This window comes from Streptomyces sp. NPDC102406 (assembly GCF_044765725.1).
Classification (GTDB): domain Bacteria; phylum Actinomycetota; class Actinomycetes; order Streptomycetales; family Streptomycetaceae; genus Streptomyces.
This window is the reverse complement of record NZ_JBIWKP010000001.1, coordinates 655,723-711,292: the sequence shown is the minus strand read 5'-3', so window position 1 is coordinate 711,292 and position 55,570 is coordinate 655,723. Positions and strand designations below refer to the sequence as shown.

The 55,570-nt window shown below is 70.4% G+C and carries 53 protein-coding genes, 2 tRNA genes and 1 pseudogene (1 of these 56 cut by a window edge); 22 read left to right on the top strand and 34 right to left on the bottom strand.

Annotated features, from left to right (window positions below):
* Positions 1-178 precede the first annotated feature (178 nt).
* A complete protein-coding gene (locus tag ACIRF8_RS03415) occupies positions 179-1,408 on the bottom strand; it encodes a M6 family metalloprotease domain-containing protein (protein WP_404210360.1) in 1,230 nt (409 codons plus the stop codon).
* Positions 1,409-1,941: 533 nt separating this feature from the next.
* Between ACIRF8_RS03415 and ACIRF8_RS03410 the strand changes: the two genes are divergently transcribed.
* Positions 1,942-3,606, top strand: coding sequence for a putative bifunctional diguanylate cyclase/phosphodiesterase (locus tag ACIRF8_RS03410; RefSeq protein ID WP_404212256.1), 1,665 nt, complete (start codon positions 1,942-1,944; stop codon positions 3,604-3,606).
* A 34-nt stretch (positions 3,607-3,640) separates the two neighbouring features.
* Here the strand turns inward: ACIRF8_RS03410 and ACIRF8_RS03405 are convergent, their stop codons facing one another.
* The 3 genes from ACIRF8_RS03405 to ACIRF8_RS03395 all read right to left on the bottom strand — a co-directional run bounded on the left by ACIRF8_RS03405 (position 3,641) and on the right by ACIRF8_RS03395 (position 6,395).
* A complete protein-coding gene (locus ACIRF8_RS03405; RefSeq protein ID WP_404210358.1) occupies positions 3,641-4,744 on the bottom strand; it encodes an LLM class flavin-dependent oxidoreductase in 1,104 nt (367 codons plus the stop codon).
* Positions 4,745-4,838: 94 nt separating this feature from the next.
* Complete coding sequence (locus ACIRF8_RS03400) at positions 4,839-5,570, bottom strand: decarboxylase (RefSeq protein ID WP_404210356.1); 732 nt, start codon at positions 5,568-5,570, stop codon at positions 4,839-4,841.
* Positions 5,571-5,573: 3 nt separating this feature from the next.
* On the bottom strand, positions 5,574-6,395 hold the full coding sequence (locus tag ACIRF8_RS03395) for an aspartate/glutamate racemase family protein (protein ID WP_404210354.1): 822 nt from the start codon (positions 6,393-6,395) through the stop codon (positions 5,574-5,576).
* Between the two features lie 242 nt (positions 6,396-6,637).
* On the opposite strand from ACIRF8_RS03395, the gene ACIRF8_RS03390 reads away from it, so the two are divergent.
* The gene (locus tag ACIRF8_RS03390) at positions 6,638-7,642 is read left to right on the top strand and encodes a D-2-hydroxyacid dehydrogenase (protein ID WP_404210352.1); all 1,005 of its coding nucleotides are present in this window, start codon (positions 6,638-6,640) and stop codon (positions 7,640-7,642) included.
* Positions 7,643-7,681: 39 nt separating this feature from the next.
* Positions 7,682-9,079 (top strand): amidase, encoded by a 1,398-nt coding sequence (locus ACIRF8_RS03385; RefSeq protein ID WP_404210350.1) that lies wholly within the window; start codon positions 7,682-7,684, stop codon positions 9,077-9,079.
* Here the strand turns inward: ACIRF8_RS03385 and ACIRF8_RS03380 are convergent.
* Complete coding sequence (locus tag ACIRF8_RS03380) at positions 9,066-9,584, bottom strand: DUF3830 family protein (protein WP_404210348.1); 519 nt, start codon at positions 9,582-9,584, stop codon at positions 9,066-9,068. The genes ACIRF8_RS03385 and ACIRF8_RS03380 overlap by 14 nt on opposite strands.
* 109 nt (positions 9,585-9,693) lie before the next feature.
* On the opposite strand from ACIRF8_RS03380, the gene ehuB reads away from it, so the two are divergent.
* From ehuB to ACIRF8_RS03355, 5 genes are all read left to right on the top strand, one after another.
* Complete coding sequence (gene ehuB / locus ACIRF8_RS03375; protein ID WP_404210346.1) at positions 9,694-10,599, top strand: ectoine/hydroxyectoine ABC transporter substrate-binding protein EhuB; 906 nt, start codon at positions 9,694-9,696, stop codon at positions 10,597-10,599.
* Entirely contained in the window at positions 10,596-11,321 is a 726-nt protein-coding gene (gene ehuC, locus ACIRF8_RS03370) for an ectoine/hydroxyectoine ABC transporter permease subunit EhuC (RefSeq protein WP_404210344.1), read from the top strand. The genes ehuB and ehuC overlap by 4 nt, the downstream gene beginning before the upstream one ends.
* 47 nt (positions 11,322-11,368) lie before the next feature.
* Positions 11,369-11,986 (top strand): ectoine/hydroxyectoine ABC transporter permease subunit EhuD, encoded by a 618-nt coding sequence (gene ehuD / locus ACIRF8_RS03365; RefSeq protein ID WP_404212254.1) that lies wholly within the window; start codon positions 11,369-11,371, stop codon positions 11,984-11,986.
* Positions 11,976-12,791 (top strand): ectoine/hydroxyectoine ABC transporter ATP-binding protein EhuA, encoded by an 816-nt coding sequence (gene ehuA / locus ACIRF8_RS03360; RefSeq protein WP_404210342.1) that lies wholly within the window; start codon positions 11,976-11,978, stop codon positions 12,789-12,791. The genes ehuD and ehuA overlap by 11 nt, the downstream gene beginning before the upstream one ends.
* 147 nt (positions 12,792-12,938) lie before the next feature.
* The gene (locus ACIRF8_RS03355; protein ID WP_404210340.1) at positions 12,939-13,709 is read left to right on the top strand and encodes an IclR family transcriptional regulator; all 771 of its coding nucleotides are present in this window, start codon (positions 12,939-12,941) and stop codon (positions 13,707-13,709) included.
* A 517-nt stretch (positions 13,710-14,226) separates the two neighbouring features.
* On the opposite strand, the gene ACIRF8_RS03350 is transcribed toward ACIRF8_RS03355, so the two are convergent.
* From ACIRF8_RS03350 to ACIRF8_RS03325, 6 genes are all read right to left on the bottom strand, one after another.
* Positions 14,227-14,300, bottom strand: a tRNA-Lys gene (locus tag ACIRF8_RS03350).
* A gap of 52 nt (positions 14,301-14,352) precedes the next feature.
* On the bottom strand, positions 14,353-16,020 hold the full coding sequence (locus ACIRF8_RS03345; RefSeq protein ID WP_404210339.1) for an AMP-binding protein: 1,668 nt from the start codon (positions 16,018-16,020) through the stop codon (positions 14,353-14,355).
* 26 nt (positions 16,021-16,046) lie between these two features.
* Positions 16,047-16,484, bottom strand: coding sequence for a DUF3592 domain-containing protein (locus ACIRF8_RS03340; protein ID WP_404210337.1), 438 nt, complete (start codon positions 16,482-16,484; stop codon positions 16,047-16,049).
* Positions 16,485-16,598: 114 nt separating this feature from the next.
* Positions 16,599-17,195, bottom strand: coding sequence for a lytic polysaccharide monooxygenase (locus ACIRF8_RS03335; RefSeq protein WP_404210335.1), 597 nt, complete (start codon positions 17,193-17,195; stop codon positions 16,599-16,601).
* A gap of 163 nt (positions 17,196-17,358) precedes the next feature.
* The gene (locus ACIRF8_RS03330; RefSeq protein ID WP_404210333.1) at positions 17,359-18,612 is read right to left on the bottom strand and encodes an SPFH domain-containing protein; all 1,254 of its coding nucleotides are present in this window, start codon (positions 18,610-18,612) and stop codon (positions 17,359-17,361) included.
* A gap of 69 nt (positions 18,613-18,681) precedes the next feature.
* Complete coding sequence (locus ACIRF8_RS03325) at positions 18,682-20,022, bottom strand: peptidoglycan-binding protein (protein WP_404210331.1); 1,341 nt, start codon at positions 20,020-20,022, stop codon at positions 18,682-18,684.
* A 198-nt stretch (positions 20,023-20,220) separates the two neighbouring features.
* Here ACIRF8_RS03325 and ACIRF8_RS03320 point away from each other — a divergent pair.
* From ACIRF8_RS03320 to ACIRF8_RS03305, 4 genes are all read left to right on the top strand, one after another.
* Positions 20,221-20,294: transfer RNA gene (locus ACIRF8_RS03320), tRNA-Lys, on the top strand.
* Positions 20,295-20,587: 293 nt separating this feature from the next.
* A complete protein-coding gene (locus ACIRF8_RS03315; RefSeq protein ID WP_404210329.1) occupies positions 20,588-21,280 on the top strand; it encodes a FadR/GntR family transcriptional regulator in 693 nt (230 codons plus the stop codon).
* A 329-nt stretch (positions 21,281-21,609) separates the two neighbouring features.
* The gene (locus ACIRF8_RS03310) at positions 21,610-23,547 is read left to right on the top strand and encodes a glycosyltransferase family 2 protein (protein WP_404210327.1); all 1,938 of its coding nucleotides are present in this window, start codon (positions 21,610-21,612) and stop codon (positions 23,545-23,547) included.
* Positions 23,544-25,481 (top strand): galactose oxidase-like domain-containing protein, encoded by a 1,938-nt coding sequence (locus tag ACIRF8_RS03305; protein ID WP_404210325.1) that lies wholly within the window; start codon positions 23,544-23,546, stop codon positions 25,479-25,481. The genes ACIRF8_RS03310 and ACIRF8_RS03305 overlap by 4 nt, the downstream gene beginning before the upstream one ends.
* Before the next feature lie 52 nt (positions 25,482-25,533).
* Here the strand turns inward: ACIRF8_RS03305 and ACIRF8_RS03300 are convergent, their stop codons facing one another.
* The 4 genes from ACIRF8_RS03300 to ACIRF8_RS03285 all read right to left on the bottom strand — a co-directional run bounded on the left by ACIRF8_RS03300 (position 25,534) and on the right by ACIRF8_RS03285 (position 28,508).
* Entirely contained in the window at positions 25,534-26,544 is a 1,011-nt protein-coding gene (locus ACIRF8_RS03300; RefSeq protein WP_404210323.1) for a glycoside hydrolase family 6 protein, read from the bottom strand.
* A gap of 456 nt (positions 26,545-27,000) precedes the next feature.
* A complete protein-coding gene (locus tag ACIRF8_RS03295) occupies positions 27,001-27,657 on the bottom strand; it encodes a class F sortase (RefSeq protein ID WP_404210321.1) in 657 nt (218 codons plus the stop codon).
* Positions 27,658-27,665: 8 nt separating this feature from the next.
* Positions 27,666-28,223 (bottom strand): hypothetical protein, encoded by a 558-nt coding sequence (locus ACIRF8_RS03290; protein WP_404210319.1) that lies wholly within the window; start codon positions 28,221-28,223, stop codon positions 27,666-27,668.
* Between the two features lie 72 nt (positions 28,224-28,295).
* Positions 28,296-28,508 carry an HAD hydrolase-like protein gene (locus ACIRF8_RS03285; protein WP_404210317.1) on the bottom strand — a complete coding sequence of 71 codons (213 nt, stop codon included), beginning with the start codon at positions 28,506-28,508 and terminating at the stop codon, positions 28,296-28,298.
* Positions 28,509-28,867: 359 nt separating this feature from the next.
* Between ACIRF8_RS03285 and ACIRF8_RS03280 the strand changes: the two genes are divergently transcribed.
* Positions 28,868-28,996 (top strand): hypothetical protein, encoded by a 129-nt coding sequence (locus ACIRF8_RS03280; protein WP_404210315.1) that lies wholly within the window; start codon positions 28,868-28,870, stop codon positions 28,994-28,996.
* Positions 28,981-29,208, top strand: a complete 228-nt coding sequence (locus ACIRF8_RS03275) for a hypothetical protein (RefSeq protein WP_404210313.1) — start codon at positions 28,981-28,983, stop codon at positions 29,206-29,208. The genes ACIRF8_RS03280 and ACIRF8_RS03275 overlap by 16 nt, the downstream gene beginning before the upstream one ends.
* 14 nt (positions 29,209-29,222) lie before the next feature.
* Here ACIRF8_RS03275 and ACIRF8_RS03270 read toward each other — a convergent pair whose 3' ends face one another.
* From ACIRF8_RS03270 to ACIRF8_RS03245, 6 genes are all read right to left on the bottom strand, one after another.
* Positions 29,223-29,720: a hypothetical protein gene (locus tag ACIRF8_RS03270; RefSeq protein ID WP_404212250.1), complete on the bottom strand. Its 498-nt coding sequence runs from the start codon at positions 29,718-29,720 to the stop codon at positions 29,223-29,225.
* Positions 29,721-29,830: 110 nt separating this feature from the next.
* Entirely contained in the window at positions 29,831-31,630 is a 1,800-nt protein-coding gene (locus tag ACIRF8_RS03265) for an alpha/beta hydrolase (protein WP_404210311.1), read from the bottom strand.
* Between the two features lie 3 nt (positions 31,631-31,633).
* On the bottom strand, positions 31,634-32,080 hold the full coding sequence (locus ACIRF8_RS03260) for an amino acid ABC transporter permease (protein WP_404210309.1): 447 nt from the start codon (positions 32,078-32,080) through the stop codon (positions 31,634-31,636).
* Positions 32,081-32,284: 204 nt separating this feature from the next.
* On the bottom strand, positions 32,285-33,583 hold the full coding sequence (gene mycP / locus ACIRF8_RS03255; RefSeq protein WP_404210307.1) for a type VII secretion-associated serine protease mycosin: 1,299 nt from the start codon (positions 33,581-33,583) through the stop codon (positions 32,285-32,287).
* Between the two features lie 31 nt (positions 33,584-33,614).
* A complete protein-coding gene (locus ACIRF8_RS03250; RefSeq protein ID WP_404210305.1) occupies positions 33,615-35,258 on the bottom strand; it encodes a hypothetical protein in 1,644 nt (547 codons plus the stop codon).
* Entirely contained in the window at positions 35,258-35,797 is a 540-nt protein-coding gene (locus tag ACIRF8_RS03245; protein WP_404210303.1) for a hypothetical protein, read from the bottom strand. Before ACIRF8_RS03245 ends, ACIRF8_RS03250 begins: the two co-directional genes overlap by 1 nt.
* 886 nt (positions 35,798-36,683) lie before the next feature.
* On the opposite strand from ACIRF8_RS03245, the gene ACIRF8_RS03240 reads away from it, so the two are divergent.
* Positions 36,684-37,463 carry an HAD-IIA family hydrolase gene (locus ACIRF8_RS03240; RefSeq protein WP_404210301.1) on the top strand — a complete coding sequence of 260 codons (780 nt, stop codon included), beginning with the start codon at positions 36,684-36,686 and terminating at the stop codon, positions 37,461-37,463.
* A 109-nt stretch (positions 37,464-37,572) separates the two neighbouring features.
* On the opposite strand, the gene ACIRF8_RS03235 is transcribed toward ACIRF8_RS03240, so the two are convergent.
* The 6 genes from ACIRF8_RS03235 to ACIRF8_RS03210 form a co-directional block, all read right to left on the bottom strand.
* Positions 37,573-39,063, bottom strand: coding sequence for an alkaline phosphatase family protein (locus ACIRF8_RS03235; RefSeq protein WP_404210299.1), 1,491 nt, complete (start codon positions 39,061-39,063; stop codon positions 37,573-37,575).
* Between the two features lie 51 nt (positions 39,064-39,114).
* On the bottom strand, positions 39,115-40,176 hold the full coding sequence (locus ACIRF8_RS03230; RefSeq protein ID WP_404210297.1) for a 2-aminoethylphosphonate ABC transporter substrate-binding protein: 1,062 nt from the start codon (positions 40,174-40,176) through the stop codon (positions 39,115-39,117).
* Between the two features lie 42 nt (positions 40,177-40,218).
* On the bottom strand, positions 40,219-40,938 hold the full coding sequence (locus tag ACIRF8_RS03225) for an ABC transporter permease (RefSeq protein WP_404210295.1): 720 nt from the start codon (positions 40,936-40,938) through the stop codon (positions 40,219-40,221).
* A gap of 286 nt (positions 40,939-41,224) precedes the next feature.
* Entirely contained in the window at positions 41,225-41,446 is a 222-nt protein-coding gene (locus ACIRF8_RS03220) for a hypothetical protein (RefSeq protein ID WP_404210293.1), read from the bottom strand.
* Between the two features lie 32 nt (positions 41,447-41,478).
* A complete protein-coding gene (locus tag ACIRF8_RS03215; RefSeq protein ID WP_404210291.1) occupies positions 41,479-42,303 on the bottom strand; it encodes a hypothetical protein in 825 nt (274 codons plus the stop codon).
* 183 nt (positions 42,304-42,486) lie between these two features.
* Positions 42,487-43,686, bottom strand: coding sequence for an ROK family protein (locus tag ACIRF8_RS03210; protein WP_404210289.1), 1,200 nt, complete (start codon positions 43,684-43,686; stop codon positions 42,487-42,489).
* A 55-nt stretch (positions 43,687-43,741) separates the two neighbouring features.
* Here ACIRF8_RS03210 and ACIRF8_RS03205 point away from each other — a divergent pair, with 55 nt between their 5' ends.
* The gene (locus ACIRF8_RS03205) at positions 43,742-44,824 is read left to right on the top strand and encodes a Gfo/Idh/MocA family oxidoreductase (RefSeq protein ID WP_404210287.1); all 1,083 of its coding nucleotides are present in this window, start codon (positions 43,742-43,744) and stop codon (positions 44,822-44,824) included.
* The gene (locus ACIRF8_RS03200; RefSeq protein WP_404210285.1) at positions 44,821-45,306 is read left to right on the top strand and encodes a heme-degrading domain-containing protein; all 486 of its coding nucleotides are present in this window, start codon (positions 44,821-44,823) and stop codon (positions 45,304-45,306) included. Before ACIRF8_RS03205 ends, ACIRF8_RS03200 begins: the two co-directional genes overlap by 4 nt.
* Before the next feature lie 270 nt (positions 45,307-45,576).
* Here ACIRF8_RS03200 and ACIRF8_RS03195 read toward each other — a convergent pair whose 3' ends face one another.
* The 6 genes from ACIRF8_RS03195 to ACIRF8_RS03170 all read right to left on the bottom strand — a co-directional run bounded on the left by ACIRF8_RS03195 (position 45,577) and on the right by ACIRF8_RS03170 (position 50,487).
* The gene (locus ACIRF8_RS03195) at positions 45,577-46,434 is read right to left on the bottom strand and encodes a fumarylacetoacetate hydrolase family protein (protein WP_404210283.1); all 858 of its coding nucleotides are present in this window, start codon (positions 46,432-46,434) and stop codon (positions 45,577-45,579) included.
* A gap of 157 nt (positions 46,435-46,591) precedes the next feature.
* Complete coding sequence (locus ACIRF8_RS03190; protein ID WP_404210282.1) at positions 46,592-47,371, bottom strand: YidC/Oxa1 family membrane protein insertase; 780 nt, start codon at positions 47,369-47,371, stop codon at positions 46,592-46,594.
* 113 nt (positions 47,372-47,484) lie between these two features.
* The gene (locus tag ACIRF8_RS03185) at positions 47,485-47,814 is read right to left on the bottom strand and encodes a DUF6412 domain-containing protein (RefSeq protein WP_404210281.1); all 330 of its coding nucleotides are present in this window, start codon (positions 47,812-47,814) and stop codon (positions 47,485-47,487) included.
* 89 nt (positions 47,815-47,903) lie between these two features.
* On the bottom strand, positions 47,904-49,409 hold the full coding sequence (locus ACIRF8_RS03180) for a sodium:solute symporter (protein WP_404210279.1): 1,506 nt from the start codon (positions 49,407-49,409) through the stop codon (positions 47,904-47,906).
* Complete coding sequence (locus tag ACIRF8_RS03175) at positions 49,406-49,621, bottom strand: DUF3311 domain-containing protein (protein ID WP_404210277.1); 216 nt, start codon at positions 49,619-49,621, stop codon at positions 49,406-49,408. The genes ACIRF8_RS03180 and ACIRF8_RS03175 overlap by 4 nt, the downstream gene beginning before the upstream one ends.
* Before the next feature lie 11 nt (positions 49,622-49,632).
* The gene (locus ACIRF8_RS03170) at positions 49,633-50,487 is read right to left on the bottom strand and encodes a class E sortase (RefSeq protein ID WP_404210275.1); all 855 of its coding nucleotides are present in this window, start codon (positions 50,485-50,487) and stop codon (positions 49,633-49,635) included.
* A 174-nt stretch (positions 50,488-50,661) separates the two neighbouring features.
* Between ACIRF8_RS03170 and ACIRF8_RS03165 the strand changes: the two genes are divergently transcribed.
* The 3 genes and pseudogenes from ACIRF8_RS03165 to ACIRF8_RS03155 form a co-directional block, all read left to right on the top strand.
* The gene (locus ACIRF8_RS03165; protein WP_404210273.1) at positions 50,662-51,702 is read left to right on the top strand and encodes a hypothetical protein; all 1,041 of its coding nucleotides are present in this window, start codon (positions 50,662-50,664) and stop codon (positions 51,700-51,702) included.
* Between the two features lie 49 nt (positions 51,703-51,751).
* The gene (locus ACIRF8_RS03160; RefSeq protein ID WP_404210271.1) at positions 51,752-52,189 is read left to right on the top strand and encodes a very short patch repair endonuclease; all 438 of its coding nucleotides are present in this window, start codon (positions 51,752-51,754) and stop codon (positions 52,187-52,189) included.
* 83 nt (positions 52,190-52,272) lie between these two features.
* A pseudogene (locus ACIRF8_RS03155) lies at positions 52,273-52,507 on the top strand (ATP-binding protein); the annotation flags it as partial.
* Between the two features lie 251 nt (positions 52,508-52,758).
* On the opposite strand, the gene ACIRF8_RS03150 reads toward ACIRF8_RS03155, so the two are convergent.
* Entirely contained in the window at positions 52,759-52,920 is a 162-nt protein-coding gene (locus tag ACIRF8_RS03150) for a hypothetical protein (protein WP_404212367.1), read from the bottom strand.
* A gap of 310 nt (positions 52,921-53,230) precedes the next feature.
* Here ACIRF8_RS03150 and ACIRF8_RS03145 point away from each other — a divergent pair, with 310 nt between their 5' ends.
* Positions 53,231-55,312 (top strand): helix-turn-helix domain-containing protein, encoded by a 2,082-nt coding sequence (locus tag ACIRF8_RS03145; RefSeq protein WP_404210269.1) that lies wholly within the window; start codon positions 53,231-53,233, stop codon positions 55,310-55,312.
* Positions 55,309-55,570, top strand: the start of a protein-coding gene (locus ACIRF8_RS03140) for a hypothetical protein (protein WP_404210267.1). 719 nt of this gene lie beyond the right edge of the window; the window shows 262 of its 981 coding nt (coding positions 1-262); it begins with the start codon at positions 55,309-55,311; its stop codon lies beyond the right edge, outside the window. Before ACIRF8_RS03145 ends, ACIRF8_RS03140 begins: the two co-directional genes overlap by 4 nt.

The following is a 55,570-nucleotide window of genomic DNA, read 5'->3' as shown; positions in this document are numbered from 1 at the left end:
GCGGGATGTGTTCGCGAAAAGCGCGAACCGTCCCGCCACCGTTGTTTTCGCACGGCTGCGCCGCGCCCGGCGGGGGCTCCGCCACCCGCACCCCCGTCCCCCCGGGGCCAGCGCGGGACCCCGCGGGAAAGCACGGCTGGCTGGGGCGCGCCCCCAGGGCAGCACGGCGCGTCCCCGCTCAGCCAGTCGTCACCTTCACCGTGTACGCGCCGGAGGCCGTGCGGTTCTCTGTTTCGATGTGGAGGTGCTCGCCCGGCACCGTGAAGCTCTCGCCCACTCCCACCGGGGCGTCCGCCAGAGGTGGGTAGACCGAGTCGCTCTGGCAGGCGTCCGTGTCGGGGTGGGCGTCGAGGACCTGGACCGGGCCCTCGCCGGACGAGGAGTCGCCGCGTACCCGGTAGACGAGGACACCCCGCGTGCAGGTCGCGTCGTCGTTGCCGCCCGCGCCGCGCGCCTCCAGGGCGATCACGCTGTCGGGACCGGTCCGTACGACGCCGAGCTTGGTGCCGTCCCCGGTGCCGAACGGGGCGTCCGCCGCGCGCGGCCCTGTGCTCAGCGGCTCCAGCGTCATCCGGGTCGTACCCGTGCGGGTCACGCAGGCGACCTGTCGCTGGTCCAGCCAGCCGAGCTTCCACTTGTGCCAGCCGAAGAGGTCCGGCGCGAGGCCGAACTGGCTGCCCATGACGTCCCAGTCGCCGACGTACGTGTCCCAGTCCCCCTTGCCGTCGGACGGCCGGTGATAGAGGTCGGGCAGGTCGAAGACGTGGCCGGTCTCGTGCGCGAGGACGTTGCGGTCCGGCGGGTGCTGCTCGAAGACGGTGACGGCCCGCCGGATGTCGGTGCCGTCGGCCCGCATCGGCCGGTCGAAGTTCACGACCTTCGTGGCGTCCGAGTCGACCCCCGGCGCGTCCGGGTCGGCGATGAGGTAGACGACGTCGAACGCGCTGAAGTCCGTGCCCGGGTCCGCCACCCGCAGCGCGTCCCGCAGATACGCGCCGCGGTCCGCCGGGTGCCAGTCACGCCGTATCCCGTACGCGGTGGAGTCCCGCGGCATCCGCAGCCACGCGCGCTGCGGATGCGGCACCAGCGTGAACCTGCCGTACGAGGCCTGGGAGAAGAAGCGGCTGGTGGCCGGGAAGTAGTCGGCCGTCAGCTCCGCGGGCGTCGTCAGCGGGGCCGAGTCGGGGAAGGAGAGGAAGATCAGCACCGCGTTCAGGGTCTGACGCGGACGCGGATAGGCCGTGTTCCAGGTGTCGACGCCCTCGGAGTGATGGGCCGCGGTGCGCTCCAGGGCGCACGGGCCCGCGTAGGGGGCGGCGCCCGCCGGGCCCGTGACCAGGCCGATGGCGACCAGGGCGGCGAGCGCGGTCAGCGCCGCCGCGGCGGCCCGTAGGCGGGACGTGTCCACTCCCCCGAGTGGCTGCGGACGCGGCAAGTCGACCTCCGGGTGGGGAATGTGCGGCACCCCACCCAGATTGTGGGTGCTTATCGCGATTCGCCCTGTTTATCTGGCCCGGACGAGTGAGGCGCGACACCCCGAGCGGTCACAGGCCGTCACAGGTGATCGGGGTGCGGCAGAAGCCGGGCCCGGAGCGGGCAGAAACGATCTGGCGGGGTGGATTCCGGCTCCCCGGAGTGGAACCGCCCGTGGACAAGGCTGGATAGGCCGTCCGACCGGCCTCTATGATCGGCACACTTTCCTGACGGGACCCCGGCCGCACCGGATCACGCGACCGGACCATGCGATCGGACCACGCGACCAGACGACGCACACGGGAGCGAGCGGTGAGCGCACACAGCGCACAGCCCCAAGGGCCCACGACGGCGGCGGAGGTGTCCCCGGTCGACTCGTGCCCCGGGAACACCACGGAGCGTGACCGGCCGCACGGGCTCCAGCCGAAGTCCGTCCACGGCGCCGCGTTCCTCGCCGCGCCCCAGGCCATGCTGCTCGTCGACCGTGACGGCATCGTCGTCGGCGCCAACGCCGCCGCGCTCACACTGCTGCGCGACGAGGGCGCCGAGCCCGTCGTCGGGCTCGCCGCCGACGAACTGCTCGACCTGTCCTCCGACCCCCGCACCCGGGACGCCTACCGCGAGGTGCTGCGCGGACGGCAGGCCCCCCTCGGCCGTACCCGCCGCCTCAAGCACTCCGCGGGCCACTCGGTGTGGGTGCGGATCACGGCGTCGCCCGTGCCCGGCGCGGATGTCGTCCTGCTCTCCCTGGACGACGTCAGCGCGCACCGCCAACTCCAGGACGGATTGCGGCACTTGCAGACGCACGACCCGGTGACGCGGCTGCCCAACCGCGCCCTGTTCTTCGAGCGCCTGACCGGCGCCCTGGAGGCCGGCGCGTACGAGGGCACGGGCGCGACCGGGCGGGTCGGCCTGTGCTATCTCGACCTCGACGGGTTCAAGGCGGTCAACGACACCCTCGGCCACCACGTCGGCGACCGGCTGCTCGCCGCCGTCGCGGACCGGCTCACGCACTGCGCCGATCTGGCCCGGCACGCGACCGGCACCCCGCTGGTGGCCCGGCTCGGCGGCGACGAGTTCGCCCTGCTCATGGAGGACTCGACCGGCACGGAGCAACTGGCGGAGCTGGCGGAGGCGGTCCTCGACGCGCTGCGGGAACCGTTCGACCTGTCGGGGCAGCGGCTGTCGGTCTCGGCCTCGATCGGGGTGGTCGAGCGGCATGTCGCGGGCACCAGCACGACGGGCCTGATGCAGGCGGCGGACACCACGCTGTACTGGGCGAAGGCCGACGGCAAGGCCCGCTGGACGCTTTTCGACCCGGAGCGCAACGCCCGCCGGATGACCCGCCAGGCGCTCGCGTCCGGGCTGCGGGCCGCCGTGGAGCGCGACGAGTTCGTCCTGGAGTACCAGCCGCTGGTACGTCTGGAGGACGGCGGCCTGCGCGGCGTCGAGGCGCTGGTGCGCTGGCGGCATCCGCGGTTCGGCATGCTGACGCCGAATCGGTTCATCGGACTGGCCGAGGAGGACGGCTCCATCGTGCAGTTGGGGCGGTGGGTCCTGGAGACCGCCTGCCGGCAGGCGCGCGCGTGGCAGCTCGCCGACCCGGAGGTGCCGCCGGTCTACGTGAGCGTCAATGTGGCGGTGCGTCAGGTGTGGGACTCGGATCTGGTGGCCGATGTCGCGCGCATCCTGGAGGAGACGCGACTCCCGCCCGAGCTGCTTCAGTTGGAGCTGACCGAGTCCGCCGTGATGGGCACCACCGGACGCCCCCTGCAGGCCCTGCGGGAGCTGCGGGACATGGGCGTGCGCATCGCCATCGACGACTTCGGCACGGGGTACTCGAACCTCGCGTACCTGAGCCGGCTGCCGGTGTCGGTGCTGAAGCTGGACGGGGCGTTCGTGCGCGGCTTCCAGGACGGTGACGGTACGCCCGAGGATCCGGCGGACGCGGTGATCGTGGAGGCGATGGTGCAGCTCGCCCACCGGCTCGGGCTGACCGTCACCGCGGAGTGCGTGGAGACGGTCGAGCAGGCGGAGCGGCTGCGCCGGATCGGCTGTGACACGGGCCAGGGGTGGCTGTACTCGCGGCCCGTCTCGGCGGCCCGGATCTCCGGGCTGCTGGCGGCGAGGTGACCGGCCGGGGCGCCCCCGGCCGGCCCTCCCTTCGCTACGCGCCCAGGGTCGGCAGCCCGTAGGCGTCCGCGATGAGTTCGTACGAGCGCAGTCGTACGTCCGCGCTGTGCGCGTTGGCGGTGAGCATCAGCTCGTCGGCGCCCGTGCGCTTCTGGAGGTCGTCGAGGCCGGTGCGGACCTCGTCGACGGAGCCGTGGATGACGTTGGAGTTCCAGGAGCGAATGAAATCCTGCTCCATCTCGTCGAACTGGTACGCCTCCGCCTCCTCCGGCGTCGGGACCAGGCCCGGGCGGCCGGTGCGCAGGCGGATCATGTTGAGCGCGGCGGCGAGGACCTGGCGGCGGGCCTCGGTGCCGTCGTCGTCGGTGGCGAGCGCCGAGACGCCGATCAGGGCGTAGGGCTTGTCCAGGACCCCGGAGGGCTGGAAGGACTCGCGGTACAGGTCGAGCGCCGGGATCGTGTTCTGCGCCGAGAAGTGGTGGGCGAAGGCGAACGGGAGGCCGAGGACACCGGCCAGGCGGGCGCTGAAGCCGGACGAGCCGAGCAGCCAGACCGGCGGCCGGTGCGGGTCCTGGACGCCGCCGGGGGACGTCGACTGGACGGGTCCCGGCACCGCGTGGATGCGGGAGTAGCGGTGACCGTCGGGGAAGTCGTCGTCGAGGAAGCGGGTCAGCTCGGCGAGCTGCTGCGGGAAGTCGTCCGCGCCCTCGTTCAGCCGGTCGGTGCGGCGCAGGGCGGCGGCGGTGGCGCCGTCGGTGCCGGGCGCGCGGCCGAGACCGAGGTCGATACGGCCCGGGGCCATCGCCTCGAGCGTGCCGAACTGCTCCGCGATGACCAGCGGGGCGTGGTTGGGCAGCATGACACCACCGGAGCCGAGCCGGACCCGGTCGGTGTGGGCGGCGAGGTGGGCCAGGATCACGGCCGGGGACGACGAGGCCACTCCGGGCATGGAGTGGTGCTCGGCGACCCAGTAGCGGTGGTAGCCGCGGCGTTCGGCGAGGCGGGCGATGTCGACGCTGGTGCGCAGGGCCTGCGTGGCGGTGCGGCCCGCACCCACGGTGACCAGGTCCAGGACGGAGAGGGGGGTCGGGGCGGTGCCGTGGGCTGCGCCGCGGATCTCGTCGTGGTTGGCCGGCACGGGGGTCCTCCTGGTGATGCGGGTCTGGGGTACCCCGGCGTAACGGAGGCCCGCTCCGCTTTATTCCCGGGCCTCCGCTCCCGCCCCGGCCCCGCTACACCTGGATCACCGGTTTCTTCGTGAAGAGGGACCCCAGCTCCGGGACGTTCACCCGGCGGTCCACCAGGCGCAGCGCCTCCCAGACCGTGACCTGGTTGGCCGTGAGGACCGGCTTGCCCAGTTCGTGCTCCAGGTCGCGGACGTACGCCGCCGTGTGCAGCGCCGTGTCGGGAAGCAGCACCGCCTCCGCGCCGGGGTGGTCACCGGCGCGGGCCATCGCCAGGACCTCGTCCCAGCCCCACGTGCCGACCTCGGCGGCCGTGACGATCCCGCTGCCGCGCACCGAGACGACCTCGGCACCGGCCGCCTTCAGGAACGTGGCGAAGTGGTCGGCGACGTCCGCCGGATAGGTCGCGGCGACCGCCACCCGCCGTACGCCCAGCTCGCCCACCGCGTGCGCGAAGGCGAACGACGTGCTGGAGGCAGGCAGCCCCGCGGCCAGTGCCAGCGCCCTGACCTGCTCATGGGCGCCGTCCCAGCCGAAGACGAAACTGGCGGACGTGCAGGCCCAGACCACCGCCTCCGCGCCCGCGAGGCGCAGTTCCTCGACGCCCGCGGACAGCCGCTGGGCCGCGCCCATCTCCAGGAGCGCGTCGACCCGGTGCGCGTCCTCGCCGATGTCCGTGTGGACGACGGGCAGCCGGATGTCACTGTCGATCAGCATCTCGATGCGCGGGTAGTCGTCCTCGGCCGAGTGTCCTGGGTAGAGAAATCCGAGCGCTGTCATGTCCTATGCCCACCCTTCCTGGCCCTCCGGAAGTTCCGGCAGGCCTTGTCCGGGCCGGAGTCCTTCGTCCGGCAGGGGCCACTGCCGTCGCGCCGCCGGGTCGAGCAGCGCCTGATAGGGCCCCACCGCTCGCGTACCCAGTCGTCGCAGGGCTGCCCACATCGTGACCTGGTTGGCCGAGATCACCGGGATCCGCAGCTCGGCCTCCAACTGCGGGATGACGTCGTACGTCGGCAGGTTCGTGCAACTGATGAAGAGGGCGTCGGCCGTGCCGCCCACCGCGTCCCGCGCCATCTCGGCGACGTCCCGGTAGGGCACCTTCCAGATGTGCCGGGTCAGGCCGAGGTAGGCGCGCCCGGTGACCACGGCGCCGGCCTGTGCCAGGTACTCCTCAAGGGACTCGGTGACCGACTGGGTGTAGGGCGTGACGAGCGCGACGCGGCGGGCGCCGAGTTCCTCCAGCGCCTCCAACAGCGCGCCCGACGTGGTGAGAGAGGGCCGCTCGCCCGAGCGGCGCATGGCCGCGCACATGGCGCGCTCGCCCGCGATGCCGCCGACGAAGGAGCCCGACGTGCAGGCGTACGCGAGGACTTCGGGTTCGGCCGCGCCGAGGGCCCGTACCGCCTCGTCGAGCGTCTCGTGCTCGCTGACCAGGCGCGCCAGGTCGAGGCTGACCTCGACCGGGACGAAAGGGGTGCGGGTGAGATGGAGGGAGATCTCGTCGGGCACCCAGCGCCACAGTTCGCGGTCGAGGGCGAAGTCGAACGGTGCGACGACGCCGACGCCGCGCTGCGGCTGCGGTCCCCCCAGGAAAGAGACGTCCATAGAGCATGCCCCAAGTTCAGACGTGGTGATGCCGGGCGCGGTGCTAGAGCCGGCGGAGCCCCCGCCGGGACGTCGGGACAGCGAGGAGAAGGGGGAACCGGCGGACGCCGTGCCCCTGTTGACGAAGGTAGGTTCAGGTGCCAGCGTGGTCAATCCGCCCATGTCAGATGGTTGTCACCCGGCTCTCGACATATCCGCCCCCCAAGAAAAGCGGAGCTTCGTTGCGAAACGATTTCCCTGCCGTGTCCGGTCCCGACGGCTCGGGCTCCGCGGCCGGGGGCCCGGCCGGTGGCCGTCCCACCGTCCTCGTCCTGGACGCGGCGCCCGGGGAACCGCCGCCCCGGCTCGGCGGCCTCACCGGCCGGGCCCGGGTGCTGCACGCCGCCGACGCCGCCGGGCTACGGGCCGAACTCCCCAACTCTGACGTGCTGTTGGTGTGGGACTTCCTGTCCGACGCGGTACGGGAGGCCTGGCCCGGTGCGGGGCCGCGGCCCCGCTGGGTGCACACGGCGAGCGCGGGCGTGGACCGGCTGATGTTCCCCGAACTGGTCGACTCGGCCACCGTGTTGACCAACGCCCGCGGCGTCTTCGACGGACCCATCGCCGAGTACGTGGCCGCGCTCGTGCTCGCGATGGGCAAGGACCTGCCGCGCACCCTCGCCCTCCAGGCCGACCGACGGTGGCGGCACCGCGCGTCGCAGCGCATCGCGGGGACCCGCGCCTGTGTCGTCGGCTCGGGCCCGATCGGGCACGCGATCGCCGCACAGCTCAAGGCACTTGGCATCACCACGGCGCTGGTCGGACGGCGGGCGCGGGCCGGTATCCACGGACCCGCCGACCTCGACCGGCTGCTGGCCCGCGCCGACTGGGTGGTGTGCGCGGCGCCGCTGACCGAGGAGACGCGCTCCATGTTCGACGCGCGCCGGTTCGGCGTGATGCAGCCCGCCGCCCGCTTCATCAACGTGGGACGCGGGCCGTTGGTCGTGGAGTCCGACCTGGTGGACGCCCTGCACAAGCGGTGGATCGCGGGCGCGGCGCTCGACGTCTTCGAGCATGAGCCGCTGGCGCCGGACAGCCCGCTGTGGACGACTCCCGGGCTGCTGGTCTCGCCGCACATGAGCGGGGACACGGTCGGCTGGCGGGACGAACTGGGGCGCCAGTTCATGGAGTTGTACGGGCGCTGGGAGTCCGGCCGACCGCTGACGAATGTAGTGGACAAGAAACGTGGGTATGTCCCCGGGAACTGATCGCTGAGCCATGGCGCCGCGCCATGGGGTGGAGGGCGGATGTCGACCGAGCTCACCGGACTGACCGCGCAGGACCTGCTGGACGGTTACCGCAAGGGCGAGTTCAGCCCCGTGGACGCCACCCGGGCGGTACTCGCCCGGATCGAGGAGACCGAGCCCGAGCTGAACGCGTTCGTGCGGATCGACGCGGAGGGCGCGCTCGCCGAGGCCGGGGCCAGCACGGAGCGATGGCGGCGCGGCGAGCCGCGGGGCCTGGTCGACGGGGTGCCGGTGACGGTGAAGGACCTCCTGTTGCAGCGCGGCGGACCGACCCTGCGCGGCTCCCGAACCGTCGCGCCGAGCGGGAGTTGGGGCGAGGACGCGCCGTCGGTGGCGCGGCTGCGCGCACACGGGGCCGTCTTCGTCGGACGGACCACCACGCCCGAGTTCGGCTGGAAGGGCGTCACCGACTCACCCCTGACCGGGATCACACGCAATCCGTACGACACCGCGCGCACGGCGGGCGGTTCGAGCGGCGGCAGCGCGGCGGCCGTCGCGGTCGGCGCGGGCCCCCTGTCGCTCGGCACGGACGGCGGCGGTTCGGTCCGTATCCCGGCCGCGTTCTGCGGGATCTTCGCGCTGAAGCCGACGTACGGGCGGGTGCCGCTCTATCCGGCCTCCGCGTTCGGGACGCTGGCGCACGTCGGGCCGATGACGCGGAGCGCGGCCGACGCGGCGCTGATGATGGACGTGATCTCGGGCTCCGACCCGCGCGACTGGTCGGCGCTCGCCCCCGCGACGGGCAGCTTCCGCCAGGGCCTGGAGGGCGGGGTGCGCGGCCTGCGGGTGGCGTACTCGCCGACGCTGGGCGGACAGGTCGCGGTGAAGCCCGGGGTGGCGGCGCGGGTGCGGGCGGCGGTGACGCGGCTCGCCGAACTCGGCGCGTACGTCGAGGAGGTCGACCCCGATCTCAGCGATCCGGTCGAGGCGTTCCACGTGTTGTGGTTCAGCGGGGCGGCCCGCGTCGTGCAGCATCTGTCCGCCGCGCAGCGGGAGTTGCTCGACCCGGGGCTGCGGGAGATCTGCGCGCAGGGCGCCCGCTACAGCGCGCTCGACTATCTGGCGGCGGTCGACAAGCGGATGGCGCTCGGCCGCCGTATGGGCCTGTTCCACGCCACGTACGACGTGCTGCTCACGCCGACGTTGCCGCTCACCGCGTTCGAGGCGGGGGTCGAGGTGCCGCGCGGGTCGGGGCTGCGGCGCTGGACGGGCTGGACCCCGTTCACCTACCCGTTCAACCTCACGCAGCAGCCCGCGGCGTCCGTCCCGGTCGGGCTCGACGGCCACCTGCCCGTGGGATTGCAGGTGGTTGCGGCCCGACATCAGGACGCGCTGGTGCTCAGGGTCGCGCAGGCGCTCTACGAGGCGGGGGTGAGCACGAGCGTCACAGCCGCTTGAATCCGAGCGTCTCCCCCACCGCGCCCGCCCGCCACAGGTCCTGGCACGCCGCCGCCATCTCGTCCAGGCCCTCCACGACCTGGCCCCACACGATGCCGGGCACCCATCCCACGTCCCCGTTCATCAAGAGGTTGTTGCGCTCGTAGAACAGCGCGAGGTCGACGACGGGGGCGCCCGCGGCCAGTGCGGCGCCGTCGCCGTAGCCGTAGGACTGGGACCCCAACTGCGTCCCGTTGAAGGAGAAATAGCAGAGGTCGCCCGGGATGGGCGTGACCGTCGGGTTCTCCAGTGGTGGCTCCTGTGGCGCGAATGCCGGGAACAAGGCGTAGATCTCGTTGCGGGCGTATTTGGCGTGGTAGACGTCGGAGACGAGGGGCAGGGCGTCCCACACCGCCGCGCAGGCGAGTGGCGCGCGGTCGTCCAGCAGCTTCGCCGTGCAGGCCACACCTCGCTTGGCCAGGGAGACTTCGATGAACCGGTCCGTTGAGTCCGCTGAGTGAGCCATGGGTTCCATGGTCCGCCTCATTCACCCCCGTGGGTCAAGACCGCATCAGCCGTGACGGGGGCCTGAATTGATCGGCATATGTTGAGTCGAGTCGGGTAGCCGCGCGCCCATGGCTCCACCAACTCAGATACGTAGAAGCGAGACTCCGCGGAGACGTCCTCTTCGCAGACGGTCACTGCTCGCGGGCGCCGGTGCGCTCGGCGCCGTGGGCGCCCTGGGAGCGGCGGGTTGCAGCCGGGTGCCGGACGGGGACACGCTCGCCCGGCTCAAGGGGCAGGGCACGGTACGCCTGGGCATCGCGGGCGAGGTGCCGTACGGGTACATCGACGACAACGGCGAGTTCACCGGTGAGGCGGTGGAACTGGCCAAGGTCATCTTCAAACGGCTCGGTGTCGGCCACGTCCAGCCGGTCGCCACGGACTTCGCCTCACTCATCCCCGGCCTGAACACGCAGCAGTTCGACGTCGTGTCCGCCGGCATGTACATCAACAAGGAACGCTGTCAGCAGGTCATCTTCGCCGACCCCGAGTACCAGATGCTGGACTCCTTCATCGTCCGCAAGGGCAACCCGAAGAACCTGCACACCTACGCCGACGTGGTGAAGGCCAAGGCCAGATTCGGCACCGGCACCGGGTACGCGGAGATCGCGTACGCCGTGGACGCCGGCTACAAGGAGTCCGACATCGTGATCCTCCAGGATCAGGTGGCGGGGCTCAACGCGGTGGAGGCCGGACGCATCGACGTGTTCGCGGGCACCGCCCTCACCACCCGCGAGGTCACCAAGAAGAGCCGCAAGGCCGAGCACACCGAGCCGTTCGCGCCGACGGTCGACGGCAAGAAGCACATCGACGGCGGCGGCTTCACCTTCCGCCCCACCGACACGAAACTGCGGGACGCCTTCAACGTCGAGATCCACAAGATGAAGAAGAGCGGCGAACTGTTCCGGATCCTCCAGCCGTTCGGCTTCACCAAGGCGGAGATGACGACGCTGACCGCCGAGGAGCTGTGCCGATGACCGCCGGACTGTGGGAACACTGGGTACTGCCGGGCATCTGGATCACGGTCCAACTGACCCTCTACAGCGCGGCGCTCGCCACCGTGGTCGCGTTCGGCGTGGGCACGGCGCGCACGCACCGGCTGTGGATCGTCCGGTTCGTGGCCGGTCTTTACACCGAGATCTTCCGGGGCACGTCCGCCCTGGTCCTGATGTTCTGGATCTTCTTCGTCCTGCCGCAGCTCGCGGGCTGGTCGCTGGTCCCGATGTGGGCGGCCGTCCTGGCGCTCGGCCTGTCCTACGGCGCGTACGGCGCCGAGATCGTCCGGGGCGCGCTGACCGCGGTGGCACCGGCGCAGCGCGAGGCGGGGGTCGCGCTGAGCTTCACGCCGTGGCAGCGGCTGCGGCTGATCCTGCTGCCGCAGGCCGTGCCGGAGATGATCCCGCCGTTCTCGAACCTGCTGATCGAGCTGCTCAAGGGCACCGCCCTGGTCTCGCTGCTCGGCATCGGTGACGTGTCGTTCGCCGCGTATCTGGTGCGTCTCGCGACGACCGAGAGCGCGGAGGTCTACTCGATCACGCTCGTCATCTACTTCGTGATCGCGTTCCTGCTGACCCGCGGGATGCGGGCGCTGGAGCGCAGGACGAAGGCGAACATCGGGCAGCGGCCCGAGCGCGGGGCCGGTGTCATGCGCAAGCTCGACCTCCGCCGCCAGAACGAGACCGGAGGTGCCGCCCTGTGATCACCACTGCCGCAACGAACTGGGACTGGTCCGCGGTCGGCGACTTCATGCCGCACTTCTGGGACGGCCTCCTCGTCACGCTCCAGGTCCTGCTCTACGGCTCGCTGATCTCCTTCAGCGTCGGTCTGCTCTGGGCCCTCGCCTTCCGGGCGCCCACCCGCTTCGTCCGCTGGCCCGTCGGGCTGATCACGGAGTTCATCCGCAACACGCCGCTCCTGGTGCAGTTGTTCTTCCTGTACTTCGTGCTGCCCGAGGCGGGTATCCAGTTCTCCGCGCTGACCACCGGCGTCGTCGCGATCGGCCTGCACTACTCGACGTACACCGCGCAGGTCTACCGCGCGGGCATCGAGGCGGTGCCGGTCGGCCAGTGGGAGGCCGCCCGCGCGCTGAGCCTGCCGTACCGCAAGACCTGGACGGCGGTCATCCTGCCGCAGGCCATCCGCCGCGTCGTGCCCGCGCTCGGCAACTACGTCGTGGCGATGCTGAAGGACACCCCGCTGCTCGCGGGCATCGGCGTCCTGGAGCTGCTCCAGCGCTCGCGCCTCGAAGCGGCCAAGACGTTCCAGTACACGGAGGCCCTCACGGTCGTCGGTGTCGCCTTCATCGTCATCTCCTACCTCGCTTCCCTTCTTCTCCGATCCCTGGAGCGCCGCCTTGTCCACTGACGCGAACCTCTCCAAAGACCAGCCGAACCCCAAGGTGGACGGCGCCGAACTGATCCGCTTCGACAAGGTCGTGAAGCGGTTCGGCGACAACACCGTCCTCGACGAGCTGGACTTCTCCGTCGCCTCGGGCAAGCACGTCACGCTGATCGGCCCCTCCGGTTCCGGCAAGACGACGATCCTGCGGCTGCTCATGACGCTGCTCAAGCCGGACGAGGGCACGATCAAGGTGGGCGGCGCGTACCTCACCCACGAGGAGAAGAACGGCAAGCTGGTCCCGGCCGGTGAGAAGCACATCCGCGAGGTCCGCAAGAACATCGGGATGGTCTTCCAGCAGTTCAACCTCTTCCCGAACATGAAGGTGCTGCGCAACATCATGGAGGCGCCGGTCACCGTGCTCGGCCTCTCCAAGGACGAGGCGGAGCAGCGGGCGCGCGAGCTGCTCGACCTGGTCGGCCTGGGTGATCGCCACGACGCGTATCCGACGCAGCTCTCCGGCGGCCAGCAGCAGCGCGTCGCCATCGCGCGGGCCCTGGCGATGCGGCCGCAGGTGCTGCTCCTGGACGAGGTGACCTCCGCGCTCGACCCGGAGCTGGTGGCGGGCGTCCTCGACGTGCTGCGGGACATCGCGCACACCACGGACATCACGATGCTCTGTGTGACCCACGAGATGAACTTCGCCCGGGACATCTCGGACCAGGTCCTGATGTTCGACGCGGGCCGGGTCATCGAGTCCGGTACCCCCGAGAAGATCTTCAACGAGCCGGACCACGAGCGGACCAGGGATTTCCTCAGCGCGGTGCTGTGACAGGGGCATATGCCAAGGTGGCGCGTTCCAGATGAGAGCCGCGGAGCGCGCCGCCAATCTCCCCGACCACCGCCCTCGTTGGGGGTGTTGGCGGCTATCGTGGTGGGAGCCCAGCCGTCCGGGACCGATCCTTTGCAGGGGGATGCCGTGGCGCTGAAGCACGAGCAGGACGCGTCGTCGTACCAGCCGAACGAGTCGGTTCAGCACGCCCTGCGCGTGCTGGACGCCGTCGCCCACAGCGGCGCGGGCATCACCGACACCGAGCTGGCGCGCGACACCGGCCTGCCCGCGGACCAGCTCACCGCGCTCCTGCGCATGCTCCGCCGGGAGGGGTACGTCCGCCAGATCGCCGACGGGGCGTACGTCACCGGGGAGACGCTGAGCAGTCTCGGCTCCGCCGAGGGCGGCGCGGCGGCCCTCACCGCGAAACTCCAGGTCACCCTCGACGAGCTGCGCGACACGGTGGGCGCCGCGGTCTACATCAGCCGGTACATCGACGGCGAGGTCCACATCACGCAGTACGCGTCAGGGCCCGAGACCCCCGCGGTCAACGAATGGGTGGACTTCCGCGTCTCGGCCCACGCGAGCGCCGTCGGCAAGAGCCTCCTCGGCCAGCTCGACGTGGACGGCCGTCGCGATCACCTCTCCCGTCACAAGATGGCCCGCCTCACCTCGCGCACCATCACCAACGAGAAGGTGCTCCTCTCCAAGCTCGCCACCCAGCCCGCGACCGTCCCCGTCCTCGACCTCCAGGAGTACGCGGTCGGCACGGTCTGCGCCGCGGTCCCGATCACCGCGGGGTCCTCCGTCGGCTGCCTGGCCCTCTCCCTCCCGGTGGAACACGCCCACCGCCTCCACGACGCGGCGGACCGCCTGAACAAGAGCGCGGCCCCCGTCCTCCTGTCCCTGACAATCTGACCCGCCCCACGCACGCGCAGGCTCCCGGTCCCACCTGAGGACCTCCACCGCCCCGCCCCACGCGAAAGGCCCCCCGCTCACACGGAGGGCCTTCACTGTCGGTGCGCCGCCGGGGACTCGAACCCCGGACCCGCTGATGCCGCATCTCCCGGGGGATGACCCCCGGACCCCCAGCCGCCTTTCCCGGCGTCGGCCCTGGAGGCGGGAAATGGCGACAGCTCCCCGCGCTTTCCCGCAGGGCCCCACGCTGGCCCCGGGGGACCGGGGGTGCGGGTGGCGGAGCCCCCGCTGGGCGCGGCGCAGCCGCGCAGAAACAACGGTGGCGGGACGGTTCGCGCTTTCCGCGAACACATCCCGCCACCGACAACGTGCGCCGCCAGGGACTCGAACCCCGGACCCGCTGATACCGCATCCCCCGGGGGGTAACCCCCGGACCCCCAGCCGACCGCCCGGCGCCGGGACCCGCCCCGTTCCACGCGAAAGGCCCCCCGTTCGCACGGAGGGCCTTCACTGTCGGTGCGCCGCCAGGGACTCGAACCCCGGACCCGCTGATTAAGAGTCAGCTGCTCTAACCAACTGAGCTAGCGGCGCCTGCTGACAGGTAAATAGTACCTGGTCCGAGGGGGTGCCTTCGACCAGGGCGTCAGGGGGGCGTCAGCAGGGTCTGTCTGCCGTGGGTGCGGTACTGGGCGGCCAGGGCTTCCCGGTCGGGGGGCGTCAGGCGGCGGTACGCCGGCTCGGAGGGAGGGTGCCACCACACCTCGCCCCCGCTCCAGAACCCCTCGCGGCGCAGCTCCCCGCGCCGCACCTTGTTGGTCGCCGTCACCGGCATGCGCGGCACCACCCGGACGAAACGGGGGGCCATCTTCGTCCCGAGATCGCCCTGCGCCAGCAGGAACTCGCTGAACGCCGACGGATCGAACCCGACCCCCGCGCGGAGTGCCAGCACCGCCATGACCTGGTCCCCGGCGACGGGATCGGGCACCCCGTACACGGCGACGGCCGCCGCGTCGGACCAGCGGGCGAGGATGTTCTCGATCATTGCGGGGGCCAGGTTCTCGCTGTCCACGCGAATCTTGTCGTCGCCGCGCCCCGCGAAGTAGAGGAAGCCGGCCGCGTCCCGGTAGAAGAGGTCGCCCGTCCAGTACCAGCCGTTCCGCCGGACCCGCTCGGCGTACGCGGCGTCGTTGCGCCAGTACCCCTCGAACGGTGACCGCCCCCGGTTCACCAGCTCCCCGACGGCGGCGTCCCCGTTGACGAGGCGCCCGCCCTCGTCGAACACGGCCGGCGGGCACTCCGCCCCGGTCCGCGGGTCGAGGACCGCGAGATCGTCGCCGGGTGCGGCCCGGCCGATCGCGCCGGGCGGGGTGTCGGCGGTGCGCTGCACGGCGGCGCCGCCCTCGGAGGACCCGTACCCCTCGACGAGCCGTACCCCGAACCGCTCCTCGAACCGCGCCGCGTCCACCGCCCCCGCCTCGGTGCCGAAGCCGACGCGCAGCGGATTGTCCCGGTCGTCGGGGCGCTCCTCGGTGGCCAGGACGTACTGCACGGCCCGCCCCACGTACGTGAAGTAGGTGGCCCGGAATTTTCGTACGTCCGCCAGGAACCGGGACGCGGAGAACCGCCGCGCGAGCGCCACGCCCGCTCCGGCCGCCATGGCGGGGGCCCAGTCGGCGATGACCGCGTTGCCGTGGAAGAGCGGCATGCAGACGTAGTGCACGTCGTCCGCGCGGACGCCGAAGTGGCGGACCAGCGACTGCCCGGCGGCGGCGAGGCGCCCCTGGGTGCAGATCGCGGCTTTGGGGGCGCCGGTCGACCCGGAGGTGAAGTAGAGCAGCATGCGGGTGCCGGGCCCGATCCCGGCGGCGCTGTCCGGTATCGCGTCCGTGTACGGCGCGAGCAGGTCGGCGTAGGCGTCCGTGTCGGTGACCAGGACGCGGATGCCCGGCAGGGCGAGCCCGTCGAGCAGCGGCAGTTTGGCGCGTTCGGTGACCAGGACACGGCACTCGGTGTGGGTGAGGTCGCGGGCCAGTTCGGCGCCGCGCCGGGTCGGGTTGATCCCGGCGACGGCGGCCCCGGCGAGCGCGGCGGCCCCCAGCCACTGAGGGAATTCGGGGGTGTTGTCGAGCAGCACCCCGAGGTGCGGTTCCGCGCCGCGCGGCAGTAGATCGGCGAGCAGCGCGGCGCGGGCCGCCGCGCCCGAGGCGACCTGGTGGTGGCTGAGGACCTGGCCCTCGTGGGCGAGCCCGGGCCGGTGGTCGCCCCAGCGCTCCTGGACGAGTTCGGCGAAGGTGCGCGTCGTCGTTCCCATGGCGGCGCACGGTAATTGACGTAGCGTCAGATGTGGAGGCCGGTGGGCACTTCGGCCACGAAGAAGACACAGAAGGCCACCACGACGCCGAGGAACCCGAGCAGCAGGACCGTCCCCGCCAGGTTCGTCCCGGGGCGGGGCGCGCGGGCCGTGGCGTGTTCGGGGTGCCGGGCCGCGTAGTGCACGACGACCACGTCGCCGGGGACGGTGGTGGCGGGGCCGCCCGCCTCGTCGATGCGGACGGTACGGCCGTCGCGGGCGGTGAACTCGTAGACGTGGTGCTGTGTCGTGTGCGGGTGGTCGTCCCCGCCGCGCGAGGTGTACGCGCGCAGGCAGCGCGCCTCCGCGGTGAGTCCACCGCGCCAGGCCGCCCGCAGCCGCAGTGAGCGTCGCACCACCGCGAACCCGGCGCACAGCGCCACGCAGGCGATGAACGACGGTGCCAGATAGAAGATCAGGTCCATGGGAGCTCCCCCTCGGCGTTTCCCCGCACACCGCCCGCGATCGGGACGGCATGCGGGGAAACTACCCGCGTCCGGGGCTCCGGAGCCTCAGGGCAGGCTCAAGAAACCGCGCACTCAGAAGGTGACGTCCGAGCACGCGTAGAACGCGTTCGCCGTGTCGGCGATCGTCCACACCGCGAGGATCACGTGGTGGCCCGACTTGCCGGACGGCAGGGTGCCGGAGTGCGAGAGCGTGGCCGGGGGCTGGCCGCTGTAGGGCACCGTGAGGAACGGGGTGGTGTCCAGGGCGGCGCGGGTCAGCGGCTTGCTCGCGTCCCAGCCGTTCTTGGTGATGTAGTAGCGGAAGTCCGTGGTGGAGTGCCGGGCGGTGAACTGCCAGCGGAACGTGTAGCTCTGACCGCCCGTCACCTTGGTGGTGGGCCAGGCGGAACCGTTCGGCTGCTTGGCCGCGTTGAGCGCCGAGAACTCGCCGTGGTTGGCCGAGCAGATCTGGCCGTCGGCGGGGCCCGCGGCCGGGAAGCCCTTGGGCCCCTCGACACTCTGCGGCTCCCACTGGATGTTGCCGCAGCCGGTGACGGTGCCGTTGGCACAGAGTTTCTGCCGGCTGATGGGCAGGTCGGTATAGCCATGGCCGCTCGCGCCGCCCGCGGAGAGCGCGAACGCTCCCGCGGTGGTGAGGCCGAGCAAGGCCGCGAACATCTTTTTCCGCATGCTGCCGCTCCTGGGGGTGTGGGGAAACCGGAAGCCGTGCGCACGGTGCCGTTGTAGGTCTAGACCAACCCCCAATGTATGGGCGAGAGTTGGCCGTGTCCATACAACGATCCACACAACGACGTCCCCACAAAGCGCCCTCACGCGAAGGCGCCCCCGCCCGTCACTCCCCCCGCCGCGTGCAGAACGCCACCGTCAGATCCTTCACGAGCGCCTTGCGTTCGTAGTCGTCCAGGTCGACCAAACCCCTCGCGGTCAGCCGCGTCACCGTCTCCTCCACCGAGTCCACGACGGAACCCAGCACGCTGTCGCGGTGCTGCGCGTCGAGCGCCGCGACGCGGCGGCGGCGCATCACCGCCGCCACCTCGGGCGCGTACTCGATCCGCGTCGGCTGCGCCGAGAACACCTCGATGCCGACCGGCCCGACGTCCGCGGCCAGCCGGCGCGTGAGCAGATCGCCCACGGCCTCGGCGTCGCGCAGCGTCGGCGTGTGCGCGGGGCCGGAGCGCCCCCGGGCTCCCGTGGCGCCGATGGCGCCGGTGGTCGCCAGCGCGTCGGCGGGGAACTGCGACAGGACCCGGGCCAGGCCCGCCTCCACGCACTCGCGCAGATACTCCTCGTGGTCCGCCACCCCGAGCGTCGCCCGCGCCGTGTCCTTGACCCGCCAGACGACGAGGACGACGACGCGCAGGGCGACGCCGTTCGCGTCGACCGCGGGCATCTCCTCGCTGCGCCAGTGCCGCAGACGCAGGTCGACGCGGTGACGCAGCAGCAGCGGGTTGACCCACAGCAGGCCCGACCTGCGCACACTGCCCCGGTAGCGTCCGAACAGGGTGAGCGCCCAGGCCCGCCCGGTCCTGCCGCGCGCGAGCCCGCCGAAACCGAACAGCGCGAGCGCGCCGGAGCCCGCGAGCGCCGCCCACTGCGGGGCCCCGAGTCCCGCCCCCGCGTACCCGTGCAACCCGGCGACCTGCGTCATGACGCGCGGCAGCATCCCGGCCCAGCCGAGGGAGGCCGCCGCACCGGCCGCGCCCACAGCGCCGCCCAGCACGCCGAGGGCCCCGGGCAGCGCCCGCCCCGGCCGCTCATGGAGGTCCGGGTCGACGACCGGCGCGGTCCTCGCCGGGGTACGCGGGTGGGGTCGCGGGGCGGGACGGCCACCGCCGGTGCCCGTGCCGACGACGGCCGGCCGCAGCGGCACGGTGACCGGGTCCGGGTCGTCGCGGAACAACAGGTGTACGGGGATCTGGGTGGTCGTCTCGTTGTGGATGAGCCGCGCCCCCCGCACCCCGAGCACCCCCGCCACGGTCCCACCGTCCTGCCCGCCCCGCTCCTCCCGGCCGCCGCTCCGCTCAGGGCTGCCGCTGTCCGTGTCCGCCGCCCGCTGTTCGGGGTGTTGTTCCGCCGTCGTGCTCATCCGCGCCTCCGTACTGCGATCCGCACTGAGATGTCGCCGCCTGCCGCCGTGCCCGTCACGGGAGCCGCCTCACGAGAAGAGCCGCCGCCATGTCTCCGGCCCCGGATAGCCGTCGGCCGCCGAACCCCGCCAGCCCTGGGCCCGCTGGAACGCCTCGACGTTGCGCCGGTCCGCCTCGCCCCAGCGCGGGCCCGGGCCCCGGGTGTAGTACGTACCGAAACCTTTCTTCACCAGTTGTCGGCCGAGCTGGGTCACCGAGGAGTTGGACGCGCCGGGCCGGAACTTCGCCGTACCCGGGAACGCGGGCGCACCCGTACGTCCGCCGCCGGAGCCCGGGATGTCCTTGCCCTTGCCCCGGACCAGGTACGACCAGGTCGTCGGCCCGGGCAGGCCGTCCGCGTCCCGGCCGGTCCAGCCCTGGGCCCGCTGGAACGCCCGCGTCGCGTCGCGGTCCGCGTCGCCCCAGCGCGGGCCGGGACCCTGCCGGTAGAACCGCTCGGCGCCGCGCTCGACGAGCAGCCGTCCGAGCCGGGTGACGTACGCGTTGTCGGCGCCGGGGCCGAAGGACAGGGCGCCCGGGTAGTTCGTGAACGCCGTCGGGGTCACCGCGTGCGTGTCCGAGCCCGCGGCGCCGCTCGCGTCGAGGCCCTTGTAGCGGTAGGGGAGGTAGCGGCTGGAGTTGGTCCAGTACGCGTAGGGCGTGACGCGGGTACGGGCGCCGGGGCGCGTCTGCTCGTAGGCGACGTAATGGGAGTGGGCGGAGTCGGTCCAGCCGCCGAAGATCGTGACGTGCGAGCCCTTCTGCGGGTCGGCCGGGTTGTGGAAGAGCAGGATGTCGCCGGGTTCGAGCTGCTCCTTGGTGATACGGGTGGCGAAGACGGCGAGACTGCCCGTCCACTCGTTGCGGGGCAGGCCCCAGGCCATGGAGACGAACCCCGAGCAGTCCTGGCGGTAACCGTCCCGCCAGTACTTGTTCATGCTGTATGGGACCTTGGCCTCGACCCACGCCTTGGCGCGGTCGATGATCTCTGCCCGGGTCGTGAGGGGCGGGTCGCTCGGCTGGGTGAGCTGCACGGTCGCGGTGGTGCCGGTGTCGGTGCCGGGCGCCCCGTTCAGGAGGCTGGTGCCGCCCTGCGGGGCGGGGGTGCCCGCGGCGGCGTCCGGGTCGGGGTCGCCGGGCCGTGCCTCGTGGTGTTCGGCGGCGGTCGCCGGGGTGACCTGGAGACCGCCGATGACGGTGCCGGCCGCGGCGGCGGCGACCAGCGCGTGCCGGGGGCTGATTCTGGTGCGGGCGGGGTGCGGGGCGGTGCCGCGCCACTGGACGCAGCCGGCGCAGTCGCAGTCGTCCGCCGGGTCGATCTCCTCGAAGGCCGGCGCCCCGGCTCGGTCTCCGTGCTCGCCTGGGTCCATGCGATTCCCCTCACATTCCGGTGCCGGCCGGTGAAGTGCCGAGCCACGTTTGCGCACGCGGAAAGCGTCTCAACTCCTCACCCAAATCGCATGTTGACGGTCTGAATGACGTAAATCTATATAAATCGACCAGCCCCCCGGCGCGTCGAGTGGTCAGGAGCACCCTGAGGGGTCGGGTAAAGTTATCCAGGTCAGCAGGCGCCGCTAGCTCAGTTGGTTAGAGCAGCTGACTCTTAATCAGCGGGTCCGGGGTTCGAGTCCCTGGCGGCGCACGTTGTCGGTGGCGGGATGTGTTCGCGGAAAGCGCGAACTGTCCCGCCACCGTTGTTTTTGCGCGGCTGCGCCGCGCCCAGCGGGGGCTCCGCCACCCGCACCCCCGGTCCCCGGGGCAGCGCGGGACCCTGCGGGAAAGCGCGGGGAGCTGTCGCCATTTCACGCCTCCAGGGCCGACGCCGGGAAAGGCGGCTGGGGGTCCGGGGGTCATCCCCTGGGAGATGCGGCATCAGCGGGTCCGGGGTTCGTGGGACTCGGGGTCGGCTCGGTCGTGGGCCGCTACCGTGGGCGCATGGCGCGTGACCTTCAGGAGCAGATCAAGAGGCTGATCATCGACCGACGGCTGCCGCCGGGGGCCTCGCTGCCCACCGAGCCCGAGCTGATGGAGCTGCTCGGCGTCAGCCGGAACTCCGTGCGGGAGGCGCTCAAGGCGCTCCAGGCCATGGGGATCGTGGAGATCCGGCACGGCTTCGGCACGTACGTGGGGCCGATGTCGATGGCCCCGATGATCGAGGGCCTCGCCTTCCGTACCGTCGCGGGGCACTACCGCGGCGAGGACAGCCTCCTGCAACTGCTGGAGCTGCGCGAGGCCGTGGAGACCGGGCTCGTGACACGCCTCGCGGGCCGCGTGCCCGACGCCGACCTCGCGGAACTCGACGCCTTGGCGAAGCAGATGGAGAAGGAGGCCGGGGCCCCGGACGGCACGGTCGCCGCGGCCACGGACCGCGCGTTTCACGCCACGCTCTACCGGAGCCTGGGCAACCCGCTGCTCGTCGAGGTGATGGAGGCGTTCTGGGAGTCCTTCCACCGGGTGCGCACCGACCTCGTCGACGTACCGCAGGACCCTGGCGTGACATGCCGTCAGCACCGGGAGATCCTCGACGCCGTACGATCCGGCGACGTGATGCGGGCAGAACGGGCCATACGGGATCACTTCGGCAACATCAGGCACCGACTGGCAGCAACCCCCCGGCAAGACCGGTAAACACCGTGTTTCGCTGCGTATCGCCCTTGCGATCATGATGCGGGGCGCAGCACCCTATTCTAGAGCCAATGGCTCGTATGAGGCTTACGGTGCACGGCAGTTGCAGCCTGCACTGGGCAGCCGCTCCGAGGCCGCATGTCGGCAGAACACGTCACGATCCGGTCAAACGATGCCAAGAGGGGACATCGTGCAACCGGTAGGTCGGCGTTCCAGTCTTAGTGGAAGTGGGACGGTGGCCCGCCACTGATACGCCCGGGAGAGGTCTAGGGGGACCGCGCCCGGGCGAAGACCGACGACCACGCGGTGACTCGCGTGCGGGGGGATGGCTCATGACGTCGACGCCGACGGGCGCCCGCAAGGACTTCGACCCGTCCGAGACGACCCGGTTACGGGTGCCGCCGCACCGTACCGGCGGCTTCAGACGTATCAAGAAGTCGCTGCCGCGCTACGACTACGAGCACTACAGCCGGCTCGCCGGGCCCCTCACCCAGCCCGACCCGGCCAAGCCGTACGAGGTGCAGTACCGCTCGCTGCTCTCGCAGGAGCCGCACCGGATACGCGCGGCCCTGATGCTGGGCGCCGCCCCACTGCTCTCCCTCGTCCTGCTGTTCTGGCTGCTCCAGCCCGAGCACTGGACCGAGCGCGACTACGTGGAGTACGACTTCCTTCCGGCACTCGACATCGTGATGCTGGTGTCGATCGGCCTGATCGAGTTCTTCCGCTGCATGAACGTGCTGTCGAACGCGCACGCCACTCTCGTCGCCCGCGACCCGATCCCGGTGGTGCCGGAGACCGGCACCCGGGTCGCGTTCCTCACCTCGTTCGTGCCCGGCAAGGAGCCGATCGAGATGGTGACGAAGACCCTGGAGGCGGCGGTCAAGCTGCGCCACCGGGGCCTGCTGCACATCTGGCTGCTCGACGAGGGCGACGACGCCGAGGTGAAGGCGGTCTGCCGGCGGCTCGGCGTGCACCACTTCTCCCGCAAGGGCGTCGCGAAGTGGAACCAGCCGAAGGGCCCGCACCGCGCCAAGACCAAGCACGGCAACTACAACGCCTGGCTGGACGCGCACGGCAGCGACTACGACTTCTTCGCCTCGGTCGACACCGACCACGTGCCGATGCCCAACTACCTGGAGCGGATGCTCGGCTTCTTCCGCGACCCGAACGTCGGCTTCGTCATCGGCCCGCAGGTCTACGGCAACTACGACAACTTCGTCACCAAGGCCGCCGAGTCCCAGCAGTTCCTCTTCCACGCGCTGATCCAGCGCGCCGGGAACCGCTACGGCGCCCCCATGTTCGTCGGCACGTCCAACGCGGTGCGCATCAAGACGCTCCAGCAGATCGGCGGCCTGTACGACTCGATCACCGAGGACATGGCGACCGGGTTCGAGATCCACCGCGCGAAGAATCCGGCCACCGGCAAGAAGTGGCGCTCCGTGTACACCCCGGACGTGCTCGCCGTCGGTGAGGGGCCGAGCGCCTGGACGGACTTCTTCACGCAGCAGATGCGGTGGTCGCGCGGTACGTACGAGACGATCCTCAAGCAGTACTGGAAGGGCTTCTTCACGCTCCCGCCGAGCAAGCTCTTCAACTACACCATGATGATCATCTTCTACCCGATGGCCGCGATGAACTGGATCCTGGCGGCGCTGAGCTGTGCGCTGTTCCTGGGTCTCGGCGCCTCGGGTGTGAACATCGACCCGACGATCTGGCTGATGCTGTACGGCAACGCGTCGGCGCTCCAGATCGGCCTGTACATCTGGAACCGTCGGCACAACGTGTCGCCGCACGAGCCGGAGGGCTCCGGCGGTGTCGCGGGCATGGTGATGTCCGCACTGTCCGCGCCGCTCTACGCGAAGGCACTGATCGACTCGGTACTGCGCCGCAAGAGCAAGTTCGTGGTGACACCGAAGGGCGACTCGGCCAGCCCGGACCGCTGGTTCGGCACGTTCCGCTACCACTGGTACTTCATCCTGATCTTCGCGGGATCGATCGCCGCCGGATTCGTCTTCGGTCACTCCCACCCCGCGATGATCACGTGGGCCTGCTTCGCCCTGCTGATCACCGCGCTGCCGATGTTCGCCTGGCGCTACATGCTGCGGCAGGAGAAGAAGGACTTGAGGACGCCCGCGGCCGAGGCCCCCGGGACTGCGCCGCAGGCCGGGCAGGAGCACAGCGTGCCGCAGCGCAAGCCCCGTTGGGCCTCGGACCAGGACGGCGGCGACGAACAGACCATGCAGATCTCCCTGGGGGGACGTAACAAGTGAAAGACGGTGCGAGCCGCCGCCGTGCCCGGCGCATAGCCATCGGCACGGTGGTGGTACTGGCGCTGGCCGGGATGAACGGACCCTGGCTGTACCGCTTCGGGTCGGCCAAGTACCACGAGTACAAGATCAACAGACCGGAGTACAAGGCCGAGAACGGCAAGTGGGACGTGATCGACTTCCCCGAGGACATGCGCCTCAACACGATCCACGCGGCGCTGCTGCGCACCGGCAAGATCCTGCTGGTCGCCGGGTCGGGCAACAAGCAGAAGAACTTCGACGCGAAGAAGTTCGACACCCGCCTGTACGACCCCGTGAAGAAGACGATCAAAAAGATTCCGACGCCGGCCGACCTGTTCTGCACGGGGCACACGCAGTTGGCCGACGGGAACCTGCTGATCGCGGGCGGCACCAAGAAGTACGAGAAGCTCAAGGGCGATGTCACCAAGGCCGGCGGCCTGATGATCGTGCACAACGAGGACCCGGACGCGCCCAAGACCATCAAGGCCGGAACCAAGTTCACCGGCAAGAAGAACGGCAAGACGTTCGTCTCCGACATCAACATCACGGTCGAGCGGGCCAAGAAGGTCTTCGACCCGAACACCGGCAAGTTCCTGCGCAACGACCCGGGCCTCGGCCGCGTCTACGTCGAGGCGCAGAAGTCCGGCACCACGTACGAGACCGGCACCCAGGACAACTACCGGGTGCAGGGCCTGACGGGTGCCGACGCGCGCAATGTCTACGGCATCGCGCAGAAGCTCGCCCTCGACAAGAAGGACTTCCAGGGGATCAAGGACTCCTTCGAGTTCGATCCGATCGCCGAGAAGTACATCAAGGTCGACCCGATGAACGAGGCGCGCTGGTACCCGACGCTGACCACGCTCTCGGACGGCAAGGTCCTCTCGGTCTCCGGACTCGACGACATCGGGCAGCTCGTGCCCGGCAAGAACGAGGTGTACGACCCGAAGACGAAGAAGTGGACGTACCTCAAGGACATCCGCCAGTTCCCGACGTACCCGGCGCTGTTCCAGATGGAGAACGGCAAGATCTTCTACTCGGGCGCCAACGCCGGTTACGGGCCCGACGACGTCGGCCGCAAGCCCGGCGTCTGGGACCTGACGACCAACAAGTTCCGCAAGATCCCGGGCCTCTCCGACCCGAACATGATGGAGACGGCCAACACGGTCGAGCTGCCGCCCGCGCAGAACCAGAAGTACATGGTGATCGGCGGAGGCGGCGTCGGCGAGTCCAAGCTGTCCAGCAAGAAGACCCGGATCGTCGACCTGAAGGACGCGAGCCCGCACTTCGTGGACGGCCCCGAGCTGGAGAAGGGCACGCGCTACCCGCAGGCGTCGGTCCTGCCCGACGACTCCGTGCTCGTCTCCGGCGGCTCCGAGGACTATCGCGGGCGCGGCGACTCCAACATCCGCCAGGCCCGGATCTACGACACGAGGACCGACGCGTTCCGCCGCGTGGCCGACCCGCTGGTGGGCCGCAACTACCACTCCGGGTCGCTGCTCCTGCCCGACGGGCGCGTGCTGTTCTTCGGCTCGGACTCGCTCTACGCGGACAAGGCGAACACCAAGCCCGGCGAGTTCGAGCAGCGCATCGAGATCTACACGCCGCCCTATCTGTACCGGGATTCCCGGCCGGCCCTCGAAGGTGGCGAGAAGACCATCGCGCGGGGCTCGTCGGCGACGTACCGGACGGATCACGCGTCGTCGATCAAGACGGCCCGGCTGATCAGGCCGAGCGCGTCGACGCACGTCACGGACGTCGACCAGACGTCGATCGCCCTCGGCCTGAAGAAGTCGGCCGGCTCGGTCACGGTCACCGTGCCGAAGAACCGGGCGCTGGTCGAATCGGGCTGGTACATGCTGTTCGTGACGGACGACGAGGGAACGCCGAGCAAGGCGCAGTGGGTGCACGTGCCGTAACGGGGCCAGGGGGCGCGGGAGTTGATCCCCGCGCCCCAGGCGCTGCGGCCGGCTAGTCGCCGGCCTCGGCGAGCTTCGTCGCGTACTCGCCCCACCATTCACCGGCCTTGGGGCCGCCCTTGCACGTGCCGTCCGACTCGCCCGGCCGCTTGACCCACAGATACGCCTTCACCAGCGGGTCGCCGGTCTTGGTGGTCGGAGCCTCGCCGAGCGCGCGGCCCGGCGGATTGCACCACCGCTCGTCGGCGGAGCCGCCGGTGTACGGCCCGTTCCCGTTCCTGCTGGTGTCGATGACGAACGGCTTGCCGCCGACCTTCGCCGAGAGTTCCTTGCCGTACTTCACGGAGTCCTCGGTGGTGTAGAAGTTCGACACGTTCACCGAGAAGCCGTCGGCCCGCGCGATCCCGGACCGCTGCAACGGCTGGTGGATCGCGTCGGGCTTGCCCCAGCCCGCGTTGCCCGCGTCCAGGTAGACCGTGGTGTTCTTCAGGGCCGTGAGCTTGTCGACCGCGCCGTTGAGCAGGTCGTACCGCTCCTCGTGGAACTGCTCGGGCGTGCAGTTGTCCACCATGTGCTGGACGGCGTCGGGCTCCAGGATGACGGTCGCGGGCCGGTCCCCGATGCCCGCCGCGACCTGGTCGATCCACTCCCGGTACGCGTCACCGTCGGCGGCACCGCCGCCCGAGTACTGGCCGCAGTCGCGGTGCGGGATGTTGTAGAGGACGAGCAGTGCGTCCCGGTCCGCCTTCTGCGCGGCCTGCGTGTAACCGCGGGCCTGGCTCTCCGCGTTCTCCGGGAGGATCCACTCCCCGCTGGGCTGCTCGGCGATCTTGCGGACCTTGTCGGCCTCGTCGCCCTTGCCGTCCTTCTCCAGGTCCGCGACGGCCCGCGCCGCCTTGCTGTCCGGATTGACCCAGAACGGGTCGGCGCTCTTCGGCTGCTGCTTCACCGGCGGGTTCGAGGAGCTGTCCCCGTCCTTGCCGTCCCCGTCTGCGGAGGAACACGCGGACACGAGCAGCGCCGCCCCCACGACGACTGCGCCGGCCCTCAGTTTCCGGTACATCCACTCCCCCTTGGGTGCACTGACTGGCCTTCAATCGTGTCATACGCCCGGCGCCCGTCACGCGGTCCGACGTCGCTTGTCAGAGACCTGTTACAGCGCGCTCCACCTGGGCGGACGCACGCGTGCGCGGAGTGCCGGGATGGGCGATCGCACACGCTTCGAACGGCACCGTCCCGGGCGCCGCGGGCGACGACCACCCCGCGCGTCCCACCCTGCACCCGGCGTCGGACGCCCTCTAGGCCGGACGGCGCATCCGTTCTACAGTCGGTTGCAGTGGCCCCGGACCTCGGCCCGCAGGATCTTCAGGACCGTACGCGCTCCTCGAACCTCCCGCGCCGACGCCGGGTTACTCCCGCAACTCGCCGCGCGCGCGGTCGAGGACCTACCCGGTCGGCGGCTCCGGGGGGAGCGAACCGCCGACCGGGCAGGTGCCCCCGAAGGTCGACACCCCTGCCGTCAGGCCTCGTCCACCGCTGTCAGGTAGGCGGAGACGACGACGTTCGCGGTGTACGTACGCGACGTCTTGTCGAAGGTGCCGCCGCAGGTGATGAGGCGGAGTTCGGCGCGGTCGGCGTGGTGCGGGCCGTAGACCTTGTCGGCGTCGAACGAGGTGCGGGAGAAGACCTGGACGTCGTCGACGGTGAACACCACGACGGTGCCGTCCTCGCGCTCGACCCTGATCTTGTCGCCGCTCTTGGCCTCGCTGAGGTGGTAGAAGACGGCGGGCTCGCTCCGGGTGTCGACGTGCCCGACGAACAGGGCCGTGCCCCGCTCCCCGGGCCGGGCGCCGCCGCCGTACCAGCCGACGACACCGGGCCGGTCGTAGGGCGGCGGGTCGACGGCGCCGCCGCCGTCCAGGCCGCGCGCCACGACGGGGGCCTCGATGTGCAGGGCGTCGATGTCGATGCGCCGCGGTGTCGCCGCCCGGACGGGGGCGTGGGCGCCGGGCAGTCGGACGGCGAAGGGGCGGCCGACGGCGGCGGCGTCGCCGGTGGTCGGCGAGGAAAGGTTCAGGTCGGTGATGCCGCGGCCCCAGAGCCACAGGCCGAGCAGCAGGACCGCCCAGGCGACGCCCGTGATCAGGCGTCCCACACCGTGCGACCGGTCACTCATGACGCCCCCTACCGCGAGGTGGACCGGCGGCGCCGGACGCTGCGGAAGGCCACGGCGACCGCCGCGACCGCGGTGAGCACCAGGCCGATGACGGCGTGCCGGGTGCCGGGGCCGTCCGACACCGCCGCGCCCGGCGCGGCGAGCCGGTCGGCGGCGCCGCCGCCCCCGGCGTGGACGAGCGCGGTCGGCGTCGCGGCGGGCGAGGCGCCGGGCGCGACGACCCGGACGGTGCCCCTGACCTTGCCGTCGACGCCGTCGCAGACCACGACGACCTCGTAGTCGCCGGGGGTGGCCGACGAGCGTACGCGGGCCTCGGCGAAGAGGGTGGGGGACCGGTCCGCGGCCGGGGCGAGCACGGCGGGGGCGGCGAAGACCTCGGAGCGGGCGCGTCCCGTGGTGCCGTCGCAACCGCTCACCCGCAGATCGACGTCGGTGCCCGCCGGGGCCGCGGAGGGGCCTACGGAGACGGTTCCGCCGGACTCGGCGGCCTGTGCGGTGGTGACCGGCGCGGTCACCAGGACGACGGCCGCCGCGGCGGCACTGAGAGCAAGCGGACCTGCACGCATCGTGAACCTCCTGGTAATGGCAGGTTCACGCGTCCGGCCGGTTTCCGCATCCCGGGAGGGTCCGGCCGCAGGTCAGACCAGGTCCACGAGGTCCGCGATGGAGTCGACGACGTGCGACGGCGTGAAGGGGTACTTCGCGATGTCGGCGTCGCTGGTGAGCCCGGTGCGCACGAGGAACGTCTGCATGCCCGCCTCCAGGCCCGCCAGGACGTCGGTGTCCATCCGGTCGCCGATCATGGCGCTGGTCTCGGAGTGCGCCCCGATGGCGTTCAGGCCGGTCCGCATCATCAGTGGGTTGGGCTTGCCCGCGAAGTACGGCTGCTTGCCCGTCGCCTTCGTGATCAGGGCCGCGACGGCGCCCGTGGCGGGCAGCGGACCCTCGGTGGAGGGGCCCGTCTCGTCCGGGTTGGTGCAGATGAAGCGGGCCCCGCCGTTGATCAGGCGGACGACCTTTTGCTGACCCCTCGCTAGGTCGCTCGCCCTGCACGCAGAGCCGCCCGCGTCACGGCGAGGTGGTACTGATCGCGGGCTGGAGCGGCGCGGAAGAGTGGCTTCGCCCTGTACTGGACGGCACAGGTGGCGTTGCCGACGCTCTACTTCTCCGCCGACATGTCCGCCTTTACCGCCCGTCGAGACTCGCCTCCATGATGACCGGCGACACCACGGAGATGGTCGAGGCCGGGATGGCTGCCGGCGGACGGCACCGTGCCGAGTACCTCAACTCGCTGTCCGGCCTGCCGTTCACGTTGCGATCAAGATGGCGTGGACGCTGATCGGCGAGCACATGGACGAATGGACGGGGGACAGCTACCGCGAGGCGACCGTGGTGCTCACCGAACGCATCGGTGCGGCCGTCTTCCGCGAGGCGTTCCTCACCCCGCTCCGGGCAGGCGTCACGCTCGAAGGCCGAGCGGCCGTGGACGCCGGGCGGGAGTGGAACAAGGGCGCCGGGCCCCTCCTGGTCGCGCTCGCGCCCGTGGGCTGACGAAGCGCGTTACCTCAGCTTCCATCCGGCGTTGCCGCGGGGATCGGCTTTTCGGAGGACCAGAAGTCGGAGTGCACGTTGGGGGTGGGCACGTCCTTCCCTCGGTAGTCTGTGCCCTTTCCCGGAGTAGCGGGCTGCGACACCTTCGACTTGTCCACGCAGGCTGTTTGAACTTCCAGGAAGAATTGCCCCTTATACCCGACACTCAAGCCCATCTTCAGAACCCCGTCACCGGCATCGGCGTAGATGGCGGGCAGCTCCTTGTCGGGGTTGACTCGGGTGATTTTGTAGCCCGACTTCTTCCATGCCCGTTCGATTAGCCCGAGAAGCGACCCTCTACGTTCCTCGGAAACCTGGGTCATGACCACAGCTCGGCGTGTGACGTCGCCTAGTTCTGGCACGTCGGCGCACATTCCGCTGTCGGATTCATCGTGCGTCCATTCCAAGGGAGGCTGCACAGAAGACAGCGTGTTGCCGATCAGTCGGTCCGCCTTTTCTGCGGCCTCCTGCATATTCACGCTGGAACTCCTTTGGGGGGAGTGCGAATTATTGTCGTCAGCCCCGCAGCCCGCTACGAAAGCTACGGCAAGCATAGGGACAGCGATGCGAATGGGGACGTTCTTCACCGCGGGGCCTCTGTCGTGATCGAATCTGGATGTCCGGCGACGATCTTAGCGATGTTGTCGGCCGCCGAAGGGTTCCTGGACGGATCAAAGTACCCGGAATGCGCAGGAGTTGGACCCTGGTTCGACAGCACGGGGAGCGGGCCGTCGCCGCTCTCCATCCTGATCGCGCCGAAGCCCCTACTCGCCGGGTCTCTGCCGAACCAGAGCTGGTCGTCTCCCGAGGTCGCCGCGCTGAGGACGGGGCTTCCGCTGACGAGCACGTCAGCCAACGACGGTAGCTTTGTCACTGGGTCGTTGTCGGCAGAGCCGACGAACACATGCCCCTTGTCGACGTTCAGCTCCGAAGCGGTCTGCGCTCCTGTTCCAGGGCTGCCGAGCAGCACGATGTCGTCGGCGCCGGGGATCCCGCCGTCCTGCCGTGCGGCTGTCCCCACAGTCAGCGAACCGTAGGAGTGGCCGATCGCTGTGATGTGTGGGTCCTTGTGCTCATTGGTCGCCTGGATACCGTCCATGAACGAGTTATAGTCAGGCGCCCCATTGTTTGCATCGGTCGTCGACATTACGTCCTTGAAGCCCGGTGCGTCATATCCCAGCCAGACAATGGAGGCGCTGGATGGGTCGAACTTTTGGGCCGCCTTAGCCGTCTGATAGGCCCTGCGCACCGTGTCATCGGCGAAATCCCCATCGAGGGCCGTGCCGAGACCTGGAACGTATGAAGACACGTTCTTCGAGGCATCAGGATTGCCGTAGCTGACAATGGCTCGACCTTTCCCCTCCGTTCCAAACCCAAGCAGATACATGGGCGGGTGCGAATCATGAGACAGCTTCGCCTGAATACCCTTGAGTCCCGCGAGTTTATCTTGTGCGCCGTCGCTGGTTTTTCCCTCGAGGGAGGCAATCACCAAGGGAAGGGTTTCACGATTCGCTTCATCGCGCACCGTAGCCGGGATTCCGTCGAGGTTCCCGATCACGTCGGGGAAGGACGTGAGGTATTCCTGACGTTCATCCTTGCTCAGGTGGTCCCACCATGCCTTGCGCTCAGCCGGTGACTTGTCCAGCACCTGATCTGCCAGATATTTACTGGCGGCGTTCCCCACGGCGTCGACGTCGCCCGCCACGTTCGCCCACGTCTTGTTGTCGACGGTGAGGCCGGGTGCGGCTTTGAGCTTGTGAAGGGCCGAACTGTATCGTTCGTCGATTTCGCAGGCCTCGCGCAGGGCATGAGCGATGCGGTCTGCGGCGTCCTGGGCCTTGGCGCGGTGAGGATTGGGGCTCTTCAGTTGCGGGGCATCCGGGCCCGGAGCGGGGTCGTACATGCCGTTGCCGTCGCGGTACATGCCAGGGTTTCCGGCACCGATGAGGCCGTTGTTGCCCATCACCGTGCCGCCCGGAATCGCATCATCGGTCAGCGCGTTCTTGCCGCCGGCCGGGTAGTCGATGCTGCCGTCGTCGTTGACCGTATATCCCAAAGCAGCCGCGTCGTCGAGAGCATCACGCAGTCGGCGCTGCGGGGCGACGAGTTCGCTGGCGAGTCCGTCGAGCGTGCCTCGGATCAGCCCCGTCTCGGTCTGGATGTAGTGGTAGTTCTCGCTGAGCCGCTTCAGTCGCTTGACGGCCGAGCGGGCGGACTCGCTCTCCTGGGTCTTGGAGAGTTTGCCGCTCATGTCGCCGTCCACTCTCTCACGGGCGTGGTCGGCGAACTTCGATGTGGCGGCCCAGCCGTCGGCGGCGTCGGACAGCTCGGACAGCTTCAGGTCACGAAGTTGTTGCCAGGTCAGGGCGGATGCCGCGGCCACGATCTACTCGCCCCTCCTCGTGCCCGGGACGGGAACCGCCTTCGCCTTGTTCGCCACGTCGGCGTCCACTTCACCGAGGTCCACGGCGACCTGCCGCAGCTTGGGTTCGAGGGAGCTGCATTCCTCGCGTACGCGGCCGAGACGGTCGTGCCACGACTTGTGCACGGTCTTGAGTGAGCCGAGGCTGGCCAGTCCTGTCAGGCCGCCGCCCGTGCCTTCGTGGGCGCTGTGCAGGGCTACCTGGGCATCGATCGTGCTGGTCTGGAGGTCGTCCGCGGTGCCCGCAGCCTTGGTCCAGGGGCCGCCCTTGTGCTTGAGCGTGCCGGTACCTCCTCCGCTACCTGACGGCTTGGCGTAGCCGCCCTCGCCCTGGAGGCTGTTGAGCTGCATGTGCGTGGTGCGCCGCTCGGCGGCTTCGCTCGTGAGCTGTTCCCACTCGTCCCACGCCATAGGCGAGTACCCTCCCCGTTCTCCATGACGACTACCGAAGAGCGCATCGGCTCCGTCGTGCTGTGATGGCTTCGGCAGCCGAACTACACGTTACGTACGTCGCAGTTGTGATGCGTCCGTGCGATCACTCAAATCCGGGCCTGAGTATCCGTACCTAGACCCGCACCGCGGGCAGGAAGCACGCAGGCCGGATATGGGTGTGGCTCAATACGGTCGGTGCGGGTCCTGCGGATTCGTGCTGGTCGGTCCGTACGACGGCGGCGGACCGTACGAAGGATTCGGCTGTGCGACGTGTCCGGATCCGGCCGCCTGCTTGCGGCGGCGCACCACGGCGAACCCGACCACCGCGGCGACAACGACCAGGCCGCCCACCCCGCCCGCGACCCACGCCACCGGACTTGACGAGCCGCTGTCCTTCGGGGCGGACGTCTTCTCCTTCGTGCCGCCCCCGGCCGGTGCGGACGACGGCTTGCTGCCCGCCTTCACCGGGAAGTCCGGCAGCGGATACGTGTCGGCCGGACCCGGGTCGCCGGGATTGGTCAGCGCGACGCGCGGGCGGACGATGCCGTAGCCGATCGCATCCGTGCGCTTCGCCCCGTCGACCGGGGCGCCGATCGTGTTCAGCATGACGCGCAGCACCTGGTTGTTCGTCCACTTCGGGTGTGCGGACCAGATCAGGGCTGCGCTGGCTGACGCGAGCGCGGTGGCGTCACTGGTGCCGTGGGACCGGCACAATCCTGTGCCGCCTCCGCATGCTTCGATCATGTCCTCGCCGGGTGCGGCCATGTCGACCTGCGGACCGTACTCTGACTCCGTTGTCCGCTTGAGGTCTTTTCCGACAGCGGCGACGCCTACGACGCCCGGAGTTGCGGCCGGATACATGACCGAGTTCCCTTCGTTGGCGTCGTTTCCGACGCCCGCGAAGACCAACGCCCCTTTGTCGAGCGCGTACTTGACGGCCTCGGTCAACTGCGTCCCACCGAGCGTGGATGCCTGGGAAATGTTGATGACCTTGGCACCCTCATCGGCGACGTAACGGATCGCCTCGGACGTTGCCTTGACGAATACCTTGTCGCCTTCCGCCTGTGAGAGCGCGTCGGAGAAGGGCAAGCGGACAGGGAGAATCTCTGCTCCGGGAGCAAGTCCGAATGCACCAGTCCCTCCGGGGCGGGTACCGGTGCCAGCGATGAGTCCGGCCATGCCGGTGCCGTGGCCGTCATAGTCGGTGTGCTCGTCGCCCGGCTTCTTCGGGGCCAGGTCCTTGCCGGGCAGAACCTGCCCCTTGAGGTCGGGATGGTTCGCATCCACCCCGGTGTCGATGACGGCGACCGTCACGCCCTTACCGGTGCTGGTCTTCCACATCTGCTCGGCCTTCATGGCGTCCAGGAACCATTGCTGGTCCCGGGCCGACTCCGCGTGGGCGGACAGGGCGGAGGCGGCCAGGAGCAAAGCGGTTCCGGCGGTTACCGCCGTGCGGCGGGCGAGAGAGCGGGGGCTGGGCATGGGGAGGGGAATCCGTTTCCTGCGAGGCGAGTCAGTCGACGGTGGGGGGCACGATACGGCGTCCGTCCGGCAGCCAGGTCTCCTCGTCCTCGGTCACGAACTCCGGACGCTGGTCGCGGCGGTCCTGCTTACGGCGCTTCTTGTTGTCGCGCTGAGCCGAGCCCGTTCCACCAGCGATCCCATCCCGAGAAACCGGGGCCTTTCCAGGTACGGCACGCTCACCCGAGGCCGTACGAGCGTTGCGCTGCGCCGGCGGCGCACCCATGACGCCTCGGCTCTGCGCCGAACTGCGTCCTTCGGGCACACCGGCCTGCCCGCGTCCCGCTACCGGCCGTCCGGTAACCGGCTCGGAAGCGGAAGTACCAGCCCGGCCACCAGCCCGCCTGGTGGGCAGCGCACGACCGCCCGCCTGAGTACCGCCAGGAACAGCGCGCCCGGTGCCAGCTCCCGTGCGGCCACCTGCTGTGGTGCCGCCTGCCGGTTCGCTGCCAACGACAGTGCCGCGATACGGCGTCGTCCTGCCCGTCTGCTGCTGAGTCGGACGGCCCCCGGAAATTTCTCGGGTAGTGCCGCCCGGCGCCCGCCCGTACGGGTCGGAGGGCATCGCACGGCCTCCGGTGGCCGTGCGGCCTTCCTCGAGGCCGGGCATGCCCGCTCGCGGACGAGCGGTTCCCTGCCCCGGTCCGGAAGGGCGCGCAGTGCCATACGTACGGCCCTGGCCCTCATTGGGCACCGGCCCGGACGGCAGCTTCGTACCCGAGACGGGACCGGTGCGCCCCGCCGTGCCCCCGAGCGTGGGCGGCGGAACAGGGACGTTCGGTCCACTCTGACCCGCGGTACCCGGACCCTGCACAGTCGGCGTGACAGAGGGCCCGGTAGTGCGCGTATCGGGGAGGGTTGCGGCGGAGTCGATGCTGGTGTGCGGGACGCTGGCGGCGGGCTCCACATGAGGCGTGCGGCCCGCTGTCACCTCTCCACCGTGGCCCGGCACCGTGCTCTGTTGCGTCTGGGGCGCGGCGCCCGCAGACGCGCTGGCAGTGTGCCCTGGTGTTGCGGCCGGCGCAGCGGGAGAAGAACCCGAGCCGGTTCTGCCAGGGACCGCGACATGCTCGGAGGCGTCGACCTGCTTCTGGCTGTCGGGCACGATCGCCTTCGGCGGCGGCGGGATCGTCGGCTTCTTCAGCGCCGTGATCCGCTCCGCCGACTGCTGATAGGACTGCCCCAGCTTGGTCATCTCGTCGGCGGTCTGCTGGCGCACCTGCTCCTTCTGTGCGGTGGCCTTCGCCAGGATGCTGCTCGAATCCGGGTCGTGCGGCGCGGCCTTGGCCGCATCGATGTTGGCCTGTGCCCCACCGTCAGTACGAGGTACCGACGCCTTCGTACGGGCGATCGCGTCAGCGGCATGCGAGAGGTACATGCCGGATTCGGCGGCGTAGTCGGCGACCCGCAGCGTGGCGTTGGCGAAGTCACCGCTCCATGTGCGGAAGGAGTCCGCGCCCTGTCCCTTCCACTCCACGTACTGCGGACGGGTCTTGAGCTCACCGGCGATCTTCTCGATCTCCTTGGCCGCCGCGAGAAACCGGTCGGCCCCGGCCTGCACGGTGCCGGGGTCGGCCTCATCGATCCAGGCCAGCATCTCCTCATGCGACATGTTCGCGAACGGATCCACGCCCATCAGATGTCACCCGCCGTGCCGCTGCCCGATGCCTCAGGCGACGGCTTCGCACGGTCCTGCCCGGCTCCGTGCTCGCCCGCCTGCCGGGGCAGATCAGGCCGGTACTCGCCGCCGAAGTTCTTCTTCGCCTCCGCATGAATGGCGTTGAGCCGGTCGCGGACATCCGCATCCACGTTCCCGTACCCCTGGTGAGAGGCGAGTACCGCCAGTCCCATGCCCTCGATCGAGTCCGAGACCAGCTTCGACAGCTCCTCCAGCGACTCCACCACCGTGGTGTGCGCGGTGTGCAGCGCGTCAGCCGGACTCCACCCTGAGGCCCCGCCGTAGCTCGCCCGGGTCGGCTGGTCCATGCCCACCTGATGCGCGCTGGCCGGAGACTGCTTCAAGTCATGGATGAGCTGGTCGATACGCTTTTGGAACTTCGTGAACGACGTCAGCTCCGTCATCACGTCCGCGGTAGCGCCCGCTGCGTCCTGCGCAGCATTCTTCATCGCGTCGAACGCACCCGACGCCCAAGAGCCGTTGTCCCCCGTGGACATCTGCCCTCCTCCAACGCATCTCGTGGCCTACACGCCAACTACCGTGACAGTAGTGGCGTCCTACCCTGCGACACCTGAGTACTGGTACTCAGACGCCCTCCCCGCAAATGAAATGGCGTGTAGCCGTCCCCCACCGTCCGAAGTGACTCGGCGGGTTCCGTCCCGAGCCGCTCGCGCCCGCGCCCGCCCACTGGACCGGGTCCGCTCCCCCACGACCTGAACGCGGAGGAACGCACCGCAGGGCTCGGCGGACACCGCCTTCCTGCCCCGGGACGGAACCCACTTAGCAACCCCGAGCCGACCACTGGCCAAGCCGGACGGGGAGTGCCGCCTCTCCGGGCTCGGGGGATGGTGAAACCCGGAAGGGCGACGTCGAGGGGGCGGGCTCCGGGGCCGGAACAACGGCGAACGGCTGACGGGGACAGCCTCAGTGGTCTCCGGCGCCGTCAAACCGGCCTTTTGGAGGCTCACGATCAGTTGCGAATGAGCACGCTCGCCGATCTGTGATTCCCCCGGCTTCCGCCGGGCCCCGAGATGGCGCGCAGGAGCTTGGCCGTCTTCTGCGCAGGCTCTGCGGAGGTCGTGCGCGTTCTTGGCCCGGAACGGTGCTTCCCATCGTTGGCGCCCGCAAGAGCGGTCGACTCGCCTTGATGGGCGGCCTGATATGTGAGGCACCCAGCGGACACGCTGAGACTTACACAGACGAGCCCGAGACCCATGGCGGTGATCACGGGGTAGGCGATTGCATTCATTACGGTCACTGTCCTGGGTGCACGCGCCCCAAAGCCCCCGCATCCTTTCCAATCCTCGGATGCGGCACGTCCCGTAGGCTGGCGCCGCAGATCAGACGGCATGTAGGGGCCCAGGGGCCGGAGGGTTGGAGATCATGACCGAGCGCAGGCCGATCGAAGCGTGGCTGACCGACATGGACGGCGTCCTCGTCCAGGAGGGCGTACCGATCCCCGGCGCCGACCGGTTCCTGAAGAAGCTCCAGGATTCGGGCAAGCCGTTCCTGGTCCTGACGAACAACTCGATCTACACGGCCCGCGACCTGCAAGCCCGGCTGGCCCGCATGGGCCTGGAAATGCCGGTCGACAACATCTGGACCTCAGCCCTCGCGACGGCGCAGTTCGTCGACTCCCAGCGGCCCGGCGGCTCGGCGTACGTGATCGGTGAGGCCGGTCTGACCACCGCCCTGCACGAGGTCGGCTACACGATGTCCGACGTCGACCCCGACTACATCATCTTGGGCGAAACGAGGGTGTACTCGTTCGAGTCCATGACGAAGGCCGTGCGTCTCATCAACGCGGGCGCGAAGTTCATCTGCACCAACCCGGACCAGACCGGCCCCTCGGCGGAAGGCCCACTGCCGGCAACCGGCTCGGTGGCCGCCCTGATCGCCAAGGCCACCGGCAAGGACCCGTACTTCATCGGCAAGCCGAACCCGCTGATGATGCGTCACGGACTCAACAAGATCGGCGCCCACTCCGAGAATGCCGCGATGATCGGCGACCGGATGGACACCGACGTCCTGGCGGGTCTTGAGTCCGGCATGGAGACGTTCCTCGTCATGACTGGTCTGAGCAGCCGGGACAGCATCGAGCAGTACCCGTACACGCCGACGCACGTCGTCGACTCCATTGCGGACCTGATCGACCTCGTCTGACACCCCGTTCCCCTGTAACGCAGAAGGCCCCTCGGTCCGCTGCGACAACGGTGTTTCCAGTGGGCTGAGGGGCGCCGGGACGACTCTGTGCCGACGCCCCACAGCCTAATCAGGGATGACTGATCTTCACCCCGTCGATCGTCCAGAACCAGTTGTTGCCGCCGGTGTACCGGAACCGCACCTTCGCCCTGGTCACACCCGCGGGCACGGACAGGGTGACGGTCTCGGTGCGGGAGGGGACGTCCGCCGTGTACGTCTTCACGAGGGCCGGGGTCCCGCCGTCGTAGGAGACGAGCACCTCGCCCTTCTGCAGGGACTCCTGGCGGTAGAAGGTCGTGTACGCGAGGGTGGCGGGACGGCCGCCCGTGACCGGGAAGTCCGGGCTGACCAGGGTCGAGTCGTACGTCCCCGAGACCGTCCTGTCGGACCATTCGTCGCCGTCGGCGACCGCGAAGACGTTCCGGGCGCGGACGTTGCACTCGCGCTGCTGGTCGCGTTCGGCCCCGGTCCAGAACTCGTCCGTGGTGAACGTCCAGCCGCGCCATTCGGTGACCCCGCCGCCGCCCATCGCGGAGTTGTCCACGGACCAGCCGTCGGGCGGGGTGTGGGTGAAGCCGCGTACGCCCGCGCCGATGCCGGTCTCGTCGACGGGACCGCCGAGCCGGGCGCGCAGGCTGTCGAAGTCGTCCGGCACGGGCTGCTGGAGCGGGCGGCCGTCCAGTCCCCAGGCCGGGTCGAGGGCGATGCCGAGGTGGGCGAGGGCGGTGGCGGCGACGTCCGGCATCTTCACGTCGTAGCGGGTCGAGCCCGCGGCCGTGGTCCCGCCGACGGCGATCAGGAACGTCTGCCGCTCGGGCCAGGTCGAACCGCCGTGGCCGCCCGCGTCGGTGTGCCCGTGGTCGGCGGTGACGAGGATCAGCCAGTCCTCACTCCCGTACGTGGGCCGGGAGGCGACGGCGTCGACCATCTGCCCCACCTGGGTGTCGACGCCGTGGATCGCGTCGAGGTACTGCCTGCTCGCGGCGCCGTAGGTGTGGCCCGCGTGGTCGACGTTGTCGAGCTGGACGAAGACCGCGTCCGGGTCGGCGTCGCGGAGCCGGGCGACGGCCCGGCCGGTGGTGCCGGTGTCGTACTCCGCGCTCGGTGTGGAGACGCGGGTGTCGACCGCGGCCGAGAAGACCGTGTCCGTGAGCGGTGCCCAGGAGGAGACGGCGTACGTCGTCAGGTCCGGCTTCGCGGTCTCGGCACGGGTGAGGAAGTCCGGGTACCGCGCGAACCTGTGGCCGGTGAAGGTGTTGTCCTTCACGTTGTGCTTGTCGGGCCAGACGCCGGTGATCAGCGTCGACCAGCCGGGGCCCGACATGGTGGGCGCCATCGGGTCGGCGTAGATCGAGCTGGGGGCGGTCGTGCCCGCCGCCATCAGCGCCTTGAGGCGGGGTGCGTCGGCGTCCTTGATCCTGTTGAGCAGCGTGCCGTCGAGGCCGATGACCAGCACCTTCGGGGTCCTGGCTGCGGCGAGTGCGGTGCCTGCCCGCGGACCGGCCACGGTGAGCGTGGCGGCTCCGGTGACCGCGGCGGCGAGGAGCGTGCGGCGGGACATGCCGTGATGGGACATTTCTTCCCTGTCTTCGGGTGAGGGGTCACACAGGCCTTAGCCGCCGGTCGCGGACTTCCAGTCCTGCACGTAGGACCGGAGGTGGGCGGCCATGTCGTTCCAGTCCGGTTCGAAGATCTCGACGCCGTCCATGATCTTGGCGAGTGCGCGGGCGTTCTCGTCCGTGGCCTTGACGTCGGTGCGGGCCGCGAAGCCGCCGCCGATGGCGCTGACCTCCTGCTGCTGCTCGGTGGCCAGCATGAAGTCGAGGAGCTTCTTGCCGTTCGCGGTGTGCGGGGCGTTCTTCACGAGGCCGGCCGCGTACGGGAGGGCGAAGGTGGTCGGCCTGCCGCCGCTCGCCCTCGGGAACCAGATGCCGAGGTGGGGCATGTCCTTGGACCGGGCGTGGTTCATCTGCACATCGCCGTTGGCGACGAGGAGTTCGCCCTTGTCGACCTTGGGGGCGAGCTTGCCGGTGGACGCGGACGGGCCGACGTTGTTGGCCTGGAGCTTCTTCAGGTAGTCCATGGCCTGCTGTGTGCCGCCGAAGTCGTGCATGGCCTTGACGAGGACGGCGGTGCCGTCGCCCGCGACGCCCGGTGTGGAGTACTGGAGCTTGTTCTTGTACTTCGCGTCGAGCAGCTCCTCCCACGTGGTGGGCGCCGTTTTCAGCTCCTTCTTGTTGTGGATGAAGCCGAAGTAGTTGTTGACGACGGAGGTCCAGGTACCGTCGGCGGCCTTGTCGGCGCTGTCGACCCGGTCGGCGCCCGCGGGCGCGTAGGAGGCCAACAGGTGCTTTTCAGCGGCCTGTTGGATGAAGGGGGGCAGGGTGACGAGGACGTCCGCCTGGGTGTGGGACTTCTCCCGGACGGCGCGTTGCACCATTTCGCCGGAGCCGCCCTCGACGTACTCGACCTTGATGCCGGTCTTCCTTGTGAAGTCCTTGAAGACCCGGTCGTACCAGCCGTCGCCGTTCTCACCCTTGAGACCGTCGGCGCTGTATACGGTGACGGTCTTCTCGTCGGCGGCCGAGGAGCTGCCGCCGCAGGCCGTGAGGCCGGTCGCGAGCAGGAGGCTGCCGGTGGCGGCGGCGACCGCGGTGAGCGTGTTGGTGCGCATGGCGAGGTGAACTCCTAGCGAGAGCAGGGGCGTTGGGGTGCGTCAGCGGTACGAGGCTTTGGTACGCAGCCGTGCGACGGCGAGCAGCACGAGGAGCGTCGCGGCCATGAGGGTCACCGCGATTGCGGATCCGGTGAACAGTGCGCCCCGGTCGGTGATCGCGTAGATCTGTACCGGCAGCGGCATCCAGTCCGGGGGGTAGAGCATCATCGTGGCGCTCAACTCGCCCATGGACAGGGCGAAGCAGAGGCCCGCGGCGGCGTTCAGGGAGGGCAGCAGCAGCGGGAGTCTGACCTTCCACAGGACGTACGCGGGGCGGGCGCCGAGGGAGGCCGCGGCCTGTTCGTACGCCGGGTCGAGCCGGGTGACGGCGGCCGAGACCGACTGGTGGGCGAAGGCGGTGACGAGGACGGTGTGGGCGATGACGACGATCCAGCGGGTGCCGTTGAGGAGCATCGGCGGCTTGCTGAACGCGACGAGCACGGCGAGGCCGACGACCACGGACGGTACGGCGACCGGCAGCATGAACAGGGCGTCCATGGCGCGGCGTCCCCGGTCGCGCAGGGCCGCCGCCGCGAGTGCGGCCCAGCCGCCGACGAGGAGGGCGCCGGACGTGATGCCCAGGCCGACGCCACACAACCCACTCGACGCGCTCGGCGCCGTCCTCTCAGCGCTGCTCGCCGCGCAGACGCCTGGCTCCCACGACCAGAGCGCCGCCGCCGCCGAGAAGGGCACAGGACGTGCCGCCCAGGCCGACGCCACACAACCCACTCGACGCGCTCGGCGCCATCCCCTCAGCGCTGCTCGCCGCGCAGACGCCTGGCTCCCACGACCAGGACGCCGCCGCCGACGAGAAGGGCGCCGGACGTGATACCCAGGCCCGCGCCGCACAACCCGCTCGACCCGCTCGACGCCGTCCTCTCAGCGCTGCTCGCCGCGCAGACGCCTGGCTCCCACGACCAGAGCGCCGCCGCCGACGAGAAGGGCGCCGGACGTGACGCCCACACCGACGCCACACAACCCACTCGACCCGCTCGGCGCCGTCCCCTCAGCGCTGCTCGCCGCGCAGACGCCTGGCTCCCACGACCAGAGCGCCGCCGCCGACGAGAAGGACGCCGGACGTGATGCCCAGGCCGACGCCGCACAACCCGCTCGACGCGCTCGGCACCATCCCCTCAGCGCTGCTCGCCGCGCAGACGCCTGGCTCCCACGACCAGAGCGCCGCCGCCGACGAGAAGGGCGCCGGACGTGACGCCCACACCGACGCCACACAACCCACTCGACCCGCTCGGCGCCATCCCCTCAGCGCTGCTCGCCGCGCAGACGCCTGGCTCCCACGACCAGAGCGCCGCCGCCGACGAGGAGGGCACCGGACATGATGCCCAGGCCGATCAGCGCGCGGCTGCGACCCGTCTCGGCGAGTTGCCCGGCGACGGTCCGGCCCGGCCCGGTCGCGTCGTCGCCACCGTCACCACCCGCGTCGCCCTCGCCGTCGCCGTCGCCGTCACCACCACCGTCATCGCCATCGCCATCGGCCGCGACGATGTCGAAGGGGTAGTCGTCGGACTCCCCCACCCAGTCGCCGTCGTCCCCCCGGCGCTGGACGAGGGCGGCGGTGGCGACGACGCGGCCCGGCAGGGTGTCGGGGGTGAACGCGAGCCGGACCCGCACGGTGACCTTCTGGCGCGGGCCGACCGAGAACCCCGGGAAGCCGTCGTCGAGGACGCCGACGTGGTCCCCGTGGCCGGTCTTCTCGAACCGCACCGGGCGCCAGCGCGTGCCGTCGGAGAACTCCAGCCGGATCTGCGCGGACCGCAACCGGTGGCGCCGGTCGGCGAGGACGAGGACGGAGTGGAGGGCGCCGCAGCCGACGCGGGTCGTGTTGGTGAGGTCGAGCGCCCAGGTCCGGCGGTCGCCGCCCGCGCGGTAGACGGTCGGCGGCGCCTCGTGGATCTTGGTCGCGATCGGGAAGTCACGGCCGTCCGCCGCGGCCTGGCACGCCTGCCCGGCTCGGTCCGCCCGGAGCGCGTGCCCCGCGTACGCCGAGGCGGGTCCCGCGGGCAGGAGGGCGACGGTGGCGGCGGCGGTGAGGTGTGCGGCGGTGGCGATCGTGCGGCGCAGACGCATGAAGGGCCTTTGCTGGTCGCGGAGTCGGACGACCGGCGCGGTCCCGCGGGCACGACGGCCGTGGCCCAGGAATCTGCCACGGACGCCCGGCACGGCGGCCGGGACACGGCCGCGTACGGCCCGATGGCCGCCGAATCCCCCACGATCAGCTCACTTTCGGGCCGGTTCGGGTTGCGGCGGCGCTCAGCTCGGTGAGGCCGCTCGCCCGCGCCCGAAGAGGGGGGCGAGGATCAGTTGCGCGGCGCCTTCGACGACCAGGGTCGCCCCGCCGGGCGCGGCGCGTACCGGTACCGGGGGGCCGCCGCCCTCGCGCCGCGCGCGGGCGTCGAGCACCCGGGCCACACCGCGTACGAACCGCTCCTCGGCGGCGAGGACGGTCCGGCCGCCCAGCAGCACCGCGTCGATGTCGAGCAGACCGACCAGGTTCCCGGCGCCCTCCCCGAGCACCCGCGCGGCCTCGTCGAGACCAGAGCCGTGATCGGCGTCGTCGCCGTCCGTGGCCCCCGCGACCGCCGCCAGGCACAGCGCCTCGACGCAGCCGCGGTTGCCGCAGTCGCACAGCGGGCCGTCCAACTGGATGACCTGGTGGCCGAACTCGCCCGCCCCGGTGCGCGCCCCGCGGTAGAGCGCGCCGCCGAGCACGAGCCCCGCGCCGAGCCCGGTGCCGAGGTGGAGGTAGGCGAAGGAGCGCTCGCCGTCTCCCGCGGCGCCTTCGAGGGCGAGGCCGAGCGCCGCCGCGTTCGTGTCCTTGTCGACGACGACGGGGAGTCCCAGCCGCTCGGCGAGCGCGTCCCGCAGCGGGAACCCGTCCCACTGCGGAAACCCGGTGACCCGGTGCAGCACCCCGTCGGCATGGTCGAGCGGGCCCGGCACGGCGACACCCACGCCGAGCACGGCCGCGCCGCCCTTCCCCTCGCCCCGGGCCTCTGCTCCGCGGCCAGAGGCAGCCGCGCCCGCGTCGAGCAGCGCGTCCACCTCGCAGGCGGTGGCGGAGAGGACCGCGTCGGCGCCCGCGCCGAGGTCGAGCGGGGAGCAGCGGGCGGCGACGACCGTGCCGGCCAGGTCGGTCAGGACGGCGCGCAGCTCGTCGCGGTCCAGGTGCAGGCCGACCGCGTACCCGGCGCCCGCCACCAGGCGCAGCACGGTGCGCGGCTTGCCGCCGGTGGAGGCCCGGCGGCCCGCCTCCACGGCGAGCCCTTCACCGCGAAGCCGGGCCGTGATCTTGCTGACGGCCTGCGGGGTCAGGCCGGTGCGCTCGGCGATCTCCAGGCGGCTGATGCCGGCCTCGCCCGCCGTGCGCAGCAGGTCGAGCACGAGGGCGGCGTTGTGCCCGCGCAGGGCGGTCAGGTTCACGCCCGCGGTGGGCCTTACGTGGGTGTTCACCTGTCCATTGTCCCCCGCGCTTGCACTTTGGCAACACCGTTGCTTAAGTGGATGCATGACTGGTAACCGCTCCCCGCTCAAGGTGGGCCTCGTCGGCTACGGCCTGGCGGGCTCCGTCTTCCACGCCCCGCTGATCGCCGCGACCGAGGGCCTGACGCTCGACACGGTCGTCACCTCGAACCCGGAGCGGCAGGCCCAGGCCCGTGCCGAGCACGGTGACGGGCTGCGCTTCGCGGCGTCGCCGGACGAGCTGTGGGAGCGGGCCGACGACCTCGACCTCATCGTCATCGCCTCCCCGAACAAGACGCACGTGGCGATCGCGACAGCCGCCCTGGGGGCGGGCCTGCCGGTCGTCGTCGACAAGCCGGTGGCGGGCACGGCGGCCGAGGCCCGCGAGCTCGCGACGCTGGCCGACGAGCGCGGCCTGCTCCTCTCCGTCTTCCAGAACCGCCGCTGGGACAACGACTTCCTCACCCTCGCATCCCTCCTCGACGGCGGCGACCTGGGCGACGTGTACCGCTTCGAGTCCCGCTTCGAGCGCTGGCGTCCGCAGCCCAAGGGCGGCTGGCGCGAGTCCGGCGACCCGCAGGAGATCGGCGGCCTGCTCTACGACCTCGGCAGCCATGTCGTCGACCAGGCCCTGGTCCTCTTCGGCCCGCCCGCCTCCGTCTACGCGGAGTCGGACGTGCGCCGGGCGGGCGCGGAGGCGGACGACGACACGTTCATCGCGATCACGCACGCGAACGGGGTCCGCTCCCACCTCTACGTCTCCGCCACCACGGCCCAGCTCGGCCCCCGCTTCCGCGTCCTCGGATCCCGTGCCGGGTACGTGAAGTACGGCCTCGACCCGCAGGAGGCCGCCCTGCGCGAGGGTGAGCGCCCGGTGACCGGCAAGCCGTGGGGTGTGGAGCCCGAGTCGCTCTGGGGCCGGGTCGGCTCCGGGGAGTCCCCGCTGACCGGCGGTGGCCGCCCGCAGCCCACGCTCGACGGCGACTACCCCGCCTACTACGCCGCTGTCACCGCGGCCCTGCGCGACGGCGCCCCGAACCCGGTGCCCGCCACGCAGGCCGCCGACGCGCTCGACGTGCTGGAGGCGGCCCGCCGCTCGGCCCGCGACGGTGTGACGGTGACGCTGTGAGCGCCCCGGAGAAGACCGCCACCCCGGACATCCCGACGCTGGAGGAGCAGGAGCGCACCCTGGTCCTGCCCTCGTTCACGTACGAGGACGCGTGGGCGCTCGGGACGCTCCTGGTCGAGCTGGCGCGCGAGCGGCAGGCACCGGTCGCGATCGACATCACATGCGGCGGGCAGCAGTTGTTCCACGCGGCGCTGCCCGGCTCGACGCCGGACAACGACGCGTGGATCGCCCGCAAGCGCCGCGTCGTGGAGCGCTACCACGCCTCCTCGTACCTGGTGGGCAGCCGTTTCCGCGCCAAGGGCACGACGTTCGAGGACTCCTCCCGCCTGGACCCGGACGCCTACGCGGCCCACGGTGGCGCGTTCCCGCTCCGCATGAGCGGCGCGGGATTCGTCGGCACGGTCGTCGTGTCCGGCCTTCCCCAGATCGAGGACCACGCGCTGGTGGTGGAGGCGCTGACCCGCTTCACGTCGGGCACCTGACAGCGCCGGGCGCCAGGGCCTGTCTTCACACTCCCTCCCCCCAGCCTCCGGCCGGGAGGTGCCCCCAGCCCCGCGACGTCTGGCACGCTCCCCAAGCTCTCCGAGCACGGGGGGACCCCGACTCGCCGCACCGGGCACAAGGCCACGTACGTCCAGTACGAGGCCTTGCACCCGGCACTCCCCAGCCTTCGGCCGGGGGGGGAGCCCCAGAACACGCACCAGACGCCGCGCGATCGCCCTCCGGGCGACGACGGGAGTGTGAAGACAGGCCTAGGCGGACTTCAGCTCCTGCCGCTGCCGCCCGAGCCCGTCGATCTCCAGCTCCACCACGTCACCGGCCCGGAGATACGGCTTGGGCTCGGGCTGCCCCATGGCGACGCCCGCCGGGGTGCCCGTGTTGATGACATCGCCCGGGTACAGCGTCATGAACTGGCTGACGTAGCGCACCACCTCGGCCACGGAGAAGATCTGCTCGGCCGTGGTGCCGTTCTGCTTCAGGTCACCGTTGACCCACAGCTTGAGGCCGAGCGCCTGCGGGTCGGGGACCTCGTCGGCGGTGACGAGCCACGGCCCGAGCGGGTTGAACGTCTCGCAGTTCTTGCCCTTGTCCCAGGTGCCGCCGCGCTCGATCTGGAACTCGCGTTCCGACACGTCATGGGCGACCGCGTACCCGGCGACGCAGGCGAGCGCCGCCTCCTGGGACTCCGCGTAGCGGGCCGTACGTCCGATGACCACGGCCAGCTCCACCTCCCAGTCCGTCTTGACGGAGCCGCGCGGCACGAGCACGGTGTCGTCCGGGCCGACGACCGTGTCGGCCGCCTTGAAGAAGATGACGGGCTCGGCGGGCGGCTCGGCCCCGGTCTCCGCGGCGTGGTCGTGGTAGTTGAGGCCGATGCAGACGACCTTGCCGATACGGGCGACCGGCGGGCCCACGCGCAGGCCCGCGGCGTCCAGGACGGGCAGCTCGCCGGAGGCGGCGGCGGAGCGGACCCGGTCGAGCGCGGCGTCGTCCGCGAGCAGCGTGCCGTCGATGTCCGGCACGAGGCCCGACAGGTCCCGCAGGGTGCCGTCGGCGTCCAGGAGCGCGGGGCGCTCGGCTCCGGCCGGACCGACTCGCAGCAGCTTCATGGGGTAACTCCCTCGGTTCTGGAGGAGCCTCCATGGCCCGGTGCGGCCTAAAGCCATCGGAGGTCTGGTTGATCCTCCAAGTTCGGGGTCCACTCCGCAATACCCCGTTCACGGAGTGGACCCGGAGGTGCCCCGAGAGGACCCACGGCGCCCCGCGTCAGAGCGCGGGCGCCGCCGCCCCGGCCCCGTACGGCATGTCCCGGTACAGGACGGCCCGCTCGACGGCGCTCCACGTGGTGGACGTGACGACGTACAGCGCGGCGGCGAGCGGCACCGCGCCTACGGTGAACAGCGTCATGAAGGACATCAGCGGCATGTACTTGCCCATGGCCGCCATGGCACCCGCGCCCGGCATCCGCTGGTCGGCGGCGGGCGTGGGGGCGGCTGCCGCGGACAGGGCCATCTGCCGCTTCGTACGCCGGTAGTTGAAGGTCGCCACGGCCGCCACGAGCACGAACAACGCCACGTACACGAGCCCCTGCTCCCCGAACGGTCCGCCGTGCGCGAGCGCGTCCTTGAAGCGCTCGTTCAGCGGGGCCGCGCCGAGGGTGTGGCCGAGCAGGGCGTTGGGCTCGCCGCCGATGCTGTCGCTGGAGAACAGGTGGTACAGGAGGAAGAACGCCGGCATCTGGAACAGCATGGGCAGGCAGCCGGAGAGCGGGGACACCTTCTCCTCGCGGTGCAGCTCCATGATCGCCTTTTGCAGCGCCTCGGGACTCTTCTTGTGCTTCTTGCGCAGTTCCGCGATGCGCGGCTGGAGCTTGAGGCGGTCGCGCTGGCCGCGGGCCCCGGCGCGTGAGAGGGGGTGGACGAGGAGGCGTACGAGCGCGGTGAACAGGATGATCGCGGCGGCGGTGGCCGAGGTGTGGAACAGCGGGTCGAGCAGGTCGGCGAGGTGCGCGACCAGGCTCGCGAAAACGGACATGAAGGACGACATGGGTGAGCCCTCCGAGGGTCTCGTCGTGCCGGAACGTGCCGGGGGTCAGCAGGGAGTTCGGCGTGACGTCCCGCGGTGACCGGCCCGGCCGGAACGGCGGAAGGAGGGCTGGATCAGCAGGACGCCGGGACGAGGCGTCCGGGCGCTCGGGGCCTGGTGCGTCCCGACGCGTCGGGATCGCGCTGCGGCAGGAAGGCCGTACGGTGCTCGCGGTCCCTGATCGCCGTGCGCACGCGGGTCGGCGGCACGGCGGGCGCGGAGCGCGCGCCGAGCAGGGAGCAGGCGGCGAGGGCGGACCCGGCGGCGGCGGTCGCGGCGAGCGCGACGGCCCCGGCGAGGCTGCCGGTGTCGACGAGGACGGTCTCGATCAGGAGGAGGAGCAGCAGCGCGGCGGGGCGCAAGGCAGCCGACCACGTCTTCCTACGGGTCCGGGTCCCGGGCATGCGCCGCGCCTCCTCTCCGATGCCGTGAACGTGTCCGTGTCCGTGTCCGTGTCGGTTTCCGTGTCGGACCGTTCGTTCGTCCCTGCCAGTTATACAGGCACACCGTCCGGCTCATCGAGGGGATCCCGGGCGAGTACGTCGCCGTCCGGCCGTTCGTCGCGGTCGGCCGGGCACACGTACGTCACGACGAGCGTGACCGCGAGATTGGCGGCGAGGGCGACGATCCCGGCGTTCATCCCGAGGACCGGGTCGTGCCCGCCGAACACGAGCCCGCACACGACCGCGACCCCCACGGCGAGCCCGCTCAGCGCGCCGACGAGGCTCAGCCGCCGCCACACCAGACCCACAAGGAGCATCGGCACGAGCTGCGCCATGCCCTCGTACGAGATGAGAGAGAGCCGCACCAGGGTGTTCGGCGCGGCATAGGTGAGGACGAGCGCGAGGGACCCGGCGAGGACGACCACGACCTGCGACCCGGCCTTCTGCGCCTGCGACGACTCCCGCCACCGTGGTACGAGCGAGAGGACGCTGCTCCCCCACATCGTGCCGATGACCAGCATGAACACGGCCATCGGCACGATCGACGACAGGGCCGCCGCGACCCCGATGACGCCGACGCCCCAGGCGGGCAGCGAGTCGACGACGAGTTCGAAGAGGGCGAGGTTCGAACCGGCGCCGGTCAGGCCGGGCACCACGAAGAGGGCCGCCATGCCCAGCAGCATCGGCACGAACAGCAGGATGTTGTACGCGGGCAGCCACATCGCGTTGCGCCGCAGCCCGTCGGCGCTGCGCGCGCCCAGATATCCGGCGACGGTGGTGGGGAAGATGACCACGGTGAGGGCGTTGAGGAACGTGGTCGTCGCGAACCACCCCTCCCCGTACGGGGATCCGCCGCTGCCGGGCAGTGTCAGCCAGGCACTCTTCTCGTCGACGAGCCGCCCGAGGAAATCGCCGTACCCGTCGAAGTAGTGGACCGGGACATACAGCGCGAGGAAGGCGAGCGTGACGATGACGAGCAGGTCCTTCAGCACCGACACCCAGGCGCTGCCGCGCAGCCCGCTCACCACCACGAAGGCCGTGGTGACGACGAAGCCGATGAAATAGGCCCAGTTCAGGCTGATGGAACCGTAGGAGATGGTCGAGACGACGACGCCCATCCCCGTGAGCTGCAACTGGATGTAGGGCAGCAGGAACACGGTGACGAGGATCGCCACCCCGGCGCCCAGCCACGGCCGGCCGAACCGGTGCGCGACCATGTCGGTGATGCTGACGAGGCCGTGTTGTCGCGCGTACGCCCAGAGCATCGGCCCGACGACGTAGCCGACGGCGTATCCGCAGGACATGTACGCGACGACGTAGAGGACGGGGGCGCCGAAGTTGTACCCCCACCCGGCGGCACCGAGATAGCTGAAGCTGGTGTACCCCTCGCCCGCCATCAGCACCCAGATGAACACCGCCCCGAGCGAGCGCCCGCCCACGGACCACTCGGTGAGCCCGCCGCCCTTGCCCTTGCCGCGCACGGCGAGCAGCCCGAGACCGACGGTGGCGACCATGAAGACGCCGAAGAGAGTGGTGGCGACGGCCGCGTCACTCATGACCGCACCCCCTTGCCCGCGCGCGCCCTGCGGTCCCCGCGCCAGGTCAGCCAGACGGCGACGGGCGTGAGGAGGGTCGCGGCGAGCAGCCAGACGAAGAGTAACGGCAGCCCGAGCACGACGGGTTCGACGCGGTTCACGAACGGGAGCGCGCCGATGTACAGCGCGAAGGGCACGAGGAGCCAGAGCAGATGGGGCCGTCGGTTGATCACGGGCGCCGAGCCTATCGGGGCGTCATCCGGCTCAGCTTCCCCCACACCACGAGCCGGTACCTGGACGTGAACTCGGGCGTGCAGGTGGTGAGGGTGAGGTAGTACCCAGGTTCGCTGTATCCGGCGCCCGGCACGACGCGGCTGCGCGGCACCGCCCCGATGACCCCCGCGTCCCCGGCGGACGTCTGCCGCAGCCTCTGGTCGACGACGTACGTGTAGGTGGCGTCCCCGGTCCGCACGGTGAGGGTGTCACCGCGCCGCAGCCGGTCGATGTACCGGAACGGTTCCCCGTGGGTGTTGCGGTGCCCGGCGACCGCGAAGTTCCCGGCGCGGCCCGGCTGCGCGGTGCCCGGGTAGTGACCGGCGTAGCCGTGGTCGAGGACGTGCGCCTTGCTGATGCCCTGGGCGACGGGGACGCGCAGGCCGAGGCGGGGGATGGCGAGGATCGCGTAGGCCTGGTCGTGGCGGGGCGGGGTGGCGGCGCGCCCGCGCGTGCCGGGCCCCCCGGAGTCGGCCGACCGGTCGCGCGGGGCGTCATGGGGGTCGCTGGGGTCGAGGTCGTCCGGATCTCCGCCGCCGTCGGTGCCCACGGTGCCCGGGTCGCCGACCCCCGCGCCGAGCCCCCCTTCCCCCTCCCCCGCTCCCTCCCACTGCCGCTCCAGGGCCCGCACCTCGTCCCGGGCGTCGGCCTTGGCCTGCCGGTTGGTCCACCACAGTTGGTGCACGACGAGCAGGAGCAGCACGACCCCGAGCGTGACGGCGACCTCGGCGCCGCTCCAGAGCACACGCCGCAGGGACACCCGCCCGGCTCGCCGCCCCTGGGCCACGATGCGGGGTCCGCCGTGTCGGTACGTACGCTGCGGCACGCGCGCAAGATAGATCGCGGGGCCACAACTATCCAGGGCGCTGACACGAGCCGGGACAGGAACCGCCCCCGCCACCCCACCGGAGCCGGGGGTCGAGCCCTGTTCGAACAAGCCCCCGCACAGCGCCCGCCAGGGGCGCTCCCACCCGGCCCGTCCGGCAGTACCGTGTCCTCCATGCGCCCCGACACGCCTGCCACGCCCGCCGAGAACGAGCACGCCGACCACGTAGCGGAAGCCGAGCGCCTGGAACGCACGGCGGCCATGTACCCCGAGGACGCGGAAGCGCTGCTCCTCCAGGCAGCCGCCCATTACGAACTGGCCGATGTCCGCGACCGCGCCACCGCCCACTACGACGCCCTGCTGGCCGCACCGGACGTACACGACCCGGCCCTGATCCGCGCCCTCAAGGCCGCGAACCTCTGGGAGTACGGCCACGAGGCCGAGGCCCAGGCGATCATCGCGGGCCTGCGCGCGTCGGCCCCGCGCGACCCGGCACCCTGGGTGATCATCGCGGAGTCCCTGGAAGCACACGACGAGCTGGAACCGGCGCACGAGACGTTCACCGAGGCCCTCGAACTCCTCATCCCGGAGTCGGAGCGCGACGCGGGCGAGGCGGCCTACGCGAAGCACCCCCTGATCCTCGGCCGCCACCGCGTCCGCCGCCTGCTGGGCGCCGACCACGACGCGTGGGACGCCCTGGCCGACCGCGTCAACCGCACGGCCGTCTCCCTCGACGAACTCCACGACCCGAAGCGCCTGTGGGCCCTCGGCTCGAACAACCCGGCGGAACTCCGCGCCGAGATCGACCGCCTCCACGCGGAACTCGGCTCGTTCCGCGAGGCCCTGTCCCGCCCGTTCCCGGTGGCGGTACTGCACTGGCCGTCCTCCGAATACGCGGAACTCCTGGCGGCGTACCCGTCCCTCACCACCGAATACCCCTCCTACGAAGCCCACTTGGCGTCAATAGAGGCATCGCTACGCGAACTCGCCGCGTCCGGCACGGGCAACCTGGGCATCGTCACGGGCACGGTCCCGTCCTACGAGGCCTTCGCAGCGTCCGAGGCCTCGTCCCCGGAGGACGCGTCCCTGCTCCCCCAGTACGCGACGACGCTGGCGGCACGGGGGCGGGCTGTGGCTTGGCCGCCGGAGGCGGGCGGGGTGTGTTGGTGCGGGGCGGGGGCGGCTTACTTGGAGTGTCATGGGGCCGGCGCCTGACACCGGGGACGCACGGCACGCGGCGGGACTCCTTCGGCACAATGCTGGTGTGTCCCGCCCCATCCCTTCCTCCGCTGCCGTCTCGGCCCGCATGCGCCGCCAGGCCTCCCGCGACACCACCCCCGAGCTGGCGGTCCGACGCCTTCTGCACGCCGCGGGCCTGCGCTATCGCCTGAACGTCCCGGTTCCCGGCATGCGACGCCGCACCATCGACATCACCTTCGGCAGAGACAGAATCGCGGTCTTCATGGACGGCTGCTTCTGGCACGGCTGCCCACAGCACGCGACGAAACCGAAGGCCAACGCCGAATGGTGGCGCACCAAGCTCGACAAGAACATGGCCCGCGACCGCGAGACCACCCGCCACCTGGAGCAGGAAGGCTGGACCGTGCTGCGGTTCTGGGAGCACGAGGATCCGGCGGACGTGGCCCTGACCATCTCCGAAGCCCGCAACACACGGCCCGGCGCCCCTGGACCCAAGCAGTAATGAGGACTTGGGCCCCCTTGTCCACATCGTGCTCCAACGTCACCATTGATCGCACGAAATTGCAGTTACCGCGGGGCGAGGCAATGACCACGGACTGGCAGTTCGATGTGCCCACCGCAGGGAGCAAGCGCCTCCCGCCCGACGCGCGGTACATGGAGGCGCTCAGCAGCCAGGGGCTTCGAGGTCGCGATCGCCGACCTCGTGGACAACTCCATTGACGCCGGCGCCAAGGACGTGGTGATCCACTTCCCGCGGGACGGCGACGAGTTGGCCAACATGGAAGATCCCGACGATGCCACGACGGTCGGTGGACATCGCGTACACGAAAGCCGGAGTCGCGATGCGCCTCGACGGGCGCTTCTGGCACGGGTGTCCGGAGCATGCGACGCAGCCGGAGAGCATCGCCGACCAAGCGACCGACGCCGCACGCCAGAACCACAAATCTCCCCCGATTCAGGCGAAGTTGCAGTACAGGTACCGTCGCACCGCTCCGTCACACCGGAGCAGCCCGCCAGGGATGCCGGGCAGCGAACACTCCCTCGAGCCCCCCCGTCAGGCCACCCCACCAGTTACACGGGCGGCTCCTGGGACTCCAACTCGACGAGCACCTCGTGCCGCGCGAACGAGACCGTGTGCTCCCCGATGTCGAACGTGACGACCTCCCCCTCGGGACTGTGAACAACCTGGAACGACCAGTGGCCGTCCCGAACACCCTCGACGTCGTAACTCACGCGCCCACCTAACACGGGTAAACCTTTCTGCAACAGCGGCAAATTGTCCATTTATGCCCGCCTTGCCCCGTTCTGGGAACAAGCCGACAGAGCCCCGCCCACAACTCGCAAGCCGCACAGGGGCTTTGAGTGAAGCCACAGTACGGGAGTACTGGCAAGTTCGCGCGACTACAGCCCCACCAGACTCCACGACTAGTATGCTCAAGGCAAGTGAAAAGGTCGAACGGCGTTACAGAATGCCCCATTTTGACCGCTTCAACTTAAGAAGACTATCTCGGACCAAGATCAATTAACTGCACCGAACGGAGACATGATCGAATTGGGAGAGGACTTCAGCGCCTGGTTGGGCCGCTTGCTGACCTCGCGCAACATGAGCCAGAAGCGGCTCGCCGAACTGACCGGCGTCACGGCAGCCGCCGTCAACGGGTGGGTCAACGGCAGGTCGGAGCCTCGGTACGAAAAGATCGCAGCGATCGCCGAGGCCCTGGGCGTGGAGATCGAGGACGCAGTCAACAGGCGCGCGCCGATGTCTCCGGCCCACGAGGCGTCGTGGGCATTCAGGCCGGCCCCGGAGGATGGCGGCCGCGAAGGCGGCAACACCGCAGCCTTCGCCTTCACACCGAGCCTGAACGTGCTGGCGCGTGAGGCGACTCAGAACAGCCTCGACGAGAAGTGCGATGGTGACGAACCCGTGACCGTGCGCTACATATTGCACGAGCTCACGGGCACCACCTTGCAGAACTTCCTGGACGCGGTGCAGTGGGATCGGCTGGAACCTCACTTGAAGGCAGCGTCAGACCCTCGGCAAAAGGTCGGTCGAGTCCTGCTCGACGGGCTGAATGAATTGAAGCGAAGCGGCCGACTCGTGTTGCTCCGCGTGGACGACTACAACGCGTCCGGACTCACTGGCCCTGAGTACGAGGACGGCCGTTTCGCGCGTGTGGTCAGGCGCACCTTGGACAGCGGGAAGGCCGGCTCCGCAGGTGGCTCCTACGGCCTGGGGAAAGCCGCGCTCTGGGCAGCCAGTCGTTTCGGACTGGTGCTCGTCAGCAGCACCCTTTCGATCCCCGAGGACGGACGCACCGAGCGCCGTGTCACCGGACGCCTGGAGCTTCCCTGGCACCGGATGGCCGGTGTGGACTACGCAGGCCCCGCATGGTTCGGGGTGGAGGCACCAGGGCTTCAACACACCTCCAACTCTTGGTGGAGCGACAAGGATTCGACCGAACGCCTCTATCTGGAACGGGACGACGCACGCCCCGGAACTTCGTTCCTGGTGGTCGGCGCCTACGACGGCTCGGGCGAGGCCGAGGAACTCGACGAGATGCACGAGCGTCTGGTGTCGAGCCTCGCGCGCAACTTCTGGGCCTCAATGGTGGGTGGCGAGTTCGAAAAGCCCAAGCTTCGAGCTTCCGTCAGCGCCTTCCGTAACGGCACAGTCGTGAAGCACGAACAGGTGATAGACCCACATGTCTACGAGCCGACGCGCTCCCGGGCCGTGAAGGCCTTCCTGGACGGCACAACCGTCTCCGAGCTCACTGACCGGTCGCAGGTTCTGGAGACCGTGGTCCCGCTCGGACTCAAGCGCCGGAAGGACGAGTCCAGCTCGATCGATCCTGGGATTCACGAGGCTGTCCTGCTTGTGGCGCTCGCCGATGAGCAGGAAGCGAACCCCGATCAGATCTCTTACATGCGCGCCACCCGCATGGTGGTGAAGCAAAAGCGTGTCGGCGACCTGCCGCTCGGGCACCGCCCGTTCCAGGCAGTTCTCCTCGCCGGCACCGCGACACGACGCGAGTCGCCCGACGCCGAAGCGGCCGAGTTCATGTTGCGCACGGCCGAACCGCCGGACCACAACGACTGGGTGAGCACTGAGGACCTCACCGCGACGTACGAGCGAGGTGCGCGCCAGAAGATCATTGACTTCAAGAAGGAAGCGGAACAGCGCGTACGTGAGGTCCTCCGCAGCAACGAACAGGAAGAGCCTCAACGCGAGGGACCAGAAGTACTCAGAGACCTACTACGTTTCGACCGTCCCCGGCTGTCGCGCACTCAGGGCTACCCGACGGTCCAGGCCATCGAAGGGCATGTGGACGACGAAGGAGCCTGGCGAGTTGCGGTGACGGTGAAGCTACCCAAACGCGAGGATCCCTGGCTCCTGTCCGCTACGCCCATGTTCCTCTCCCGTTCCGCGGGAGCGGTCCCGGTGGAGTGGGAAGACGTCACCCCGGTCGAGGGCTGCTCCCTCACGTCGCAAGGGAATCTGGCCTTCGCAGAAGGGGCGACGCGCGGCAAGTTCCACGGAGTCACCGATCCCGAAAGTCACCCGGTGAACGCGGCGATGTCTCAGATCTCGGTCGACGTGCGGCGCGCGAAGGAGTTCGACGCATGAGAACTGCATTTCCCTATCCCGTACTCAGCAGCGACGTGAATCTCCGTGTGGAAAAAGTCTTCGTGGAGAACAAGCCGGTTCCCATCAGCCGCGTGAACGACCGCGGTCAGATCGTTGCTCTGGATGATCTGGAAACCGGAACGAAGCACTGGGCTGAAATCCGCCTGAACGTGTCCGCAACTGTCGACGCGCGCGAGTTGAAGGGGGGGCCGTGGCTCGGCGTCTCGTGCATGGCGGTTCTCACCAACCGGAAAACGA

Coding starts and splice junctions, on each gene's coding strand:
- mycP (WP_404210307.1), bottom strand. CDS start 33,583: ATGCCCAGCCCCCGCTCTCTCGCCCGCCGCACGGCGGTAACCGCCGGA.
- ACIRF8_RS03315 (WP_404210329.1), top strand. CDS start 20,588: ATGGCGCGTGACCTTCAGGAGCAGATCAAGAGGCTGATCATCGACCGA.
- ACIRF8_RS03235 (WP_404210299.1), bottom strand. CDS start 39,063: ATGTCCCGCCGCACGCTCCTCGCCGCCGCGGTCACCGGAGCCGCCACG.
- ACIRF8_RS03385 (WP_404210350.1), top strand. CDS start 7,682: ATGTCGACCGAGCTCACCGGACTGACCGCGCAGGACCTGCTGGACGGT.
- ACIRF8_RS03300 (WP_404210323.1), bottom strand. CDS start 26,544: ATGTACCGGAAACTGAGGGCCGGCGCAGTCGTCGTGGGGGCGGCGCTG.
- ACIRF8_RS03345 (WP_404210339.1), bottom strand. CDS start 16,020: ATGGGAACGACGACGCGCACCTTCGCCGAACTCGTCCAGGAGCGCTGG.
- ACIRF8_RS03260 (WP_404210309.1), bottom strand. CDS start 32,080: ATGGCGTGGGACGAGTGGGAACAGCTCACGAGCGAAGCCGCCGAGCGG.
- ACIRF8_RS03335 (WP_404210335.1), bottom strand. CDS start 17,195: ATGCGGAAAAAGATGTTCGCGGCCTTGCTCGGCCTCACCACCGCGGGA.
- ACIRF8_RS03310 (WP_404210327.1), top strand. CDS start 21,610: ATGACGTCGACGCCGACGGGCGCCCGCAAGGACTTCGACCCGTCCGAG.
- ACIRF8_RS03240 (WP_404210301.1), top strand. CDS start 36,684: ATGACCGAGCGCAGGCCGATCGAAGCGTGGCTGACCGACATGGACGGC.
- ACIRF8_RS03190 (WP_404210282.1), bottom strand. CDS start 47,371: ATGTCGTCCTTCATGTCCGTTTTCGCGAGCCTGGTCGCGCACCTCGCC.
- ACIRF8_RS03250 (WP_404210305.1), bottom strand. CDS start 35,258: ATGGGCGTGGATCCGTTCGCGAACATGTCGCATGAGGAGATGCTGGCC.
- ACIRF8_RS03400 (WP_404210356.1), bottom strand. CDS start 5,570: ATGACAGCGCTCGGATTTCTCTACCCAGGACACTCGGCCGAGGACGAC.
- ACIRF8_RS03185 (WP_404210281.1), bottom strand. CDS start 47,814: ATGCCCGGGACCCGGACCCGTAGGAAGACGTGGTCGGCTGCCTTGCGC.
- ACIRF8_RS03285 (WP_404210317.1), bottom strand. CDS start 28,508: ATGCGGACCGGCCTGAACGCCATCGGGGCGCACTCCGAGACCAGCGCC.
- ACIRF8_RS03270 (WP_404212250.1), bottom strand. CDS start 29,720: ATGCAGGAGGCCGCAGAAAAGGCGGACCGACTGATCGGCAACACGCTG.
- ACIRF8_RS03280 (WP_404210315.1), top strand. CDS start 28,868: ATGATGACCGGCGACACCACGGAGATGGTCGAGGCCGGGATGGCTGCC.
- ACIRF8_RS03410 (WP_404212256.1), top strand. CDS start 1,942: ATGCTGCTCGTCGACCGTGACGGCATCGTCGTCGGCGCCAACGCCGCC.
- ehuC (WP_404210344.1), top strand. CDS start 10,596: ATGACCGCCGGACTGTGGGAACACTGGGTACTGCCGGGCATCTGGATC.
- ACIRF8_RS03165 (WP_404210273.1), top strand. CDS start 50,662: ATGCGCCCCGACACGCCTGCCACGCCCGCCGAGAACGAGCACGCCGAC.
- ACIRF8_RS03245 (WP_404210303.1), bottom strand. CDS start 35,797: ATGTCCACGGGGGACAACGGCTCTTGGGCGTCGGGTGCGTTCGACGCG.
- ACIRF8_RS03275 (WP_404210313.1), top strand. CDS start 28,981: ATGGCGTGGACGCTGATCGGCGAGCACATGGACGAATGGACGGGGGAC.
- ACIRF8_RS03205 (WP_404210287.1), top strand. CDS start 43,742: ATGACTGGTAACCGCTCCCCGCTCAAGGTGGGCCTCGTCGGCTACGGC.
- ACIRF8_RS03230 (WP_404210297.1), bottom strand. CDS start 40,176: ATGCGCACCAACACGCTCACCGCGGTCGCCGCCGCCACCGGCAGCCTC.
- ACIRF8_RS03295 (WP_404210321.1), bottom strand. CDS start 27,657: ATGAGTGACCGGTCGCACGGTGTGGGACGCCTGATCACGGGCGTCGCC.
- ACIRF8_RS03395 (WP_404210354.1), bottom strand. CDS start 6,395: ATGGACGTCTCTTTCCTGGGGGGACCGCAGCCGCAGCGCGGCGTCGGC.
- ACIRF8_RS03340 (WP_404210337.1), bottom strand. CDS start 16,484: ATGGACCTGATCTTCTATCTGGCACCGTCGTTCATCGCCTGCGTGGCG.
- ehuD (WP_404212254.1), top strand. CDS start 11,369: ATGCCGCACTTCTGGGACGGCCTCCTCGTCACGCTCCAGGTCCTGCTC.
- ehuB (WP_404210346.1), top strand. CDS start 9,694: ATGGCTCCACCAACTCAGATACGTAGAAGCGAGACTCCGCGGAGACGT.
- ACIRF8_RS03330 (WP_404210333.1), bottom strand. CDS start 18,612: ATGAGCACGACGGCGGAACAACACCCCGAACAGCGGGCGGCGGACACG.
- ACIRF8_RS03325 (WP_404210331.1), bottom strand. CDS start 20,022: ATGGACCCAGGCGAGCACGGAGACCGAGCCGGGGCGCCGGCCTTCGAG.
- ACIRF8_RS03215 (WP_404210291.1), bottom strand. CDS start 42,303: ATGCGTCTGCGCCGCACGATCGCCACCGCCGCACACCTCACCGCCGCC.
- ACIRF8_RS03145 (WP_404210269.1), top strand. CDS start 53,231: ATGATCGAATTGGGAGAGGACTTCAGCGCCTGGTTGGGCCGCTTGCTG.
- ACIRF8_RS03195 (WP_404210283.1), bottom strand. CDS start 46,434: ATGAAGCTGCTGCGAGTCGGTCCGGCCGGAGCCGAGCGCCCCGCGCTC.
- ACIRF8_RS03380 (WP_404210348.1), bottom strand. CDS start 9,584: ATGGCTCACTCAGCGGACTCAACGGACCGGTTCATCGAAGTCTCCCTG.
- ACIRF8_RS03180 (WP_404210279.1), bottom strand. CDS start 49,409: ATGAGTGACGCGGCCGTCGCCACCACTCTCTTCGGCGTCTTCATGGTC.
- ACIRF8_RS03290 (WP_404210319.1), bottom strand. CDS start 28,223: ATGCGTGCAGGTCCGCTTGCTCTCAGTGCCGCCGCGGCGGCCGTCGTC.